42 protein-coding genes and 1 riboswitch (1 of these 43 running past the window's edge) are annotated in these 57671 nt (G+C 71.0%); of the genes, 24 read left to right on the forward strand and 18 right to left on the reverse strand.

Translation table 11 applies throughout. The features are described 5' to 3' along the window. The first annotated feature begins 365 nt into the window (after nt 1-365). On the forward strand, nt 366-674 hold the full coding sequence (gene groES / locus ACIP79_RS41200) for a co-chaperone GroES (RefSeq protein WP_401232818.1): 309 nt from the start codon (nt 366-368) through the stop codon (nt 672-674). Between the two features lie 134 nt (nt 675-808). Further along, the gene (groL, locus tag ACIP79_RS41205) at nt 809-2434 is read left to right on the forward strand and encodes a chaperonin GroEL (RefSeq protein WP_401232821.1); all 1626 of its coding nucleotides are present in this window, start codon (nt 809-811) and stop codon (nt 2432-2434) included. Between the two features lie 99 nt (nt 2435-2533). On the opposite strand, the gene ACIP79_RS41210 is transcribed toward groL, so the two are convergent. Then, nucleotides 2534-3307: an SDR family NAD(P)-dependent oxidoreductase gene (locus tag ACIP79_RS41210; RefSeq protein WP_383678649.1), complete on the reverse strand. Its 774-nt coding sequence runs from the start codon at nt 3305-3307 to the stop codon at nt 2534-2536. A 122-nt stretch (nt 3308-3429) separates the two neighbouring features. Further along, nucleotides 3430-4104: an MOSC domain-containing protein gene (locus ACIP79_RS41215; protein ID WP_401232826.1), complete on the reverse strand. Its 675-nt coding sequence runs from the start codon at nt 4102-4104 to the stop codon at nt 3430-3432. Nucleotides 4105-4185: 81 nt separating this feature from the next. Between ACIP79_RS41215 and ACIP79_RS41220 the strand changes: the two genes are divergently transcribed. Continuing rightward, the gene (locus ACIP79_RS41220; protein WP_383678646.1) at nt 4186-5079 is read left to right on the forward strand and encodes a LysR family transcriptional regulator; all 894 of its coding nucleotides are present in this window, start codon (nt 4186-4188) and stop codon (nt 5077-5079) included. Nucleotides 5080-5184: 105 nt separating this feature from the next. Here ACIP79_RS41220 and ACIP79_RS41225 read toward each other — a convergent pair whose 3' ends face one another. Next, nucleotides 5185-5514 carry a WhiB family transcriptional regulator gene (locus ACIP79_RS41225; RefSeq protein WP_401232829.1) on the reverse strand — a complete coding sequence of 110 codons (330 nt, stop codon included), beginning with the start codon at nt 5512-5514 and terminating at the stop codon, nt 5185-5187. Between the two features lie 389 nt (nt 5515-5903). Between ACIP79_RS41225 and ACIP79_RS41230 the strand changes: the two genes are divergently transcribed. The 4 genes from ACIP79_RS41230 to ACIP79_RS41245 all read left to right on the forward strand — a co-directional run bounded on the left by ACIP79_RS41230 (nt 5904) and on the right by ACIP79_RS41245 (nt 10302). Next, entirely contained in the window at nt 5904-6515 is a 612-nt protein-coding gene (locus tag ACIP79_RS41230; RefSeq protein WP_003948568.1) for a response regulator transcription factor, read from the forward strand. Between the two features lie 268 nt (nt 6516-6783). Beyond that, nucleotides 6784-7359 (forward strand): sigma-70 family RNA polymerase sigma factor, encoded by a 576-nt coding sequence (locus ACIP79_RS41235; protein WP_005481141.1) that lies wholly within the window; start codon nt 6784-6786, stop codon nt 7357-7359. 213 nt (nt 7360-7572) lie between these two features. Further along, nucleotides 7573-9078, forward strand: a complete 1506-nt coding sequence (gene guaB / locus ACIP79_RS41240; protein WP_383678642.1) for an IMP dehydrogenase — start codon at nt 7573-7575, stop codon at nt 9076-9078. Nucleotides 9079-9177: 99 nt separating this feature from the next. Beyond that, complete coding sequence (locus ACIP79_RS41245; RefSeq protein ID WP_383678641.1) at nt 9178-10302, forward strand: GuaB3 family IMP dehydrogenase-related protein; 1125 nt, start codon at nt 9178-9180, stop codon at nt 10300-10302. Nucleotides 10303-10400: 98 nt separating this feature from the next. Here ACIP79_RS41245 and ACIP79_RS41250 read toward each other — a convergent pair whose 3' ends face one another. Both ACIP79_RS41250 and ACIP79_RS41255 read right to left on the reverse strand, forming a co-directional pair. Next, nucleotides 10401-11009: a hypothetical protein gene (locus ACIP79_RS41250; protein WP_401232834.1), complete on the reverse strand. Its 609-nt coding sequence runs from the start codon at nt 11007-11009 to the stop codon at nt 10401-10403. A 125-nt stretch (nt 11010-11134) separates the two neighbouring features. Beyond that, nucleotides 11135-12343, reverse strand: coding sequence for a nucleotide sugar dehydrogenase (locus ACIP79_RS41255; protein WP_401232836.1), 1209 nt, complete (start codon nt 12341-12343; stop codon nt 11135-11137). Between the two features lie 271 nt (nt 12344-12614). Between ACIP79_RS41255 and ACIP79_RS41260 the strand changes: the two genes are divergently transcribed. Next, entirely contained in the window at nt 12615-14321 is a 1707-nt protein-coding gene (locus ACIP79_RS41260; protein WP_401232839.1) for a glycerol-3-phosphate dehydrogenase/oxidase, read from the forward strand. Nucleotides 14322-14501: 180 nt separating this feature from the next. Here ACIP79_RS41260 and ACIP79_RS41265 read toward each other — a convergent pair whose 3' ends face one another. Beyond that, nucleotides 14502-15641 (reverse strand): serine hydrolase domain-containing protein, encoded by a 1140-nt coding sequence (locus ACIP79_RS41265; protein WP_401232932.1) that lies wholly within the window; start codon nt 15639-15641, stop codon nt 14502-14504. Nucleotides 15642-15790: 149 nt separating this feature from the next. Here ACIP79_RS41265 and ACIP79_RS41270 point away from each other — a divergent pair, with 149 nt between their 5' ends. The 5 genes from ACIP79_RS41270 to ACIP79_RS41290 all read left to right on the forward strand — a co-directional run bounded on the left by ACIP79_RS41270 (nt 15791) and on the right by ACIP79_RS41290 (nt 27652). Next, a complete protein-coding gene (locus tag ACIP79_RS41270) occupies nt 15791-18019 on the forward strand; it encodes a protein kinase (RefSeq protein WP_401232841.1) in 2229 nt (742 codons plus the stop codon). A 170-nt stretch (nt 18020-18189) separates the two neighbouring features. Beyond that, a complete protein-coding gene (locus tag ACIP79_RS41275) occupies nt 18190-21708 on the forward strand; it encodes a protein kinase (protein WP_401232934.1) in 3519 nt (1172 codons plus the stop codon). Nucleotides 21709-21837: 129 nt separating this feature from the next. Then, the gene (locus ACIP79_RS41280) at nt 21838-23871 is read left to right on the forward strand and encodes a protein kinase (RefSeq protein ID WP_401232937.1); all 2034 of its coding nucleotides are present in this window, start codon (nt 21838-21840) and stop codon (nt 23869-23871) included. Between the two features lie 176 nt (nt 23872-24047). Next, nucleotides 24048-25772 carry a serine/threonine-protein kinase gene (locus tag ACIP79_RS41285; RefSeq protein ID WP_401232844.1) on the forward strand — a complete coding sequence of 575 codons (1725 nt, stop codon included), beginning with the start codon at nt 24048-24050 and terminating at the stop codon, nt 25770-25772. Between the two features lie 92 nt (nt 25773-25864). After that, complete coding sequence (locus tag ACIP79_RS41290; RefSeq protein ID WP_401232847.1) at nt 25865-27652, forward strand: protein kinase; 1788 nt, start codon at nt 25865-25867, stop codon at nt 27650-27652. A gap of 61 nt (nt 27653-27713) precedes the next feature. Here ACIP79_RS41290 and ACIP79_RS41295 read toward each other — a convergent pair whose 3' ends face one another. Continuing rightward, complete coding sequence (locus tag ACIP79_RS41295; protein WP_401232849.1) at nt 27714-28556, reverse strand: hypothetical protein; 843 nt, start codon at nt 28554-28556, stop codon at nt 27714-27716. 321 nt (nt 28557-28877) lie between these two features. Between ACIP79_RS41295 and ACIP79_RS41300 the strand changes: the two genes are divergently transcribed. Both ACIP79_RS41300 and ACIP79_RS41305 read left to right on the forward strand, forming a co-directional pair. Continuing rightward, on the forward strand, nt 28878-30635 hold the full coding sequence (locus tag ACIP79_RS41300; RefSeq protein WP_401232852.1) for a succinic semialdehyde dehydrogenase: 1758 nt from the start codon (nt 28878-28880) through the stop codon (nt 30633-30635). A gap of 167 nt (nt 30636-30802) precedes the next feature. Continuing rightward, on the forward strand, nt 30803-32569 hold the full coding sequence (locus ACIP79_RS41305) for a GMC family oxidoreductase N-terminal domain-containing protein (RefSeq protein ID WP_401232940.1): 1767 nt from the start codon (nt 30803-30805) through the stop codon (nt 32567-32569). A 109-nt stretch (nt 32570-32678) separates the two neighbouring features. On the opposite strand, the gene ACIP79_RS41310 is transcribed toward ACIP79_RS41305, so the two are convergent. Both ACIP79_RS41310 and ACIP79_RS41315 read right to left on the reverse strand, forming a co-directional pair. Further along, a complete protein-coding gene (locus tag ACIP79_RS41310; RefSeq protein WP_401232855.1) occupies nt 32679-33716 on the reverse strand; it encodes a hypothetical protein in 1038 nt (345 codons plus the stop codon). A 702-nt stretch (nt 33717-34418) separates the two neighbouring features. Then, on the reverse strand, nt 34419-34712 hold the full coding sequence (locus tag ACIP79_RS41315; protein ID WP_383684663.1) for a chorismate mutase: 294 nt from the start codon (nt 34710-34712) through the stop codon (nt 34419-34421). Between the two features lie 343 nt (nt 34713-35055). On the opposite strand from ACIP79_RS41315, the gene guaA reads away from it, so the two are divergent. Next, a complete protein-coding gene (guaA, locus tag ACIP79_RS41320; RefSeq protein ID WP_401232858.1) occupies nt 35056-36636 on the forward strand; it encodes a glutamine-hydrolyzing GMP synthase in 1581 nt (526 codons plus the stop codon). Between the two features lie 24 nt (nt 36637-36660). Here the strand turns inward: guaA and ACIP79_RS41325 are convergent, their stop codons facing one another. Further along, nucleotides 36661-37233 carry a pyridoxamine 5'-phosphate oxidase family protein gene (locus tag ACIP79_RS41325; RefSeq protein WP_401232860.1) on the reverse strand — a complete coding sequence of 191 codons (573 nt, stop codon included), beginning with the start codon at nt 37231-37233 and terminating at the stop codon, nt 36661-36663. Nucleotides 37234-37440: 207 nt separating this feature from the next. Between ACIP79_RS41325 and ACIP79_RS41330 the strand changes: the two genes are divergently transcribed. Further along, nucleotides 37441-38235, forward strand: a complete 795-nt coding sequence (locus ACIP79_RS41330) for a class II aldolase/adducin family protein (protein ID WP_401232862.1) — start codon at nt 37441-37443, stop codon at nt 38233-38235. Nucleotides 38236-38272: 37 nt separating this feature from the next. Here the strand turns inward: ACIP79_RS41330 and ACIP79_RS41335 are convergent, their stop codons facing one another. Beyond that, on the reverse strand, nt 38273-39154 hold the full coding sequence (locus ACIP79_RS41335) for a DUF4429 domain-containing protein (RefSeq protein WP_401232865.1): 882 nt from the start codon (nt 39152-39154) through the stop codon (nt 38273-38275). 250 nt (nt 39155-39404) lie between these two features. On the opposite strand from ACIP79_RS41335, the gene ACIP79_RS41340 reads away from it, so the two are divergent. After that, nucleotides 39405-40691, forward strand: coding sequence for a hypothetical protein (locus tag ACIP79_RS41340; protein ID WP_383684670.1), 1287 nt, complete (start codon nt 39405-39407; stop codon nt 40689-40691). 724 nt (nt 40692-41415) lie between these two features. Continuing rightward, nucleotides 41416-41946 carry a DoxX family membrane protein gene (locus ACIP79_RS41345; protein ID WP_401232868.1) on the forward strand — a complete coding sequence of 177 codons (531 nt, stop codon included), beginning with the start codon at nt 41416-41418 and terminating at the stop codon, nt 41944-41946. A gap of 50 nt (nt 41947-41996) precedes the next feature. Here ACIP79_RS41345 and ACIP79_RS41350 read toward each other — a convergent pair whose 3' ends face one another. Both ACIP79_RS41350 and ACIP79_RS41355 read right to left on the reverse strand, forming a co-directional pair. After that, nucleotides 41997-42233, reverse strand: coding sequence for a hypothetical protein (locus ACIP79_RS41350; protein ID WP_401232871.1), 237 nt, complete (start codon nt 42231-42233; stop codon nt 41997-41999). Then, nucleotides 42220-43656: a PspC domain-containing protein gene (locus ACIP79_RS41355; protein WP_401232873.1), complete on the reverse strand. Its 1437-nt coding sequence runs from the start codon at nt 43654-43656 to the stop codon at nt 42220-42222. The genes ACIP79_RS41350 and ACIP79_RS41355 overlap by 14 nt, the downstream gene beginning before the upstream one ends. A 186-nt stretch (nt 43657-43842) precedes the next feature. Here ACIP79_RS41355 and ACIP79_RS41360 point away from each other — a divergent pair, with 186 nt between their 5' ends. Continuing rightward, nucleotides 43843-45186, forward strand: a complete 1344-nt coding sequence (locus tag ACIP79_RS41360) for a PspC domain-containing protein (RefSeq protein ID WP_401232876.1) — start codon at nt 43843-43845, stop codon at nt 45184-45186. Beyond that, nucleotides 45183-46043 carry a LuxR C-terminal-related transcriptional regulator gene (locus ACIP79_RS41365; RefSeq protein ID WP_401232879.1) on the forward strand — a complete coding sequence of 287 codons (861 nt, stop codon included), beginning with the start codon at nt 45183-45185 and terminating at the stop codon, nt 46041-46043. Before ACIP79_RS41360 ends, ACIP79_RS41365 begins: the two co-directional genes overlap by 4 nt. A 68-nt stretch (nt 46044-46111) precedes the next feature. Here ACIP79_RS41365 and ACIP79_RS41370 read toward each other — a convergent pair whose 3' ends face one another. Further along, nucleotides 46112-47227, reverse strand: a complete 1116-nt coding sequence (locus ACIP79_RS41370; RefSeq protein ID WP_401232882.1) for an NlpC/P60 family protein — start codon at nt 47225-47227, stop codon at nt 46112-46114. 403 nt (nt 47228-47630) lie between these two features. Between ACIP79_RS41370 and ACIP79_RS41375 the strand changes: the two genes are divergently transcribed. After that, entirely contained in the window at nt 47631-47984 is a 354-nt protein-coding gene (locus tag ACIP79_RS41375; RefSeq protein ID WP_383685449.1) for a hypothetical protein, read from the forward strand. 73 nt (nt 47985-48057) lie between these two features. Here ACIP79_RS41375 and ACIP79_RS41380 read toward each other — a convergent pair whose 3' ends face one another. Both ACIP79_RS41380 and ACIP79_RS41385 read right to left on the reverse strand, forming a co-directional pair. Then, nucleotides 48058-49008, reverse strand: coding sequence for a tellurite resistance/C4-dicarboxylate transporter family protein (locus ACIP79_RS41380; protein WP_401232885.1), 951 nt, complete (start codon nt 49006-49008; stop codon nt 48058-48060). Nucleotides 49009-49128: 120 nt separating this feature from the next. Continuing rightward, a complete protein-coding gene (locus tag ACIP79_RS41385) occupies nt 49129-50280 on the reverse strand; it encodes an NlpC/P60 family protein (protein ID WP_401232888.1) in 1152 nt (383 codons plus the stop codon). 7 nt (nt 50281-50287) lie between these two features. Continuing rightward, nucleotides 50288-50457: riboswitch (cyclic di-AMP (ydaO/yuaA leader) on the reverse strand. 419 nt (nt 50458-50876) lie between these two features. Here ACIP79_RS41385 and pcrA point away from each other — a divergent pair. Next, a complete protein-coding gene (pcrA, locus tag ACIP79_RS41390; RefSeq protein WP_401232891.1) occupies nt 50877-53372 on the forward strand; it encodes a DNA helicase PcrA in 2496 nt (831 codons plus the stop codon). Nucleotides 53373-53665: 293 nt separating this feature from the next. Here the strand turns inward: pcrA and ACIP79_RS41395 are convergent, their stop codons facing one another. After that, nucleotides 53666-55342 (reverse strand): peptidoglycan DD-metalloendopeptidase family protein, encoded by a 1677-nt coding sequence (locus ACIP79_RS41395; protein WP_401232893.1) that lies wholly within the window; start codon nt 55340-55342, stop codon nt 53666-53668. A 330-nt stretch (nt 55343-55672) separates the two neighbouring features. After that, nucleotides 55673-56599, reverse strand: coding sequence for an esterase/lipase family protein (locus tag ACIP79_RS41400; RefSeq protein WP_401232896.1), 927 nt, complete (start codon nt 56597-56599; stop codon nt 55673-55675). A gap of 700 nt (nt 56600-57299) precedes the next feature. Here ACIP79_RS41400 and ACIP79_RS41405 point away from each other — a divergent pair. Next, nucleotides 57300-57671, forward strand: the 5' portion of a protein-coding gene (locus tag ACIP79_RS41405; RefSeq protein WP_383685460.1) for a cobalamin B12-binding domain-containing protein. It continues 45 nt past the right edge of the window; only the first 372 of its 417 coding nucleotides appear in the window; its start codon is at nt 57300-57302; its stop codon lies off the right edge, out of view.

Here is a 57671-nt window from a genome sequence, read left to right on the forward strand (position 1 = left end):
CGTCTGCGGCGTTGTCGTCAGTCGCCGACGCTCCGCGTCGACTCCCTCCTCCGCCTTGCAGCCGCACGCACCAGGCCCCGCTCAGGGCGCAGACAGGGCACCGTCGATGCCCTGCGACCTGATCCAAACGACAGGCCCTAGCCCTGGAACCGGCGGATTCCGGTGTCGCGATTTCGAGGGCTTCCGGCGCCGCGTTGGCACTCCGCTTGACCGAGTGCTAATCGCGGTCATAGTCTCGGGTCTGGCACTCCCCCCTGGAGAGTGCCAATGACGACAGGTAGATCCGGCTCCCGCGACGACGGATTCACCTGGTCGCCACCTCAGACAGTTAACCCCGTGAGATCTCCGAAGGGGGAGGTCGGATCGTGACGACCACCAGCTCCAAGGTTGCCATCAAGCCGCTCGAGGACCGCATTGTGGTCCAGCCGCTCGAAGCCGAGCAGACCACGGCCTCTGGCCTGGTCATTCCGGACACCGCGAAGGAGAAGCCCCAGGAGGGCGTCGTCCTTGCCGTGGGTCCGGGCCGCTTCGAGGACGGTAACCGTCTTCCGCTCGACGTCGCCGTCGGCGACATCGTGCTGTACAGCAAGTACGGCGGCACCGAGGTGAAGTACAACGGCGAGGAGTACCTCGTCCTCTCGGCTCGCGACGTGCTCGCGATCATCGACAAGTAATTCACCCCGGTTTTTGTACCGGTTTTGCAGTGAACTGCGCCCCTGGCCCCCCGCGACCGCAAGTAGCCGGGCGTCGGGGGCGCCGTTCGTTCTCCCCAGATTTTCCAGAGTTCCGAGAGGGCTGAATCGCTCCCATGGCGAAGATCCTGAAGTTCGACGAGGACGCCCGTCGCGCCCTCGAGCGCGGCGTCAACAAGCTTGCCGACACGGTCAAGGTGACGATCGGCCCCAAGGGCCGCAACGTCGTCATCGACAAGAAGTTCGGCGCTCCCACCATCACCAACGACGGCGTCACCATCGCCCGCGAGGTCGAGCTCGACGACCCGTACGAGAACCTCGGTGCCCAGCTGGTGAAGGAGGTGGCGACCAAGACCAACGACATCGCGGGTGACGGTACGACCACCGCCACCGTGCTCGCCCAGGCGCTCGTCCGCGAGGGCCTGAAGAACGTCGCCGCGGGTGCCTCCCCGGCGCTGCTCAAGAAGGGCATCGACGCCGCGGTCAAGGCCGTGTCCGAGGAGCTCCTCGCGACCGCCCGCCCGATCGACGACAAGGCCGACATCGCGGCCGTCGCCGGTCTGTCCGCCCAGGACAGCCAGGTCGGCGAGCTCATCGCCGAGGCGATGGACAAGGTCGGCAAGGACGGTGTCATCACCGTCGAGGAGTCCAACACCTTCGGTCTTGAGCTGGACTTCACCGAGGGCATGGCCTTCGACAAGGGCTACCTGTCGCCGTACTTCGTGACGGACCAGGAGCGCATGGAAGCCGTCCTGGAGGACCCGTACATCCTCATCCACCAGGGCAAGATCTCCTCCATCCAGGACCTGCTGCCGCTGCTGGAGAAGGTCATCCAGGCCAACGCCTCGAAGCCGCTGCTGATCATCGCCGAGGACGTCGAGGGCGAGGCCCTGTCGACCCTGGTCGTCAACAAGATCCGCGGCACCTTCAACGCCGTCGCGGTGAAGGCCCCGGGCTTCGGTGACCGCCGCAAGGCGATGCTGGGCGACCTCGCCACCCTCACCGGCGGTCAGGTCATCGCCGAGGAGGTCGGCCTCAAGCTCGACCAAATCGGCCTGGACGTGCTCGGCACCGCCCGCCGCGTCACGGTCACCAAGGACGACACCACCGTCGTCGACGGTGGCGGCGACTCCTCCGAGGTCGTGGGCCGCGTCAACCAGATCAAGGCCGAGATCGAGAACACGGACTCCGACTGGGACCGCGAGAAGCTCCAGGAGCGCCTCGCGAAGCTGGCCGGCGGCGTGTGCGTGATCAAGGTCGGCGCCGCCACCGAGGTGGAGCTCAAGGAGAAGAAGCACCGTCTGGAGGACGCCATCTCTGCGACCCGCGCCGCGGTCGAGGAGGGCATCGTCTCCGGTGGTGGCTCCGCGCTCGTCCACGCCGTCAAGGTCCTCGAGGGCAACCTCGGCAAGACCGGCGACGAGGCCACGGGTGTCGCGGTCGTCCGCAAAGCCGCCGTCGAGCCGCTGCGCTGGATCGCCGAGAACGCCGGCCTGGAGGGTTACGTCATCACCTCCAAGGTCGCCGAGCTCGACAAGGGCCAGGGCTTCAACGCCGCGACCAACGAGTACGGCGACCTGGTCAAGGCCGGCGTCATCGACCCGGTCAAGGTCACCCGCTCCGCCCTGGAGAACGCGGCCTCCATCGCCTCCCTGCTCCTCACGACCGAGACCCTGGTCGTCGAGAAGCCGGCCGAGGAAGAGGCCGACGCCGGTCACGGCGGCCACGGCCACTCGCACTGAGGCACCTGCTTCCGCGGAAGCCCCCGTTCCCGCTGGGAACGGGGGCTTCTCCCGTCTCGGTGTCCTCGCGCGTCCGGGCCCGGCAGCGCTTCACCGGCCCTACTGGGGCCCGTACTTCCGCCCCGTCTTCGACGTGACCCCGCCCAGCAGTGCCTGCGGTGTCACCTTCACCAGGCCCATCAGCGCCTTGTAACGCGGGTCGGGAATCGACAGGGTCCTGCCGCGGGCCAGGTCACCCAGCGCGGCGGCGACCAGCTTGTCGGCGTCCAGCCACATCCAGTTGGGGATGTTGTCCGTGCCCATCCCGGCCCGCTGGTGGAACTCGGTGCGCACGAAACCGGGGCACAGCACCATCAGCCGTACGCCACTTCCGGCCAGATCCTTCGCCGCGCCCTGCGTGAACTGCACGACCCACGACTTGGACGCCCCGTACGTCCCGCGCGGCACGAACGCGGCCACCGAAGCGACGTTGACGACCCCGCCGCGCCCGCGCTCCCGCATGGCCTCCGTCGCCGCCGAGGTCAGCCGGAGCACCGCCTCGACATGCACCTTGATCATCTTCAGCTCGTCGGCCATCGACACGTCGAGATAGCGGCCCTTGTTGGCGAAGCCCGCGTTGTTGACCAGCAGGTCGACCGGGTGCTTGCGGTCGCTCAGCCGCGCGGCCACGGCCTCGATGCCGTCGTCCGTCGACAGGTCCGCCGTCAGCACCTCGGCCTCGATGCCGTGCCGGTCGTGCAGTTCGGTCGCCTGCTCGCCGAGCCGCTCGGTGTCGCGCGCCACCAGCACGAGGTTGTGCCCGTCAGCCGCCAGCCGCCGTGCGAAGGCGGCGCCGATACCAGCGGTCGATCCCGTAATCAGAGCCGTTGTCATGGCGCAACATTAGTGACCTGATCTGTACCCCAGGCCATGGGCCGCCCAACGTCCGTACCCGCTCCACGAGTTCCGCGCGTCGCGTGCCGCCGGCCGCTCGAATCCCCGGCCCGCCCCGGCCGCTACGCCCGGCCGCTGAGCGTGGCCACGTACTTCTCCGCGACCGCCCGCTCCTCCGGGTGCAGGGCCTCGCCCGCGTCCAGCAGCCGCGGCAGCAGCTCGCGCGCGGTGGTGACCGCCCGGAACTGGAGGGCGACGGTGATGTCGTGGTCCGGCCGGTGCGCGATCTCGATGGGGTCGCCGGCGCGGATGTCGCCGGGCTCGATCACCCGCAGGTAGGCGCCGGGCGCAGCCTTCGCGGTGAAGCGCCGGACCCAGCCCTTCTCGCCGAGGTGTCCCTGGAAGGTCCGGCAGGGTATGCGTCCGGAGGTGACCTCGAGGAGCACCTCGGGGCCGATCCGCCAGCGCTCGCCGATCAGCGCCCCGGACACGTCGAGGCCCAGCGTCGTGAGGTTCTCGCCGAAGGAGCCGTTGGCCAGCGTCCGGCCCAGCTCGCGTTCCCAGTCGTCGAGGTCCTCGCGGGCGACCGCGTACACGGCCTGGTGGTCGCCGCCGTGGTGCCGCAGATGGCAGATCGCGTCCCCGGCGAGTCCGCTCCCGGCGACGCCCTTGGGCCCGGGTGCCGCGACCCGGACCGGCCCGGGAACCGGCCGCTTGTCGATGCCGGTCAGGCCCTCGGGGTGGTCCGTGTAGTCGACGGTCCGCACACGGCCCAGGTTCAGCGACAGAAGCTCCATGCCGAGCACGCTAAAGGATGACAGGCCAAAGTGGCGACGCAGTATTCGCATCTTCCCCCAAGACGCCCTTATGCTCAGCGGGTGATCGAGGCCCGTCATCTCCGCGTCCTGCGTGCCGTCGCCGCCACCGGTTCCTTCTCCGCGGCGGGGCGCGAGCTGGGCTGCACCCAGCCCGCCGTCAGCCAGCAGATGAAGGCCCTTGAGGCGTCCGTCGGCACACCCCTGCTGGTCCGCACCGGACGCGAGACGCGGCTGACGCAGGCGGGCGAGGCGCTGGTCCGGCACGCGGCCGGCATCATCGCGGGGCTGACGGCCGCCGAGGAGGAGGTCGCCGCCATCGCGGGCCTGCGCGCGGGCCGCGTCCGGCTCGTCTCCTTCCCCAGCGGCAGTTCCACGCTCGTCCCCACGGCCCTCGCCGCCCTGCGCGCCGCGCACCCCGGCACCCGCGTCTCCCTGGAGGAGGCCGAGCCGCCGCGCTCCGTGGAGATGCTCCGCGAGGGCGACTGCGACATCGCACTGGCGTTCCGCTACGAGGGGGCGGGCGCCGACGAGTGGGACGACCTGGTCGTACGCCCCCTGCTGCTCGACCGGCTGGTCGGGCTCGTCCCCGAGAACCACCGTCTCGCCAGGTCCGGTTCGGTCTCGATCGGCGAACTCGCCGGGGACCCGTGGATCGCGGGCTGCCCGCGCTGCCGCCGACAACTGGTCGAGGTCTGCCGCGGCGCGGGCTTCGAACCCCGTATCGACTTCGCCACCGACGACTACCCCGCCGTGGTCGGCCTGGTGGCCGCCGGTCTGGGGGTCGCGGTCCTTCCGGAGCTCGCCATCGAGTCCGTACGGCCCAAGGGGGCGCGCACGGTGACGGTGGAGCCCCCGGTGCGGCGGGAGATCGTCGCGCTCACGCTGCCGGATCTCGCCCAGGTGCCCGCGGTGGCGGCGACCCTGGACCGGCTGGCGCGGGCGGCGCGGCGCTAGTTCGGATCCGCGCCCAGAGGGTCGGGCCCTACCGGGAGCCGGCCCTGCGGGAGGGGGAAAACGGGCATGCGTGTGCGCCCGCCCAGCTTCGGGAGAAACGTTCCTTCAGTTGTTCGAGGGTGGGTTGCTTCCAGGGGCCGACGCCGAGACCAGTCGGTTGCGTGCCCGGCCCATGAGCTCTTCGCGTTCGTCCTCGGTCAGTCCGCCCCAGACGCCGTACGGCTCGCGCACCGCCAGCGCGTGCGCCGCGCACTCCGCGCGTACCGGGCAGCGCATGCAGACCTCTTTGGCCGAGTTCTCGCGAGCGCTCCGTGCCGCACCGCGCTCGCCCTCCGGGTGGAAGAAGAGCGAGCTGTCGACCCCACGGCAAGCCGCGAGGAGCTGCCAGTCCCAGAGGTCCGCGTTCGGACCGGGAAGGCGGGAGAAATCTGCCATTGCGTGTCCCCTTGTTGCCGTTCTGGGCTGCTTTGTGCCCACGACCGTACATCTACGATCTAAGGAGATGAAAATATGACTCATTGCGAATCTAGCCACAGACACCAGCAAAAGGGAAGAAATCGAGCTAAATGGGGCATGGGTTGTGATGAAAGGTTGTGGGTCCGCCGCGCATGTCTGCACCGTGTCCGCGCCCTCACGTACAGTGCCGAAGACGACTGGCTGCCCCGTAACTCTTTCGAGTGACCATCGTTGAGAGTGCCGAGGCGGTTGAAGGAACAAGCGCTCGGGCAGACGGCAGTCTCCGTCTGCGAGTGTCGACCGCACAGGTGACGATTCGTAACAGCCTGGAGGCTCAAGGTGACGCGCATCAGCTGCGGAGGACGGCCATGACATCCGTCCTCGTCTGCGACGACTCCCCGCTTGCCCGAGAAGCGCTCCGCCGTGCGGTGGCGACAGTGCCCGGCGTCGAGCGCGTGACGACGGCGGCCAACGGCGAGGAAGTTCTCCGCCGCTGGGGTGCCGACCGTTCGGACCTTATTCTGATGGACGTACGCATGCCCGGTCTGGGCGGCGTCGAGACTGTGCGGCGGCTGTTGTCCGCCGACCCCGGTGCGCGCATCATCATGCTCACCGTCGCCGAGGACCTGGACGGCGTGGCGCTCGCCGTCGCCGCCGGAGCCCGCGGCTATCTGCACAAGGACGCCTCGCGCGCCGAACTGCGCGCGACCGTCACCCAGGCGCTCGCCGACCCCACCTGGCGGCTCGCCCCGCGCAGACTGCGGTCGGCCGAGATGGGCGCCGCGCCCACGCTCACCGCGCGGGAGATCCAGGTCCTGGAAGGCATGAGCCACGGCCGCTCCAACGCGGAGATCGGCCGTGAGCTGTTCCTCTCCGAGGACACTGTGAAAACGCACGCCAGGCGGCTCTTCAAGAAGCTCGGTGCCTCGGACCGCGCGCACGCCGTGGCGCTCGGTTTCCGCTGGGGCCTGGTTCGCTGAGTGAGCCGCCGCGGGGGTACGACGGCAGCAGTCCCTGCCCGCTGTGCGGCGGGCGGGGCCGGTCCCTCGGAGAGATCCTCTTCGATGCCTGATCCCCGTTTCCCGGCGGATGCCGCATGCTTGAGGGGTGGAGTTCCTCGGGGACGATTCGGTCGAGCGGAAGGGGAGGGCGCAGGAGATGAGTTCCGGCGCACCTGCTCATAACGCTTCGGTGCACAACTACGGGCGCGGTGCCACGGATCGAACGACGCCGAGGCACCATGGACCGATGCGCGACGACGAGACGACGGTGATCGGTGCGCTCGTCCATCGCGCTGTCGACGGCGACGAGCAGGCCACACACGACCTGCTCGCCCATGTCCACCCCCTCGCGCTGCGCTACTGCCGCACCCGTCTGTCCCGGCTTCCGGGAGACGCGCGGCACTTCGTGGAGGACCTCGCACAGGAGGTCTGCGTCGCGGTGCTTCTGGCACTGCCGCGCTACAAGGACACCGGGCGCCCCTTCGAGGCGTTCGTCTTCGCCATCGCCGGTCACAAGGTCGCCGACCTCCAGCGCGCCGCGATGCGCCATCCCGGTTCCACCGCCGTTCCCTCGGACGAGATGCCCGAGCGTCCCGACGACTCCCTCGGCCCCGAAGAGCGCGCCCTGCTGAGCAGCGACGCCGAATGGGCCAAGAAACTCCTGGCCAACCTCCCCGAGAACCAGCGAGAGCTGCTCCTGCTGCGGATCGCCGTCGGCCTCACGGCCGAGGAGACGGGCCAGATGTTGGGAATGTCACCGGGGGCGGTCCGGGTGGCCCAGCACAGGGCGTTGAGCCGGCTTCGGGCGTTGGCGGAGCAGTAGGACGGCTGCGGTACGGGTTCCGCGGGGCCGGTGTCCCACGGCCTCTCCGACGGGTCGGCGTGCTCCGTCGTGGTGCCCTCATCTGAACGGCGGCGCCCCCGGCACCGTACGAACCCACGAGGCTCCGGGCCCGTCCCGGCCGTGGAATGAGAGACCCCTGCTTCCCGTTAGCATGGACATCCGCACCGATCAAGGCCATTTGGGGAAGGTGTCATGACTGCGAACGTCGACGGAGTGCCCGCTAAATTCGCGACACTCGGGCTGACCTACGACGACGTGCTGTTGCTGCCGGGCGCATCGGAAGTGCTGCCCAACGCGGTCGACACCTCGTCCCGCATCTCCCGCAACGTACGTGTGAACATCCCGCTGCTCTCCGCGGCGATGGACAAGGTGACCGAGTCGCGCATGGCGATCGCCATGGCCCGGCAGGGCGGCGTGGGCGTGCTGCACCGCAACCTCTCCATCGAGGACCAGGTCAACCAGGTCGACCTCGTGAAGCGCTCCGAGTCCGGCATGGTCACCGACCCGATCACGGTCCACCCGGACGCGACGCTGGGCGAGGCCGACGCGCTGTGCGCCAAGTTCCGCATCAGCGGCGTCCCCGTCACCGACGGCAACGGCAAGCTGCTCGGCATCGTCACCAACCGCGACATGGCCTTCGAGACCGACCGCTCGCGCCAGGTGCGCGAGGTCATGACGCCGATGCCGCTGGTCACCGGCAAGGTCGGCATCTCGGGCACGGACGCCATGCAGCTGCTGCGCCGCCACAAGATCGAGAAGCTTCCGCTGGTCGACGACGCGGGTGTCCTCAAGGGCCTCATCACGGTCAAGGACTTCGTGAAGGCCGAGAAGTATCCGAACGCCGCCAAGGACGCCGAGGGCCGGCTGCTCGTCGGCGCCGCCGTCGGCGCCAGCCCCGAGGCGCTGGAGCGCGCCCAGGCGCTGGCCGAGGCCGGTGTCGACTTCCTGATCGTCGACACCTCGCACGGCCACAACAGCAACGCCCTCAACTGGATGGCGAAGATCAAGTCGAGCGTCGGCGTCGACGTGATCGGCGGCAACGTCGCCACCCGTGACGGCGCCCAGGCCCTGATCGACGCCGGTGTCGACGGCGTCAAGGTGGGCGTGGGCCCCGGCTCGATCTGTACCACCCGGGTGGTCGCCGGCATCGGCGTCCCCCAGGTCACCGCCATCTACGAAGCCGCCCTCGCGGCGCGTGCCGCGGGCGTCCCGGTGATCGGCGACGGCGGCCTCCAGTACTCCGGCGACATCGGCAAGGCCCTCGCGGCCGGCGCCGACACCGTGATGCTCGGCAGCCTGCTCGCCGGCTGCGAGGAGTCGCCCGGCGAGCTGCTCTTCATCAACGGCAAGCAGTTCAAGTCGTACCGCGGCATGGGCTCGCTGGGTGCCATGCAGTCCCGCGGCCAGGGCCGGTCGTACTCGAAGGACCGCTACTTCCAGGCCGAGGTGGCCTCCGACGACAAGCTCGTCCCCGAGGGCATCGAGGGCCAGGTGCCCTATCGCGGCCCGCTGGGCAACGTACTGCACCAGCTCGTCGGCGGCCTGCGCCAGACGATGGGCTACGTGGGCGCCGCCAGCATCGACGAGATGGAGTCCAAGGGCCGTTTCGTCCGCATCACCTCGGCGGGTCTCAAGGAGAGCCACCCGCACGACATCCAGATGACGGTCGAGGCCCCGAACTACAGCCGTAACCAGTAGTCGTAGCGCTCAGGGCGGTCCCGGAGGTTCCGGGGCCGCCCTCGCCGTGTGCGTCGGCGATACTGGGAGACGCAGAAGCGAAGAGGGAAAGGCCACAACGTGACTGAGATCGAGATCGGGCGCGGCAAGCGCGGCCGCCGGGCGTACGCCTTCGACGACATCGCCGTCGTCCCGAGCCGCCGTACGCGGGACCCGAAGGAGGTCTCGATCACCTGGCAGATCGACGCCTACCGCTTCGAGCTGCCCTTCCTGGCCGCCCCGATGGACTCGGTCGTCTCCCCGGCCACCGCGATCCGCATCGGAGAGCTCGGCGGCCTGGGCGTGCTGAACCTCGAAGGGCTCTGGACGCGGTACGAGGACCCTCAGCCGCTGCTCGACGAGATCGCGGAGCTGGACTCGGACACCGCGACCCGCCGCCTCCAGGAGATCTACGCGGCTCCCATCAGGGAGGAGCTGATCGGGCAGCGCATCAAGGAGGTGCGCGACTCGGGCGTCGTCACCGCCGCCGCCCTGTCCCCGCAGCGCACGGCCCAGTTCTCCAAGGCCGTCGTGGACGCGGGTGTGGACATCTTCGTCATCCGCGGTACGACGGTGTCGGCCGAGCACGTCTCCGGTGCCGCCGAGCCGCTGAACCTGAAGCAGTTCATCTACGAGCTCGACGTCCCGGTGATCGTCGGCGGCTGTGCCACGTACACCGCGGCCCTGCACCTGATGCGCACCGGCGCGGCCGGTGTCCTCGTCGGCTTCGGCGGCGGCGCCGCGCACACCACGCGCAACGTGCTGGGCATCCAGGTGCCGATGGCCACCGCGGTCGCCGATGTCGCCGCGGCCCGCCGCGACTACATGGACGAGTCCGGCGGTCGCTATGTGCACGTCATCGCCGACGGTGGGGTCGGCTGGTCCGGCGACCTTCCCAAGGCGATCGCCTGCGGCGCCGACTCCGTGATGATGGGCTCTCCGCTGGCCCGTGCCACCGACGCGCCCGGCAAGGGCCACCACTGGGGCATGGAGGCCGTCAACGAGGAGCTGCCGCGCGGCAAGAAGGTGGACCTCGGCACGGTCGGCACCATCGAGGAGATCCTCCTCGGTCCCTCGCACATCCCGGACGGCTCGATGAACATCTTCGGCGCCCTGCGCCGCGCCATGGCCACCACGGGCTACAGCGAGCTCAAGGAGTTCCAGCGCGTCGAGGTGACGGTGGCGGACTCGCAGCACAAGCGGTAGGCCGTACGACGTGAGGGGGCCGGTCACCTGGTGGTGACGCGGCCCCTTCGTCGTACCCGGGAGGGTTCGTACCCCGGGAAGGTTCGTACCCGGGAGGGTTACGCGCCGGCCTTCTTGGCGGCCGAGAACGCCGCGAAGGCGCCGACGCCGAAGAACACGAAGGACATGAAGTCGGCGGACTCCTTCCAGGAGGCGGTCACCAGGTCGAAGTGGTCGGTGAGCAGCGTGGTCGCGGATATGCCGGACTTGTCGGAGCCGATCATCACGATGCCGATGATCTGGCCGACGTAGACGGCACCGAGGGCGAGGACGGCGCTGACGACCGGCAGCACGGGGTTGCTGCCGCCGATCTTGCCCGCGGCCAGGCCTACGAGGAAGCCGACGCCGATCGCGGCGTAGCCGATCTCGTACTCCGAGGCGCCGATGATGGCGCCGTAGATGCCCGCGGTCACCAGGGCGGCGACGACGGCGGCCACGATGCCGAGCGCCACGTTGCCCTGGCGCGGCGGGGCGGGGGCCACGAAGCCGGGCTGGCCGCCCGCGAACGGGTTGCCGCCGCCCGCGCCTGCCTGGGGCTGGCCCGCGAAGGGGTTGCCGCCGCCCGTGCCGGGCTGCTGCTGACCGGCGTAGGGGCTGCCGGGCGCGGGCTGCTGGCCGGCGTACGGGTTGCCCTCGGTGGGCTGGGAAGGCGGCGTGGGCTGGCTCATGGAGATCCCCCGAAGTGTGTGACTGGTGGACGCACGGTGTGCGTGGGACGCCGGCGCACTCGTGTGCGACAACGGCCCCGGACACTAGCAGTCACCACTGACATACGGGAGGGGAAATTTCCGGGTCAGAGCCGGTGTGCCGCCCCCGTGGGGGTCGCTCCCCTTGTGTCCAGGAGGAGTTGGGCCTTCACGGACAGTCCCTGGAGGTCGTACGTACGGTGCTGCTGGAGCAGGATCGTGAGGTCGGCGTCGGCCGCCGCCTCGTAGAGGGAGTCGGCGCGCGGGACGGGCCGGCCGAGGACACGCCACGCCGGGACCAGCGGGTCGTGATAGCTGACGGACGCGCCGAGTTCCATCAGGCGCAGCGCGATCTCGTGGGCGGGGGTGCCCTGTTGGTCGGCGAGGTCGGCCTTGTAGGTGACGCCGAGGAGGAGCACGCGCGCGGCGCGGGCCGATTTGCCGTGCTCGTTGAGGAGCGTGGCGGCGCGCTGGATGACGTACTGGGGCATGTGGCTGTTGACCTGCTGGGCCAGTTCGACCATCCGCAGGGTGCGTCCGGAGGGGCCGGTCAGGTCCTGGGCGATTCCGTGGCCGCCGACCCCGGGGCCAGGACGGAACGCCTGGAAGCCGAACGGCTTGGTCTCGGCGCAGCGGATGACGTCCCACAGGTCGACGCCCAGGTCGTTGCAGAGCACGGCCATCTCATTGACCAGCGCGATGTTGACGTGCCGGAAGTTGGTCTCCAGGAGCTGCACGGTCTCCGCTTCGCGTGTTCCACGCGCGCGTACCACCTTGTCGGTGAGGCGTCCGTAGAACGCGGCGGCCGACTCGGTGCAGGCGGGAGTCAGGCCGCCGATGACCTTGGGGGTGTTGGCGGGGCCGAAGGCGCGGTTGCCGGGGTCGACCCGGCTCGGCGAATAGGCGAGGTGGAAATCGCGCCCCGCGCGGAGCCCGGAGCCCTCTTCCAGGAGCGGGCGGAGGAACTCCTCGGTGGTGCCGGGGCGCACGGGCGATTCGAGGATCACCGTGGTGTGCGGGCGCAGCTGTGCCGCCAGGGTGCGGGCGGCCGACTCCAGCTGGCTCAGGTCCAGCGCGCCGTCCGCGCCGCGCGAGGTCGGGGCGCAGATGACCGCGGTGCGGACGCGTCCGAGTTCCGCGGGGTCGGTGGCAGGCCGGAAGCCCCCCGAGAGCATCCGGCGCAGCTCGGCGGGGCTCAGGGAGCCGCCCTCCGGGCCGGTCTTGTAGCCGAGTGTGGGGATGCCGGCCGCGACGGCGGCCTGGGCCAGGGGCAGGCCGAGATGACCGAGTCCGATGACGGCGAGATCTGCGGGCATGGCGTTGGCCGTCCTTCCCAGTAGCCGAAGCGTGACAGGTGCGCAAGCCCTGTGGACAAGACGGGCGAGCGCAATGTCAGACTAGGAGTAAATATGACCGATTTGCGGGATTGCGTGGCTGTGTTTTCTCCGGAGTTCCCGATCGCTGTCCACAGGCTGTCGGCGACTGGTGGCCGATGGAGGGGAAGAAGGTCAGACTTTGGGCATGGGGGATGTGAGCACGGGCCCGCCCGACGGGTGAGGCCGGCGCGACCACGAGCGGGAGGCAGCGGTGAGAACAGCGACACTGGGGCCGGCGGAGCGCGCCGAGTCACTGGCGGACATGGCCGAGCGCGAACTGGATGTGCTGGTCGTGGGCGCGGGTGTGGTCGGCGCGGGCACCGCCCTGGACGCCGTGACACGTGGCCTGTCCACCGGGCTGGTCGAAGCGCGTGACTGGGCGTCGGGCACGTCGAGCAGGTCCAGCAAGCTGGTCCACGGCGGTCTGCGCTATCTGGAGATGCTCGACTTCACGCTGGTGCGCGAGGCCCTGAAGGAGCGCGGACTCCTCCTGGAACGGCTCGCGCCGCACCTCGTGAAGCCCGTTCCGTTCCTCTACCCGCTCCAGCACAAGGGGTGGGAGCGGCTGTACGCCGGCTCGGGCGTCGCGCTCTACGACACCATGGCGATGACCGGCGGCCACGGCCGCGGGCTGCCCACCCACCGCCATCTGACCCGCCGCGGCGCCCTGCGCATCGCCCCCGCCCTGAAGAAGGACGCGCTGGTCGGCGCCCTCCAGTACTACGACGCGCAGATGGACGACGCCCGCTATGTGACGACCCTGGTGCGCACGGCCGCGGCGTACGGCGCGAGGGTCGCCAACCGCGCGCGCGTGACCGGCTTCCTGCGCGAGGGCGAACGCGTTGTCGGCGCCAGGGTGCAGGACGTCGAGGGCGGCGGCGAGTACGAGGTCCGCGCCAGACAGGTGGTCAACGCGACGGGCGTGTGGACCGACGACACCCAGGCGATGGTGGGGGAGCGGGGGCAGTTCCACGTACGCGCGTCCAAGGGCATCCACCTGGTCGTGCCGAAGGACCGGATCAACTCGACGTCGGGGCTGATCCTGCGCACCGAGAAGTCCGTGCTCTTCGTCATCCCGTGGGGCCGCCACTGGATCATCGGCACCACCGACACCGACTGGGACCTCGACAAGGCCCATCCGGCGGCGTCCAGCGCGGACATCGACTATCTGCTGGAGCACGTGAACTCCGTACTGTCGGTGCCGCTCACCCGCGACGACGTACAGGGTGTGTACGCCGGGCTGCGGCCGTTGCTCGCCGGTGAGTCGGACGCCACCAGCAAGCTGTCGCGCGAGCACACCGTGGCGCATCCGGTGCCGGGGCTCGTGGTCGTGGCGGGCGGCAAGTACACGACCTACCGGGTGATGGCCAAGGACGCGGTGGACGAGGCGGTGCACGGTCTCGACCAGCGCGTCGCCGAGTGCGTCACGGAGGACGTTCCGCTGCTCGGCGCGGAGGGATACCGCGCCATGTGGAACGCGCGAGCGCGGATCGCGGCGCGCACCGGACTCCATGTGGTGCGCGTGGAGCACCTGTTGAACCGGTACGGAGTGCTCGCCGACGAACTGCTCGAACTCATCGCCGCCACGCCCTCCCTCGGCGAGCCGCTGCCGGCCGCCGAGGACTATCTGCGGGCCGAGATCGTCTACGCAGCCTCGCACGAGGGTGCCCGGCACCTGGACGACGTGCTCACCCGGCGCACCCGCATCTCGATCGAGACCTTCGACCGCGGCACACGCAGCGCGCGGGAGGCCGCGGAGCTCATGGCGCCGGTGCTCGGCTGGGACAAGGACCAGATCGAACGGGAAGTGGAGCACTACGAGAAGCGCGTCGAGGCCGAGCGGGAGTCGCAACGGCAGCCGGACGACCTGACGGCGGACGCGGCGCGGCTGGGAGCGCCGGACATCGTGCCGTTGTAGGTGGAGAGGGGCGCGAGTCGGGCGGGTCGTATGGCCCTTCCGGCTCGTATCGCTCGTACGGGTCGTATTGCTCGTTCGGCTCGGCTCGGCTCGTCCGGCTCGGCTCGTCCGGCCGTCCCGGAGGCGGGATCACTCGAACGGGTGTCGTGGGCTGGGATCTTTGTGCGGAACCCGGCCGTTCTACTCGGTGCGGGGGCAGAACTCGGCGGCGAGCAGGGCCGGTTCGAGGTCAGGGTCTGCGATCCCGTCCGTGTTCACCCGGAAGGTGAGGACACGACGACCGTCGACGGTGGCCGCGGTGCGCACGTAGCTGCTCGAGATGCGTCCGTTGTGCCCCCACACCGTGGTGCCGCACGGCAGCTTCACGGGGTAGAGCCCCATGCCGTACGAGCCGTGTGCGGCGCGGGTGTCGAGCATCTCCCGCAGTTGGCCGGGCGGGAGCAGCTCACCCGCGAGGAGGGCCGCGTAGAAGCGGTCCAGGTCGGTGAGCGTGGTCACCAGCTCGCCCGCCGCGCCGGCCACGCGGGGGTCGAGTTCGGTGACGTCGGAGCCGTCGGCGGCATAGCCACGGCCGTGCGGTGAGGGGAGAGTGGTGCGGGCACCGGGGAATGAGGTGCCGGTCAGGCGGAGAGGGACGAGGATGCGGCGCTCGGCCTCGGTGGCGTACGAGTTGCCGGTGACCCGCTCGACGATCATGCCGAGCAGGACGTAGTTGGTGTTGGAGTAGGCGTACTGGCCGGGAGCGGCGGACGGGGGGTGGGCCAACGCGATGCGTACGGCCTGGAGCGGGGTGACGGGGACGGCGCCCAAGGTGTCGGCGGTGTAGTCGTACAGGCCGCTGGTGTGGGTGAGCAGGGCACGCAGGGTGAGGCTGTCGCCGTAGCCCGCGCCGCTCAGCAGGCCCGGGAGGTGCGCGTCCACGGTGTCCGACAGGGACAGCCGGTGTTCGGCGGACAGTTGGAGGATCACGGTCGCGATGAAGGTCTTGGTGATGCTGCCCGCGCGGAAGTGGTCGGAGCGGCTGATTCCCTGACCGGCGTCGGCGAAGCGTGAGCCGGAGTCGTCCTTGGTCAGCAGGGCCGCCGCGGGAGCCTTTCCCTGGGCGACCAGGAGGGCGAGGGCGGCATCAGTGGCCGCGTCGACGGGGTTTGACCCCGTCGGTGCGGGGGACGCGAAGGCTCGGGACTCCGTCGAGTACCCGGATGCGAGCGTGTGCGAGCCGGTTGGGGCCAAGGCGAGCAAGCCGGTCGGGGCCAGGCCGAGGAGCGCCAGAGAGGCGGGTATGGCCAGGAGTGTCCGAGGTGTCCGGCAGGGCGGCATCGGCGGTCCTTCCTTGTCGAGGGTCATCATGCGGGACAGCGCGGCGCTGGACGTCGGGCGGTCCCCTCTTGAGGGGCCCCACGGCGTCGGCCACTTGTCGGGTGAGGGACAATGAAGGCTCTGTCAGGGCGGGTTGTTTGAGGGGACGCATGTCGGAGGCGGAGCGGGCGGGAGCATCCCGTCAGGACAAGAGCGAACGTCTCCTCGCCGGGCGATACCGGTTGGGGGATGTTCTCGGCCGCGGTGGCATGGGCACGGTGTGGCGGGCCGAGGACGAGACCCTGGGCCGCACGGTCGCCGTCAAGGAGCTGCGGTTCCCGACGAGCATCGACGAGGACGAGAAACGGCGGCTGATCACGCGCACGCTGCGTGAGGCGAAGGCGATCGCGCGGATCCGGAACAACAGCGCGGTGACGGTCTTCGACGTGGTCGACGAGGACAACCGGCCCTGGATCGTGATGGAACTCGTCGAGGGCAAGTCGCTCGCCGAGGTCATCCGCGAGGACGGTGTGCTCACGCCGAAGCGGGCGGCCGAGGTCGGTCTGGCGATACTCGACGTGCTGCGTTCGGCGCACCGTGAGGGCATCCTGCACCGGGACGTGAAGCCGTCGAACGTACTGATCTCCGACGACGGCCGGGTCGTGCTGACCGACTTCGGGATCGCGCAGGTCGAGGGCGACCCGTCGGTCACGTCGACGGGCATGCTGGTCGGCGCGCCCTCGTACATCTCGCCGGAGCGGGCACGCGGTCACAAGCCGGGGCCTGCCGCCGACCTGTGGTCGCTGGGCGGTCTGTTGTACGCGGCGGTGGAGGGTGTGCCGCCGTACGACAAGGGTTCCGCGATCGCGACGCTCACCGCGGTGATGACCGAGCCGGTGGAGCAGCCGAAGAACGCGGGCCCGCTGGAGAACGTGATCTACGGTCTGCTCGCCAAGGACCCCGACCAGCGGCTCGACGTCGCGGGCGCGCGGGCGATGCTCACCAAGGTGCTGCACGCCCCCGAGGCCAAGGCGGTGGTGCCGGAGCAGACGGACGCCACGAAGGTGGTGGAGATGCCGCCGCTGCCGGACGAGGGTCCGGCCAGGGGGAGTTCGGGTTCGAGCGGCTCGGGCGGAGCCGGGGCCAAGCGGGCCGAGGAGCCCGGGGAGCGGTTGCGCGGGGCGATGCGTTCCATGCGTAAGGCCGCCTCCGTGGCCGGGGCGGCCGGTGCGGCGGCTACGGCGCGGGCCAAGTCCGGGACGGGGACCGGAACTGGAGCCGGGGCTGGGAGCGGTGCCGGGGGTGAAGGGACGGCCGGGGGCACTGGTTCGGGGACGGACGCGGGGCCCGGGACGGGTGCGGGTGCGGGTGCGAGGACAGGTTCGGGTGCGCGTGTGGCGCCTGCGGCTGCCACTTCTGCTTCCTCTTCTGCTTCCCCTTCTGTTTCCTCGTCCGCTTCGCCGGCCGGGGCGGGGAAGGGCGCTGCGGCTGCGGTCACTTCTGTCTCTCCGTCCGTGTCGGGGGACACTTCCGGCGGGTCTGCCTCCGGGGCGGCCGGTAAGGCCTCCGGGTGGCCCGTGGCTCCGGAGCGGCCCGAGCGCCCGACGCGGCAGGTGCCTCGGGCGCCGTTGACGGATGTGGTGCCGCGGCGGACCCTGGTGATCATCGCGGTGGTTCTGGCGCTGGCAGTGATCGCGACCGTGCTGGCCCTGACCCTCGGTGGCGACGACAGCTCGGACGGCGCCAAGAGCGGTGACGACAAGTCCTCGTCCGGCGGGGCGACCGCCGGAAGCGGCGACGAGAAGAGCAGCGACACCAGCACGGACAGCGGTAAGGGGAAGGACGACTCGGCCACGGGTTCGTCCGGGGAGGCGAGTTCGGAGAGCACGCCGACCTCCAGCGCCGAGGCGGGTGCGTCGAGCGGATCGGACAGCGACGACGAGGACTCCGACTCCGACTCGGGTTCCGCCGGCGGTACGACGTACAACGGCGCCCAGGGCTTCTCGATAGTGCTGCCGGACGGGTGGAAGTACGCGTCCACGGACGCCGCCGGTGTCCGGGCAACCGGCCCCAACGGGCAGAAACTCCTGATCGCCTGGACCACCACGCCCAAGGACGACCCGGTGGCGGACTGGGAGAACCAGGAGCGGAGTATGACGCGCTCGCAGTACCAGCGGGTGCGAATAGCCTCGGTGGACTACCGCGGCTGGAACACGGCCGACTGGGAGTTCACCTACGAGGACGGCGGCACGAAGTACCGCTCGATCGACCGCGGGTTCGTCGTCAACCCGCAACAGGGCTACGCCTTGATGTACACGGCGAAGGCGGCCGACTGGAACACCGATCTGCGCAAGGACACGTGGAAGAGACTGACCGAGACGTTCCAGCCGAAGTCGTGACGTACCGCTCGCCGAGGTGACGTTCCGCCATACGTGGGCACCCTGAGATATCGCATCCCTACTTTGCGAGTTGCCTCCGGCACGTATCGTGAGTGGTTGCGGACCGTACGAAGCCATAACGGGGCGCAAGGCGAACGGAATTGACCAACCGGGCGGCCGGGGGAGGCATTGTGGAGGAGTACGCGGGACGAGTTCTCGCCGACCGCTACCGCTTGCCGCTGCCGCCGTCCGACGAGTACGAACTCGCCGAGACCCGGGCGTTCGACACCTACAGCGGACAGGAAGTCCTGGTCCGGCAGGTGCCGTTGCCGGAGATCGTCGAGGCCGAGGTGCTCGACGCGGACGGCTTGCCCGAGGGGTACGTGGCACGGGACGGCGGGGTGCGCCGGGCGTCCGCGCGGACCACGCGGCGGCCCGCCGAACCGGCCGTGCGGCGCGCGATCGAGGCCGCGCAGGCCGCCGCCCAGATCCCCGACCATCCGCGGCTGGACCAGGTTTTCGACGTGTTCGCCGAGGGCGGGTCGCTGTGGGTGGTCAGTGAGGTGGTGGCGGCGAGGCCGTTGGCCGCGTTGCTCGCCGACAAGCCGCTGAGTCCCTATCGGGCGGCCGAGGTCGCCGCCGATGTCCTCACCGCGCTCCGGGTGCTGCACGCGCACGGCTGGGTGCACCGGAACATCACCGCGCGCACGGTGCTCGTCTGCGACGACGGCCGCGTGATGCTGACCGGCCTGGCGGCCGGGGCCGCGGAAGAAGCGCTGTGCGGGTACGACCCGGTGCCGGTGCCCGACTTCGAAGGTGACGCGGGGCACGGCACGGGAGCCGGTGGGCCCGGCAGGCCTGGTGGACCGGGTGCCGGGGGTGCGCGTTCCGGCGGCGCCGGTGGGCCGTCCGCGGCGCAGGGTGTCGGGGCCGGTGGCGTGGTCGGCGTCGCGACGGGCGGCGACGCCGACGCCGCGCGGCGGGCGGCGATCGAGGCTCGGGCGGAGCGTGGCGGGCCCCTCGGGGAGGGGCCGCCCGGTGGCCGGGGGAACACGGGTCCGCGTGCTCTTGAGGCGCGGGCGCCCGGGGGTTCCGGCGGGGCGCCGGGCACGCCGGGCGCGGGCGGAGACATTCGTGCGGCGCGTGCCGGGGCCATCGCCGCGTACCGTGCCGGGGCGCGTGCCGCTGCCCGGGTGCACGAGGAGCAGCGGGGCGGTCCGGCCGCGCTGCCCGCACCCCGGCCCGCATCGCCCGGCGCCGCATCGCCCGGCGCCGCATCGCCCGGCGCCGCATCGCCCGGCGACGCGTCGACGGCCCAGGGCCATGCCCAGCTCCAACCTCCGCCCACATCTCAGACTCAAGCGCAGATCCAGGCCCAGACCCAGGCTCCGATCCAGTCCTTCGGCCAGGCTCAGATCCAGGCCCAGACCCAAGCCCAGCCGCAGGCTCTGGGGCCCGGCGCGGCGCCGCTGACCGGACACGAGGTCACCGGCTACGGCGGTTTCCCGCAGACCCAGGGCCACGGCGGCCCGGCACAGACCCCGGGGCTCGGCGGTCCGGCACAGACCCAGGGCCACGGGGCCGTGCAGGTTCCGGCTCAGGGGCTCGGGCACGGGCAGGGGTCAGCTCAGCAGCTTGGCCCCGGTCATGGACCCGGGCAGGGGTTCGGGCCTGTGCAGGGTCCCGCGCAAGGTCCGGGGCCGGGTCAGGGTCCGGGGGTTGGCCACGGGCAAGGGCAGGGTCACGGGCATGGGCTTGGTCCCGCGCAGGGCTCCGCTCAAGGGCTTGGCCCGGCTCAAGGGCTTGGCCCGGGGCAAGGCGCGGCTCAGGGGCTGGGGCCCGCGCAGGGTTCGGGTTCGGCGCAGGGCGCCGGTCATCGCCAGGCTCAGGTTCCGGCGCCGTACCAGGTCCCCGGGCACGGGGTGGAGCACCGTTCCAACCCGGCGCCCCCCGGCCAGATCGCCGACCCGTACGGAGTGGGCCGCACCAACGCCTGGCACGGCGCTCAGCCGCGCACCGGTGCCCCGCCGACGACCGGAGGCGGACCCGGAGCCGGTGCCGGACCCGGAGCCGGTGCCGGGCCCGGAACCGGTGCCGGTAGTGGCAGCGAAGGGCGCGTCGCGCTCCCGGGCGCCACACCCCCGGGCGCCACACCCCTGGGCGCAGCACTCCCGGGAGTGGCCAACCGCGGGATCGCTCCGGGGAGTGGTACGTCGGCAGGCACGTACCCGGGGAGTGGCACCCCGGCGGGCACGCACTCGGGGAGCGGCGCCGCGGGTGCGCTTCCCATCGGCAGTGGCCCCGGCAGCGCACTCCCGGCGACGGGTGGCGCCGACCCCGGCCCCGGCGGGCACCCCGCGGTCGCCGTACCCGCGGGCAACACACAGGCGCAGGGCACCCGTTGGGATCAGGTCGCGGCCGGTGCGCCGCCGCGCCGGGGACCCGCCACCGCGCTCGCCGCGGAGCGGGCCCGGCAGGCGCGGATGGCCGTGGTCGGTCCGGTGACCGAGCGGTGGGCGCCCGAGCAGGCCGGACCGGTGCACGAGAACTGGCAGTTGGCGGCGCCGATCGGTCCCGCGACCGACCTGTGGGCGCTCGGAGCGCTGCTCTTCCGGGCCGTACAGGGCCACGCGCCCTACCCGGAGGAGAACACCGCCGAGCTGGTCCAGCTGGTGTGCGCCGAGCCGCCCGCGTTCGCGGAGGAGTGCGGACCGCTCAGGCCCGTCGTGGAGTCGCTGCTCCGCCAGGACCCCACCGAGCGGCTCGACTTCGAGGAACTGCGTGGCTGGCTGCGTTCCTTGGTGCGCTCGGCGCCGGAGGCAGAGGCGGGCGCCCACGTCGTCGCCGTGCCCCCGGTCAACCCCAGCCGGCTGCCGATCGTACGGCGGCGGGGCGAGCTCGTCCGCAGGCGCCGTGCCGGGCTCCCGGCGACCAACCCGCACGCCCGCCACAAGCGTGCCAAGCAGAACAAGCAGGCCAAGCCCCGCAGGCTCGGGCGGAACCTGGTCCTGCTGGTGCTGCTCCTGCTGGCCGCGGGGATCACGTACGCCATGGTGTTCATGCCGAAGGCGGAGCCGGAGAGCGGCACGGACGGGGAGCGGACCGGTTCCGCCGGAGATGTCAGCCCCGCTCCCGACACCGGCGCGGGCGGGAGCGCGAGCAGCGAGCCGCGCCCCGACCAGACCTCGCCGGGCGGGGACAAGAGCCCGTCGGCGTCGGCGAGTTCGACCAGTCCGGCGCCCAACGACCCCGATGTCGCCCAGGGTTTCACGGTGCGTGACGACGCCGAGGGCTTCCAGGTGGCCGTGGCCAACGGCTGGGACCGCTCGGGGAAGAACGGCAGCGGTCAAGTGGTCTACTCGCACGCGGACTTCGAGCTCATCCTCGTACCGGGCCGGGACAGCACGAGTACGTACGGCAGTGATCCGATGACGTACCAGCGGGAGCGAGAGGCCGAGTTGCAGCCGTTCCGCGACTCGACCTGGGCCACGTCCAGCGGTATGCGGCGGATCGACGTGGGCGGACGGGTCATGGCCGAGGGGCAGTTCACCTGGACCGACGGGGAGGGGCACGAGCTCTTCGTGCGCAACCTCGCGATCATCATCGACGGGCGCTACCACGTGGTGCAGGTGCGTGGCCCGGAGGCCGAACGGGACGAGGTGACGCGGCTGTACGAGCAGGCATCCGGGACGTACCAGGTCACGGGGTGACACTGTCGGCCCTGTGCGAAAGGGATAACCGTCACAGTGCGGTTTCCGTACGGCCGAGGCGGTTCCCTGTACGGGGGGCCGCTCTTTAGTCTGGCCCTGTCAAGACCATTGCGGGGAAACGTGAATCAGATGCAGGGCCTGCTCCTCGCGGGCCGCTACCGGCTTGTCGAATCCATCGGCAGCGGTGGGATGGGCCGGGTGTGGCGCGCACACGACGAGGTGTTGCACCGTGCGGTCGCGATCAAGGAGTTGACCGCCGCGCTGTATGTGGCCGAGAGCGAGCTGGCCACGCTGCTCGCGCGGACGCATGCCGAGGCGCGGGCGGCCGCGCGGATCAACCATTCGGCCGTCGTGACCGTTCATGACGTCCTGGAGTACGACTACCGGCCGTGGATCGTCATGGAGTTGGTCGACGGCAACTCGCTCGCCGACGAGATCAGGGACCGCGGCCGCGTGGAACCGGCCGAGGCGGCGCGGATCGGGCTGTGGGTGCTGCGTGGACTGCGCGCCGCGCATACCGCCGGGGTGCTGCACCGTGACGTGAAGCCCGGGAACGTCCTCATATCCAACGACCGGCGCGTGCTGCTCACCGACTTCGGGATCGCGCAGGTCGAGGGCGCGACGACCATCACGCGCACCGGCGAGATCGTCGGCTCGGTCGACTACCTGGCCCCCGAGCGGGTGCGCGGCCACGAACCCGGTCCGGCCTCCGACCTGTGGGCGCTGGGCGCCACGCTCTACACGGCGGTTGAGGGCAAGTCGCCGTTCCGCCGCACCACGCCGCTGACCACCATGCAGGCGGTCGTGCGGGAGGAGCCCGAACCGTCCCGGTACGCCGGGGCGCTCGGGCCCGTGATCACCGCCCTGCTGCACAAGGATCCCGCCGTACGGCCTTCCGCGACGGAGGCCGAGCAGATGCTCGCCGAGGCCGCGGAGGGACGACGGCCGAGTGCCGCGCAGGCGTACGTGCCGACGCAGCACGTCGACAGCGGGGCGGCGGATCTTTCCTCGCGCAACGACCTCGGCGATCCCGGGAGTTTCGGGGACCTCGACGGCGGCGGGGGTCCGGTTCGGGGCGGGGGCCCCGGGGTTCCTGGCGGGGACCGGTCCCAGGGCGCCGGTGTCGGTGCCGCTGCCGCTGCCGGGGGAGCCTACGACGGTGACGGGGCGTCCTCGGGGGCCACGCCCCATGGCCAGGCTCAGGCGGCACACGCCTCGGCGGGCCACGCTCCAACGGCGCACGCGCCGACGGCTCATGTGCAGGCGGATCACCCGTCATCCGGCTACCAGTCATCCGGTCACCCTTCGGCCGGTCATCCGTCGGCCGGGCACACGCCGGCCGGCCATACACCGGCGGGCCACGATTCGGGCCCGTACGCCTCGGTGTCCCACGGCACGACCGGGTCCCCGTACGCGGTCCATCCGCAGTCCACACCCACACCCACACCCACACCCACACCCACGCCCGTGCCCGGGTCGGCCGGTTCCGGGAAGCGGGGCCGGGGGCGCACCATCGCCCTCGTCGTCGTGCTGGCCGCGCTGGTCGGCGGGGGCGGTGCCGTGGCTCTGAAGTACGCGGACGGCTGGGGCGGGGGATCGGGCGCCGTCACCAGTTCCGAGGAGCCGCTCGATACGGGGCAGTCGGACGCATCCGACAGTCCGCAGGCGAGCGCCGATCCCAGTAGTGGGTCCTCGGCCGGTGCCGTGCCGGACAACTGGGTGCGGGTCGAGGACGTCGAGGGCTTCAGCCTTGCCGTTCCCAAGGGCTGGAAGCGGGAGGCCAACGGCAGTCAGGTCGACTACACGCCCGACGGCGGCGATCACTTCGTACGCATCGCCGTGGACGACTCACCGGACTTCGACAACCCCTACATGCACCAGCTCGACCTGGAGCAGCAGTTGACGAAGCTTGTCGACTACCGCCGGGTGAGTCTGGAGGCCAACACCTTCCGCGACTGCGACGGCGCGCTGTGGGACTTCACGTGGACCGCGCTGGCGCAGCAGACGGAGTTCCCGGGGCCGCGCCGCGCCATCGAGCAGACGTATCTCGCGCGGGACGGCATCGAGTACGTGATCTACATGTCCGCTCCCGCGGAGGACTGGGACACCGCGCGTCAGCAGTTCGACGCGATGCTGAGGAGTTGGCGTCCCGCGGCCGGTTAGCGGCGGCCCGCCGCGGTCGGCGGCTCGGCCCCCGGAGGGCCATGCGGGTTGCCGCTCGGGCTGTGCCGCCGGGCTGTCGCGCGGAGCCGGTGGGTTCCGGACGGGTACGGCCGGATAACAGCCCTGGCAGGCCGGTGTCCCGGAGGGTCGGGCTCCGTTGCGGCATGATGGGACGCATGGGGACCGAGGGGGACAACGCCCGGGTGATCGCCGGCCGGTACCGGCTGGAGGCCAGGATCGGTCGGGGCGGCATGGGCGTCGTGTGGCGTGCGAACGACCAACTGCTCGGCCGCCGGGTCGCGGTCAAGGAGATCGCCCTCGACACCACGCTCTCCGCCGACGAGGCACGGCAGCAGCGCGACCGCACCCTGCACGAGGCCCGCGCCGTCGCGCAGTTGAGGCACCCGCACATCATCGTCGTGCACGACGTGGTGGAGGACGACGAACGCCCGTACATCGTCATGGAGTTGATCGAGGGCGGCTCGCTCGCGGAGCGGATCTCCGAACAGGGGCCCGTCGACGCGCGGGAGGCCGCCCGAATCGGCATCGGCCTGCTCGGCGCGCTGCGCCGCGCGCACGGCGCCGGTGTCCTGCACCGGGACCTCAAACCCGCGAACGTGCTGCTCGCCGACGACGGCCGGGTCGTCCTCACCGACTTCGGTATCGCCCAGGTCGCGGGCGCGACGACGCTCACCGAGACCGGGGCGTTCGTCGGTTCGCCGGAGTACACCGCGCCCGAGCGGATGGCCGGGATGAGCACCGGTCCGGAGTCCGACCTGTGGTCGCTGGGCGTGCTGTTATGCACCGTGCTGAGTGGCGAATCGCCTTTCCACCGTGACTCGTTGGGCGGCATCCTGCACGCGGTCGTGGTCGGCGAGATCCGGCCGCCGGCCCAGGCCAGGCCGCTGCTTCCCGTCGTACGGGGGCTGCTGGAGCGCGATCCCGAACACCGGCTGGACGCGGCGGAGGCCGAGCGGATGCTGAGCGCGTTCCTCGACACGGGCCGTACGCCGCGGCTCCCGGCCGGGTACACGCCCACACAGCGCGACGTGCCGGTGCTGAAGTCCGGCCCCGCCCCGTCGGATTCGCCGTCGGACGCGCCGTGGGCGTCGCCTCCCGGCCCGCCGCGCTCCACCCGGAGCATCCTCGTCGCCGCGGCGCTTGTCGCGGCCATGGCCGGGGCGGGGGTGTCTGCGGCGGCGCTGCTGATGAACGACGGCCGGGGCGGAGGCGGCGGCACTCCGGTTCCTTCCAGTACGGCGAGTACTTCCAGTACGGCGAGTGCGTCGAACACGGCGAACACGGCGAACACGGCAAGCACCGCGGACACGGGCGGCCCGGCAGGGACGGGGAGTTCGGCCGGGACGGGAAGTTCGGCCGGCACGTCGGGGGCCGGTACGTCGGGGGCGTCGGCGAGCGCGTCGCCCTCCGGTTCGTCCGTGAACCCCGTCGTCCGCAAGGTGCCCGCGGGGTACCGCGTCGCCCCGGATCCGAACGGGTTCTCGCTCGCCGTGCCCGACGACTTCACCCGGGAGCCCCAGGGGGAGCGGGTCTTCTACATGTCGCCGGGGCAGACCTTCCGCCTCGGCATCAAGGTGGCCGGAACCGAACCGGGCGGCCCGCTCGCGGTGATGAGCCGCGCGGACGCCAAGGGGCCGGGCACGAACCCGGGTTACCGGGATGCCGTAGTCGCCCCCGCCACGCACGGCGGACGGCCCGCCGCCTTCTGGGAGTTCACCTGGAACGGCTTCACGGGGACGGAGGGCGCGCGGCACACGTACGACCTGTGCTGGGAGGAGGGCGGCCGGATGTACGACGTGTGGGTGTCGGCGCCGGTCGGCAGGGCGACGGAGGCGAAGGAGTACCTCGACGTGGCGGTGGACACGTTCGTAGTGTCATAAAGGGGAGATAAAGGATGCCTCGCGTCACGGGTCTGTGACTGGAAAGCGACGGGGCTGGATGCCGAAGCGCTTGTCGCGATATGGATGGACTCATGAGCGATAACGGGGGAGTCCCTTACGGGGCCGATGAGCCAACGAGTTTCGGTCTGCAACCGCCGCGCCCGGGTGTGCCGTACCCGGGCAACCCGTACGCCACGCCGACCCAGATCGTCCCGGAACAGCAGACTCGGCCACTGGACCAGACGCGCCAGGCGCACCCCGCGGAGCAGGCGCACCCCGGGTCGCACGCCGAGGGGCAGGCGCACGGCGCGGGGCAGGCACACCCCGCGGGACAGGCACACCCCGCAGGGCAGGCCCACCAGTCTGAGCCGCCGCCGAAGCCGGACCCGGGTGTGGGGCGGCTCATCGCGGGCCGTTATCGCCTCCTCGCCAAGCTCGGTCACGGCGGCATGGGGACGGTGTGGCGGGCCAAGGACGAGACGGTGGACCGCGAGGTCGCCGTCAAGGAGCCCCGGGTTCCCGACCATCTTCCCGAGCGCGAACGCGCCAACGTGTTCGAACGGATGCGCCGGGAGGCTCGCGCGGCGGCGCGGCTCGACCACCCCTCGGTGGTGAGCGTCCACGACGTTGCCGTGGTGGACGGACAGCCGTGGATCGTCATGGAGTTGGTGCGGGGGCGTTCGCTGGGCGACGCCCTCCAGGAGGGCACGCTCGGTGCCCGCGAGGCGGCGCGGGTCGGCCTCGAAGTGCTCGGCGCCCTGGAGGCCGCGCACGCGGCGGGCATCCTGCACCGGGACGTGAAGCCGGACAACGTCCTGCTCGGTCGCCACGGCCGCGTCGTCCTCACCGACTTCGGCATCGCCCAGATCGAGGGCGAGACCAGCCTCACGGACACCGGCGGCTTCGTCGGCTCGCCCGAATACATCGCTCCGGAGCGGGTGTTGGGGCAGCGCCCCGGCCCGGCGAGCGACCTCTGGTCCCTCGGCGTCGTCCTGTACGCGGCTACCGAAGGCGTCTCGCCCTTCCGCCGCAGCAACACCCCGGCGACCCTCCAGTCCGTCCTCAACTCCACACCCGCCGCGCCCGCTTCGGCGAGCGGCCCGCTGGCCGAGACGATCAACGGCCTGCTCGACAAGGAGCCCTCGCGCCGTCCCGACGCGGCGCGGGTCCGCCATCTCCTGGAGGAGGCCGTCCGTCCGCCGGCTCCGGCGCCGACCCAGGTCGTACACCTCGCCCCGCCTGCGGAGGCCAAGGGCATCCGGATCGGCCGCAAGACCCTGATCGGACTGGGCGCGGTGGTCGTCGCCGCCGCGTTGGCCGCGTACCTGGTGGTCGCGGACCCCTTCGCGAGCTCGTTCCCGGACGGTTGGAAGAAGCAGGAACAGAAGGCGCTGGGCGTGACGTTGGCGGTGCCGGCCGGCTACAAGAAGGGCGCGCCCGCCGCCGACGACACGGACAAGAACTGGGTGACGTACTCCGACCTGAGCGGCAGCATCTGGATCGGGCTGAACCTCGCGAAGAAGTCCGAGGACACCAGCGGTCAGATCAGCGGGTCCGCGGCGGCCGAGATGTACGACGACGACACCGACTTCAGGGAGAGCGGCTCGTACGAGCTCAGCATGCCCGAGAACCCGAAGGAGACGACCCCGAGGGAGACCACGTACCGGGGTAAGAAGTCCGCGGAGAACACGGTGGTCTATACCACCACCGACAGCCAGAACCCCCGCCCCCGTGAGGTGCAGATCTTCTACTACAAGGTCTCCAAGGGCGGGGACATGTACAAGCTCACGATCAGCTATCCCGGCAAGGGCGACTTCACGGCACGCGGCCGGGAGGTCGCCAGGACGGCGATCGCGAACCTGGACATCAACACGCTGTGAGGCGGGCGGGATCCCCTAGGGCGGGATCCCGAAGGGCGAAAGGCGGGCCAGGTCCGGCGGCTCAGCTGAGCTTGGCCGCCTGGGTCTTCACGATCTCGGCCGGGATCTCGTAGTCGGTGCTGCCTGCCCCCGGCTCGCCGGAGAAGGCGGCCAGGCTTATCGAGTAGTACGTGGCGACGGTGCTGCCGTGCCGTACGACCTCGCCCTTCACCACGGCCTCGGTGCCCTCGGCGTCGACGGTCACCGCGAACGCGACCGACTCGTCGCCGGTTCCGGAGCTCTTGCCGGGGGCGACCTTGGTGAACTTCTGCGTCTCGGCGCCCGCCGTGGCGGTGAACCCGCCCGCGCAGCCCTCGACCGCGTCGGAGACGGAGGCAAGGGTCTCCTGGGCGCCCTCACCCTCGTAGGACGAGAGCGAGACGATCGTCATCGTGCTGCCGAGGGCGTCGGTGAGCGCGTCGGACGCGTCCTGCAGATCCTCTTCGGTGAGGTCGTCCACGCTCTTGGAGGAGGACGCGCTGGGCTCGACCTCTGTGGGCGTGGGCAGCACCTGACGGTTGACGTACGCGGTCGAGTCGCCGGGCGCGAAGCCGGTGAGGACGTACGAGATCGGCGCGCACTTCTCGTCGACGACCTTGATCTCCTCCTTGGAGGAGGCGAACGCGTCGGACTCCGTCGCCGGCGTGACGTCGTACCCCTCGGCGTCACCCGAGGCGATGATCAGCTTGTCCAGCTCCGCTTCGCTCAGACTCTTCGCCGCGGCCGCCGTCTCCTTCGTGCCGCTGCCCTTGTCACCGTCCGCCGAGTCGGACCCGCCGTCGGAGCAACCGGTGGCGGCCAGCGCGAGCGAGAGCACGGACACGGCCGCCGCGACGCGGGTACGGGGCAGCGTGAATCTCTTCATTTCTGAGGTGTTCCTTAAAAGTGTTACGGATGTGTTTGAAGTGACGCTAGAGGTGAAAGCCGAACTGTGTGGCCTGAGTCAAGGAATCGTCAAGTGGCCCATGGTGGCCGGCCGTCGGCGGGGGTTGCGCGGGAAGGGCTCACGGCTTCCGTACGGCGATCGCCGGACGATGGCCGGTTTTGATCCGACTGTGATCGTCCCGCCCACAACCCGCTGATCAGCGCATTCGTTGCCATCGATCACTGGCGTCATGTGGGCGCTCGGTGAAAGCGCGTTACTCACGGGTACCCAAAGGGCTCGGGCAGGCATACCCTGCGGCTCATGACGGACTCGCAGGCCACGGAGCAGGCCACGGAAAAGACCGGCGCGGACGAGGCGATCGGCGCGGACGGGACGGTCGGCGCGGTCGAGACGGCCGGCGTGGACGAGGCGGCTGGGACGGTCGAGGCAGCCGGTGCGGTCGGGACGGTCGGGGCCGGTGGTGTCGCCAAGGTCGGGACCAACCCCCTCGCCCCCGCCCCCGCGGGCGCCCGCACCGCCGCCGACGTCGTCACGCCCGAGTTGGTCGCACAGCTCACCAAGGGTGTCGTCGGGTCCGGGCGGACCGCCAACCACACCCCGTTCACGGGGGAGAAGCTGGCCGACCTGCCGGAGTCCACCCCCGAGGACGTGGCGACCGCCTTCGAGCGGGCCCGCGCCGCCCAGGTCGCCTGGGGCGCCACCCCCGTACGGCAGCGCGCCGCCGTGCTGCTCCGCTTCCACGACCTCGTGCTCGCCCGCCAGGCCGAGGTCCTGGACCTCATCCAGCTGGAGACCGGCAAGGCCCGGCTGCACGCGCACGAGGAGGTCCAGGCCGTCGTCGTGGCCGCGCGGCACTACGGCCGCAAGGCCCCCTCCTACCTGCGGCCCAAGGGGCACACCGGCGCCGTCCCGACCCTCACCAAGGTCACCGAACTGCGCCACCCGCGCGGTGTCGTCGGCCAGATCGCACCCTGGAACTACCCCCTGGAGCTGTCGGTCGGTGACGCGATCCCCGCCTTCGTCGCGGGCAACGCCGTCGTCATGAAGCCCGACACCGAGACCTGCCTCACCGCCCTCTGGGCGCGCGACCTGCTCGTCGAGGCCGGGCTCCCCGCCGAGGTCTTCCAGGTCGTCATCGGCGAAGGACCCGTCGTCGGGCCCGAGATCGTCAGGCACGCCGACTACGTCTCCTTCACCGGCTCCACCAGGACCGGCCGCGAGGTCGCGCAGGGCGCCGCCGCCCGTCTCGTCGGAGTCTCGCTCGAACTCGGCGGCAAGAACGCCATGGTGGTCCTTGAGGACGCCGACATCGACAAGGCCGCCGCCGGCGCCGTGCGCGCCTGCTTCTCCTCCGCCGGTCAACTGTGCATCTCCATCGAGCGGTTGTACGTCCACGAGGACATCGCCGACGTGTTCGCCGAGCGGTTCACGGCACGCGTGAAGGCGATGCGGCTCGGTACGTCGCTCGCGTACGGCGCCGACATGGGCTCACTGGTCGGCGAACGCCAGCTCGAAACCGTGACCCGGCACGTGGACGAGGCCGTCGCCAAGGGAGCGAAGGTGCTGGCCGGCGGCGTCGCCCGTCCCGACATCGGGCCCTACTTCTACGAGCCCACCGTCCTCGACGGCGTCGAGGCACCCATGGCCGTCTGCGCCGAGGAGACCTTCGGACCCGTCGTCTCCCTCTACCGCTTCAGGACCGAGGACGAGGTCGTCGAGCTCGCCAACTCGACCTCGTACGGCCTCAACTCCTCCGTGTGGACCAAGGACGGCCGACGCGGTCGCGCGCTCGCGGCGCGGCTGCGCACCGGAACCGTCAACGTCAACGAGGGTTACGCGTCCGCCTACGGCAGCGTCCAGTCGCCCATGGGCGGCATGAAGGACTCCGGTCTCGGCCGCCGCCACGGCTCCGAGGGCATCCTCAAGTACACCGAGGCACAGACCGTCGCCCACCAGCGGTTGCTGCCGATGGCGCCCTCGATGGGAATGGACGACGAGAAGTACGCGGCGTTCATGAGCCGGAGCCTGCGGGTGATGAAGGCGCTGCGCCTGCGGTAGCCCCGCGCCCCGACCAACCAGTTCTCAAGGTTCCCAACGGCTCCCATAAATTCTCAAAGGTTCTCAAAGGTTCTCAACGAGGAGAGCGGCACGTGTCACAGGAGAGCTCTGCCCAAAAGCCCGCCCAGCAGCGGGAAGAGGCCGCGCCTGACGTCGGCGACGACTCCGTGTACGACTACGACGTCATCGTGGTCGGCTCCGGTTTCGGCGGCTCGGTCACGGCCCTGCGGCTCACCGAGAAGGGCTACCGGGTAGGCGTGCTGGAAGCGGGCCGCCGCTTCACCCGTGACTCGCTGCCCAAGAACTCCTGGGACCTGAAGAACTACCTGTGGGCGCCCCGGCTCGGCATGTACGGCATCCAGCGCATCCATCTCCTGGGCAACGTCATGGTGCTGGCCGGTGCCGGCGTCGGCGGCGGTTCCCTGAACTACGCCAACACCCTCTACGTACCGCCGAAGCCGTTCTTCGAGGACCCGCAGTGGAAGGACATCACGGACTGGGAGGAGGAGTTGAAGCCGTACTACGACCAGGCCCGGCGGATGCTGGGCGTGCGGCTCAACCCGACCATGACCCCGTCCGACGTCCATCTCAAGGCGGCCGCCCAGCGGATGGGCGTCGGTGACACCTTCCACATGGCGCCTGTCGGTGTCTTCTTCGGCGACGGGCTGGACGCGGAGGGGACGGCGAAGGCCAAGCCCGGCGGCGCGGTGGACGACCCTTACTTCGGTGGAGCCGGACCCGCCCGCAAGGCATGCCTGGAGTGCGGCGAGTGCATGACCGGCTGCCGACACGGCGCGAAGAACACCCTCAACGAGAACTACCTGCACCTCGCCGAGAAGGCGGGTGCCGTCGTCCACCCCATGACCACCGTCGTCTCCGTCACCGACGACTCGCAGGGCGGATACGCCGTCACCGCCCTGCCCACGGACGAGAGGCGCAAGGGCGAAGCGCGGACCTACAGGGCCCGCCGGGTCGTCCTCGCCGCCGGCACCTACGGCACGCAGACCCTGCTGCACCGGATGAAGTCGGGCGGCCAACTGCCGTACGTCTCCGCCAGGCTGGGTGAGCTGACCCGCACCAACTCCGAGGCGCTGGTGGGCGCGCAGACGCTCGACCGCCGGTACCGCAAGGCGCACGGCGCACCCAGGGCCGACTTCACCCAGGGCGTCGCGATCACCTCCTCGATCCACCCCGACGCGAACACCCACATCGAGCCCGTCCGTTACGGCAAGGGCTCCAACGCGATGGGCGGCATGTCCATCCTCCAGGTCCCGTACGCCGAGGGTTCCTCGCTGTTCCTGAAGTGGCTGGCCAACGCCGCGAAGCACCCCGTCCTCGTGCTCCGCTCGCTCTCCAACCGCCGCTGGTCCGAGCGGACCATCATCGGGCTGGTGATGCAGTCGGTGGACAACTCGCTGACCACGCACCTGAAGCCGAAGGGCGCGGGCAAGGGCCTGCTGACGGCACGTCAGGGCCACGGCGCCCCCAACCCCCGCCAGATCAAGGCGGCTTCGGAGGGCGCGACCGCGATCGCCGCCGAGATCAACGGCTTCGCCGGCAGCAACGTCGGCGAGCTGATGGGTACGCCGCTCACCGCGCACTTCCTCGGCGGCTGCCCGATCGGCGACTCCCCGGTCTCGGGGGTCATCGATCCCTACCACCGGCTGTACGGCCACCCCGGCATCTCCGTCGTCGACGGCGCCGCGGTCTCCGCGAACCTCGGCGTCAACCCGTCGCTCACCATCACCGCCCAGGCCGAGCGCGCGATGTCGTACTGGCCCAACAAGGGCGAGGCCGACCCGCGTCCGGCGCAGGGAGCGGCGTACGAGCGTCTCAAGCCGGTCGAGCCGCTGAGTCCCGCGGTCCCGGCGGACGCGTTCGGCGCGCTGCGGCTGCCGTTCCTGGGGATGCCGACGGTGCCGCCGAAGTCCTAGCGAAAAGCCGAAGTCCTAGCGAAAAGGGGAAGGACCTGCGCCCCCCTCCGAGCGCAGGTCCTTCGTTCAACTGTGGCTGTTGAGCCGGGCCGAGCCCGGCCGGGCCGCGTTACGCGGTCGCGTCACCCGAACTGCGGCGACGGGCCACGTACACCGCGCCCGCACCGGCGACCACGGCGGCACCGCCGGTGAGGCCGAGCAGCGGCAGCGCGGACGAGGAGCCGGTCTCGGCGAGCGAGCCGGAGGCGTCCACCGTCCTGGCGTCGCTGATCTCCTTCGCACCGCCGGTCTGCGGCCGGGCGTCCGGCGGGTCGCCGGCGTCGGAGCCCGCGGCGAGGATGTCGAAGGAGTAGATCCAGCCGTTCGGGTCGTCGGCGACCCAGCAGCCCTCGTCGTCCGAGTACTGGGCGAAACCGCCGGTCACACCTATGGAGTCGGGGACCTCGCCGCTGACGCTCAGGCGCAGTTCGTACGAGGTGGACCGGCCGGCGCCGAGCGAGAACGGGGTGAAGGTGCTGCCCTCGCCCGCCGCGCCCGCGACCTTCCGCCAGGTGCCGGAGTCCTTGTCGAGGACCTGCACGCTGATCCCGCCCGAGTAGTCCTGGCCTTCCCAGCCGATGGCCGCGACGCCGATCAGCGGGGCGATGTTGGTGATGGTGTCGTCGCCGTGGTTGGAGACGTCGAACGAGAACTCCGTCCAGCCGTCGCCCGCGACGATCGTGTCGGGCAGCCCCGACAGACCGCTGGTCAGTTCGTCGCTGATCTCGGTGAGGTCGTTGCCGTCCTCGTCGACGCAGAGGTCGGGTTCGTCGCCCTCTTCCGAGGTGCCCGGCGTGGGAGTCGGCGTGCCGGCCGGGGTGCTGTCGTCGGCCGCCGGGGTGGTGCTCTGGTCCGCGGCCGGGGTGGTCTCGCCGTCCGCCGGGGTGCTTAGGTCCGTGGCGGGAGTGGTGTCCTCGGCCGCCGGGGTGGTGTCGTCCGCGGCCGGTGTCGTGCCGTCGGCCGCCGGCGTGGTGTCCTCCGCCGCGGGGCTGCTCTCCGTCGTGGCCGACGGAGAGGCGTCCGCGAACGCGGCGGGCGCGGACAGCAGCGCCAGGGGGACCAGTGCCGCCGTTGCGGCCGCAACGGCCATGGCACGACGAAGCTTCATCGGGACCTCGGGAAATCCGACGCACCGCGCAAACGCGGTGCTCAAGCGGGGGCCCGCCGTGTGGGGGCGTGGACGCGGCCGTTGGTTCAGCAGGTGTGACACGGGAAACCTGCGAATGGTTGTGCCCGCCTTCACGGAATCTTTATATGGCGTGGGTCACAGGGGCGAGGTATGGAAGACGGCATGCGAAAGGCCCCGCGGGACGGAATCCGCAGGGCCTTTCGGGGTCAGCACCGACGTCAGGGCAGCGCCGGTGCCGGGGAGCGGCGCCGGGGGGTGCGCCGCTGGTCTGGTGACCGCCGAGTGACGCCCCGGCGCACTGTGGGGGCGCGCACGTGGTGTCGATCATCGGCGGTACTGAAGGAATTCAGTTGTCCGGCGGGGGACTTGGGCTGTTCTCGCATCGTGTTCCGCCGGTCGGCCCCGGGCGTCCCCGGAGCCGGCCGTTCATTCGGGTGACCGGGCTGCTGTCCCCTGCCGTCCGGTCACGCCCCTGGAGCGAGGTCCCACGACGTACGGCACGATCCGTACGTCTCATCGCCCCAGCCTGAGCCACGCGTGGTTCTTCGGGCCCGCCCCTGGCTGACACGGACACCGGGACCAACGAAGTCCGTGCGGAGGCGGTCACGCGCCGTACGGGTGAGAAGGCATGCGTACGTGCGTACGGCATCGGACGTAACTCGCAACGGCGTCGTACGGGACTCAGATACGCCCCCGGCACAGCTCCAGCAGCGTCATCGCCAGCGAGGTGCCCGGCTTGCCGAGCGCCTCCCGGTAGTGACCGAGGATCTCCATCTCGCGAGAGAGGTTCACCCGGCGGCCGCCGGATGAGAGACGGGCCTCCTGGATCACCGCTGAGACGGCCATCCGTTCCTGGACGAGACCGATGATCCGGTCGTCCAGGGCGTCGATGCGCTCCCGGGCGCCGGTGATCGTGCCGGCGGCCTCGTCGGTGCGGGCGCCGGTCCTGTCGAGTGTGTCGGCCGCGTCGGCCATGGTGGGGCTCCTCTGTGATGACGGGATGCCCCGGAGCGACAGGGTCCGGAAACGGCAGGCGCCCCGGGCCTTGTCGGCCCGGGGCGCCTGGTTAGTCGCTTGTCAGTTGCTCAAGCAGCACGACCATGGCAGCCGGTGGGCCGGTTGCCATAGGTAAAGACGAAGTTCGTCGGGTGCGTGAGCATGGCAGCAGTATGCAGGGGTGCGCCGTCCTGGCCAAGACGGCTCGGATGGTGAGACGGGCGGGGCGGCTGGGGCGGGCGAGCCGTCCCAGCCATTCCCCACCCGCACCCCCGGTAGACTCGTCCCCACACACCCTTTGCTCACCGCCGGAAGGCAAACCGTGCCAGAAGTGTCCCCCGCCGCCCCCGACACCGTCCTGGTCGTCGACTTCGGTGCGCAGTACGCCCAGCTCATCGCCCGCCGCGTCCGCGAGGCCAGGGTCTACAGCGAGATCGTGCCGAGCACCATGCCCGTGGAGGAGATGCTCGCCAAGAAGCCGGCGGCGATCATCCTCTCCGGCGGCCCGTCGTCGGTGTACGCGGAGGGCGCTCCCCGCCTCGACCGCGCGCTGTTCGAGGCCGGCATCCCCGTCTTCGGCATGTGCTACGGCTTCCAGCTGATGGCGACCGCACTCGGCGGCACGGTCGACAACACCGGCGCCCGCGAGTACGGCCGTACGCCGCTGCACGTCTCGCTCTCCGGCTCCACCCTCTTCGAGGGCACCCCGGACGAGCAGTCGGTGTGGATGTCGCACGGCGACGCCTGCTCCGCCGCCCCCGAGGGCTTCACGGTGACCGCCTCCACGGCGGTCGTCCCGGTCGCCGCCTTCGAGAACGACGAGAAGAAGCTGTACGGGGTCCAGTACCACCCCGAGGTCATGCACTCCACGCACGGCCAGCAGGTACTCGAACACTTCCTGTACCGCGGCGCGGGCCTCACCCCGTCCTGGACCACGGGCAACGTCATCGACGAGCAGGTCGCCCTCATCCGCGAGCAGGTCGGCACCAAGCGTGCCATCTGCGGGCTGTCGGGCGGCGTGGACTCCGCCGTGGCCGCCGCCCTCGTCGCCAAGGCCATCGGCTCCCAGCTGACCTGCGTGTACGTCGACCACGGGCTGATGCGCAAGGGCGAGAGCGAGCAGGTCGAGAAGGACTTCGTGGCCGCGACCGGCGTACAGCTGAAGGTCGTGGAGGCGGAGGAGCGCTTCCTCGCCGCGCTCGCCGGGGTGTCCGACCCTGAGGAGAAGCGGAAGATCATCGGGCGCGAGTTCATCCGCGTCTTCGAACAGGCGCAGGCCGAGATCGTTGCCGAGGCCGCGGCCGGCGAGGACGTCGCCTTCCTGGTGCAGGGCACGCTCTACCCCGACGTCGTCGAGTCCGGTGGTGGTTCGGGCACGGCCAACATCAAGTCCCACCACAACGTCGGCGGCCTCCCCGAGGACCTGGAGTTCGAGCTCGTCGAGCCGCTGCGCAAGCTGTTCAAGGACGAGGTCCGGATGGTCGGCCAGCAGCTCGGCCTGCCGGACGAGATCGTCCAGCGCCAGCCCTTCCCCGGCCCCGGCCTCGGCATCCGCATCGTGGGCGAGGTGACCAAGGAGCGGCTCGACCTGCTGCGCGAGGCCGACGCCATCGCCCGCGAGGAGCTCACGGCCGCCGGCCTCGACCGCGACATCTGGCAGTGCCCGGTCGTGCTGCTCGCCGACGTCCGGTCCGTCGGGGTCCAGGGCGACGGCCGCACGTACGGCCATCCGATCGTGCTGCGCCCCGTCTCCTCCGAGGACGCCATGACCGCCGACTGGTCACGGCTGCCGTACGACGTCCTCGCGAAGATCTCCACCCGCATCACGAACGAGGTCGCGGACGTCAACCGCGTGGTCCTCGACGTGACCTCGAAGCCGCCGGGCACCATCGAGTGGGAGTAGTCCCGAGGGACTGGGCCCTGAACTTCAGGTCCGCCTGAGAGCGCGTACCGGCTCTCCGGGTTTCCAGATCTCGACGACCAGATACGTGTCGTCCTCGACGTGGGTCCTCACGACCTCCATCAGCTCGGTGCGGAAGAGGTGGAACGGCTGCGGCGGTTCCACCTCTTTCACGTACGCGGCCTTCGCCGCCGGGTCGGCGTCCTCGTACGCCCGCCCGCTGATCCGGACATCGCCGCCCGCCATGGTGGTGCCCGGACCCGGGTTCGCCTGGAGCGCGAAGCGCGGGTCGCGGCGCAGGTCGAGGGCCTTGTACGAGTCCGGCATCATGCCCAGCCACAGCTCGCCGTGCAGGAAACGCACCTCCAGGCCCGAGGTGCGCGGAGAACCGTCCCTGCGCAGGGTCGCCAGGGTGTGGTGCGTGAAGGCCGTGAACCGTTCCTCGACGGTGGTCGCCAGGTCCGGTTCCGCGATGCTGAAGGCGGCCCAGTTCGCGGTCGGGGCGGTCCGTCCGGTCGGGCCGGTCGGTTCCGGAGGTTCCGTCGATCCGGTCGGGTCGGCCGCGGCGGGTGCGTCGGGTGCGCCAGGCGTAGGAGTCATACGTCGAGTCTGGCGTGGATACCCGACATCTTCTGTCCGGTATTCGCCCGCTCTCGGGGCTTCCCGGGGCTTCCCGGGGTGCTCCTGGCGACAGAGGGCGGCCGTCCGGTAACGGTTACGCACTCTCTTCACGGAACGGCACTGTCCTCCTGGGCTGACCGAGGGTAACTTCCGCTCCGTACCGGACCCGTCCCTGCTGGAGGACAAATGCACGGGCCCACCCCGCCCCTGCCCCTACCCACCGACCGGCTGCGGTTCGCCATGCCGCCGATGCACGAGTCGATGGACGACGAACGGCTGCACCGCAAGGAGCGGCTCGCCGGGGCGCTGCGGATCTTCGGACGGCTCGGATTCGAAGACGGGGTCTCCGGCCACATCACCGCGCGCGACCCGGAGTACAGCAACTGCTTCTGGGTCAACCCGTTCGGCATGCCGTTCAAGCACGTCACCGTGAGCGACCTCGTCATGGCCAACCAGGACGGGCAGGTGATCGACGGCAACTACCACGTGAACCAGGCGGCCTTCACCGTGCACGCCCAGGTGCACGCCGCCCGTCCCGACGTCGTCGCCGTCGCCCACTGCCACTCCGTGAACGGACGCGCCCTGTCCGCCCTCGGCGACCTGCTCGACCCGATCACCCAGGAGAGCTGCGCCTTCTACGAGGACCACGCGCTGTACGACACCTACACCGGCGTCGCCGTCGACGCGGAGGAGGGCCGCCGTATCGCCTCCGCGCTCGGCACCGGCAAGGCCCTCGTCCTGCGCAACCACGGGCTGCTCACCGTCGGGGACTCCGTGGACGCGGCGGCCTGGTGGTTCGTGTCCATGGAACGGTCGAGCCAGGTGCAGCTCACCGCCCGCGCCGCCGGCCGGCCCGTCCTCATCGACCACAGACAGGCCGTCGCCACCCGCGAACAGCTCGGCGGCGACCTGGTGGCGTGGATCAACTACCAGCCGCTGTGGCAGGACATCAGCCGGAGTGAACCCGATCTGTTGTCGTAGCGCGGCCGAGGAAGAGCCCAGGAGGAGCCGTCGCGGGTCAGAAGCCGCGGAGTACGGCCGCCTTCGTCGTCGCGAACTCCTCGTCCGTGAGCACGCCGTCACGGTGCAGCTCGCCCAACTCCCGCAGACGGCGCAGGAGTACGTCGTGATGCTCGCCCTGAGCCGGTACGCCCGATGCCGGTTGCGCGCGGTTCACGTACTCGCCCGTCCGGGTGGACGGGTGCGGCAGACGTGCCGTGACAGCGGTGGCGACGAGCGCCGTGAGGAGGTCGCGGCGAGTGCTGCCCCACAGGTCGAGGGCGTACGGATCCTTCTCGGGCGGCAGTTTGGAGAAGACCGCCTCGCCCGTCACGAAGCGCAGAAAGCCGTCCTCGTAGCCGGAGTTGGGCAGCCACTCGACCTGCGCGAGATCGCTCACGTCGATGATCCGCGGCCCCGTCGCCCGCTTGACCCGGTCCGAGGTCTCCGCCCAGTCGATCCGCACCCGCGCGCCGTCGAACGACACCGTGCCGTCACTGGAGCGGACCGAGACCGGGACCGGCGGGCCCGCCAGCAGATACGTCTTCGTCGGCTCCTGGGGAACCTGGTCGAGGAGCAGCGCGCGGCGGATCTCCTCGGCGACGTACTCCGCGATCCCCGACCGGTCGACGTCCACCGCGAGCCGGTAGGGATCGGCCGGGTCCGGCAGCCTGCCGCCCGTCGCCTGGAGCAGCGGGTCGGCCCCCTCGCGCAGACTCAGCCGCAGGCGGCCCCGCTTGCGCTCGGCTTCGTAGACGACGCCGGACACCGCCTCCAGGGGGACCGCGATCTCCCCGTACGTCTGCCGGAAAAGGGGCACGGAGCGGTGCAGTCCCGGCGTGATCCGGACCGTGCCGCCGTCGAAGGCCCAGGTCCCGTCGCGCTGGATGATCTCGGCCATACGCGAATTCTCGCAGCCCGGTCAACACGGATGCCGGAGGTTCACCCGCGCTGACCAGACCTGCCGAATGCGGGCCGTGTTCCGTACGGCACAATTCGCTGTCATCGCGACGTAGTAGTAAGGCAGTTGTACGGCAGTCAGGCGTACGGATGGTCTGGCCGCACGGGAGTTCTCGGCGTGGGGAAGGGCGGCAGCGGACGTGGCGGTGCAGGAGGCGAGACACGGCTCGGAGCGTGGTGCGGGGGGTGGCGTGGGGCGCGGTGACGGGCTCGGCGCCGGGCCGGGCTCCGGGCAGGGCGTCCACGGCGGCGGGTGCACCTGCGGGGGCTGCCCGCACGGGGCGCGCGAGGGGCATCGGCGCGCTGTCGCCGCGTTCCTCGCCAAGCGCGACGAGTTGGCGTCCGGGCACGGGCTGCCCGTCGCCGTCGCCCACTCGGTGTCCGCGTCCCGGCAGTGGGTCTCGGACGAGCTGACCCAGTCCGCGGATGTCGTCGCCGAGCGCGGGCGCGTCGACGGTGAGGCGTGGCTCGGGCGACTGTGGGGGCGTACGGCCTTCGCGGTGTGGGCGGTTGTCGTCGCGCTGCTCCTGGTGCAGGCGCTCACCGCGATCGGGGCGGGGTGGACGGCCGCGCGGACGGCCGGGCTGCTCGCGGCGGTCGTGGTGGCCGGGGCGTTGACCGGGGCGGGGTATTTCCACCGGGCCCGTGGCGGTGCCCTCGCCCCCGTCATCGGCGAGGACAATCGTCTCTCCACCTCGCGTGCGGTGGCCGCGGGCTGGGTCCTGTTCGTCGTGTACGCCGTCCTCGTGCTGGTCGGGCAGTTGGCGGCGGCGTCCGCGCACGGGACGCGCGACGAGTTGATCGCCGGGCTCGAACTCGCCCGGGGCGCGGGGGTGGTGACCGTCGTCGCCGTGGTGTGCGGGATCGGGGTGCTGGTGCGGCGGGTGGTGGGGCAGCGGGTGCTTGGGCAGCGGCTGCAGAAGGTGCGGGCGGATCGGCCGCGGGCGGCCGATCTCCTCACCGACGACTCCGGGCGGGGGTCGTTCGCGGACATCCAGTACGTGGTGATCGGGGCGGTGGCACTCGCGTTCGCGGCGGTGCGGTTGGCTCGGCGGCCGTCGCAGTTGCCGGATCTGCCGTGGGGGCTGGCGTTGCTGGTGCTGGTGTCCGCGGCGACCTATGTCGCCGGGAAGTACGCCGAGGGTGGGCGGCCGGTGATCCTCTCCGTGGTGCGCTCCCGTGAGGCGGGCGACCTCGACGCGCCGATCCGGACCGGGGACGACATCGAGATCCGGGGGGCCGGGTTCGTGCCGCCCGGTGCGCAGACCGCGGACCGGTTGTCGCGGATGGTGGTGCGGATCGGGCCTGTGCATGTCCATGTGCCGTTGGTTCCCGTGGCCGGGGGGTTCAGCAATCCGACGGATGCGGTGCTGACTGTGCCTGTGCCGGTGGATGTGGAGCCGGGGCGGGTGGAGGTGCAGGTGGTTACGGCTGCGGGGGTGGAGACGAATCGGTGCGTGATCGATGTGACGGACTGACGGTGGCTGGCGGGTGGGTGACGGCGGGGTCGGTGGGTGGGTCGGGGCCGGGGGCCGGTACATCCGCCCGTCGCCGCCGGATCAAACGCCGGTTGACTGGAGACGACCCCGGTGACGCGAACGTACGCGACGGGCATGTGATGTACCGGCCCCCGGCCCCTCCCGCCGGTGGGCATCAGCCGGTCGGTCTCCGGTTCAGTGGTCTCCACGCTCTTGCGCCGACAGCCGCCCATCGGCCCGAGGGCCGATGGGCGGCTTCCGCCCCATTCCGACGGTGGGAGTCAGGCGGGCGGCCAGGTGCCGAGGCGCACCCGCCGCCGGTCAGCCGTTGTTCGATGTGAGGGCCCCGTCCCGAACTGCCTACCAGCCCTCCACCCGACCCCCCGCCCACCCGCGGGGGTTGTACTCCCGGACCGCACCACCCGCCCCTGAGGGGCTGTGGCTTTTGGCTCCGGACGGGGGGGATCTTTTTCAGCCCGTCCGGCGTTTGAGGACGAGCGCGTCAGCGCGAAAGGGGGGTCTGGGGGCGCAGCCCCCGGGGACGGGATGGGTAGGGGCGGAGGGGGCGAAAGACGAGGTGGGGAGGCCGGGCCGGGGGTTGGGGAGGGCTTCGCCCCTTGGGGGTGGTGGAAACGGTTGCTTCGGGGCTTGAGCCGGAGAGCGCTCTCGTGCGTATGGTCTGTTGAGGGGTCAACGGAACGCGGGTGAGAGGCGGCTGAGAGCGATGACTCACGGTATGCGGACGGATACGCCCAGCCCTCATCTGGACGGGGAACGGGACTGGCGGGACACGGCCACCCGGTACGCCCTGCTCCCCCTGAGGGTGTTCCTCGGTGTCACCTTCATCTACGCCGGGCTCGACAAGCTCACCGACAGCGCGTTCATGTCGGACTCGGGGGCCGGCTCGGTCGGCGACATGATGCGCACGGTCCGGGACTCCTCCGCGATCCCCGCACTCGTGGACCTGTCGCTGAAGAATCCGGTCGGTTTCGGCTACGCCATCGCGTTCGGCGAACTCGCCGTCGGCATCGGCACCCTGCTCGGCCTGCTGGCCCGCCTCGCCGCGTTCGGCGGCGCCCTGATCTCGCTCAGCCTGTGGCTGACGGTGAGCTGGGCCGCCGACCCGTACTACTACGGCAACGACCTGATCTACCTGATGGCCTGGCTGCCCCTGGTGCTCGCGGGCGCCTCGGTCCTCTCGTTGGACGCGGCCATGAGAGGGAGGCGCAGGCAACGGGCCGGGGGCTATCGATAGGACCTCCTAACCGGGCGGGCGGGGCCTGGACGCCGCCCGCGTCGACCTGCCTATCCCGCCTCGCCGCGCGCCGCGACCGGGTCCCGGCGCGCCCTGCGGCGTCTGCGCACGGCGTGGGTCAGCAGGGCCACGATGCCCGCGAGGCAGAGGCCGACGACGAGCAGGGGGATCACCGCGAACCACGGTGTCTCCCACAGGCCGCCCGCGTCCCCGGCGTAGATGACGCCCGCGAGGGTGAGGAAGAGGCCCGCGACCAGCTTTCCGGGCTGGAACTCATGACGTTGCACGGGTTACCTCCGCCTGGCCCACGCCGACCTGGAGGTCCAGGTCGATGGTGCCGCCGGTCTTGTCGGTGGTCGGGGGTGAGAGCGTCACGCTCTGGTGTCTGCCCGGCTGCACGTCGAGATCCTTCTGGTCGTCGCCGGGCAACTTGATGTCGCCGACGCCCACATCGACGGTCAGCACCACCGTCGCGTCCTTCGGGACGATCACCTTGAGCTGTCCCGCGCCCACCTCGGCGTTGGTCGACACCGTCTGGCCCTTGGCGAGGTCCAGGCCGGTCAGGTCGAGGGTGCCGACGCCCGTGCCGAGGTCGTACGAGTCCTGTACGTCCTTCACCGCGGCCGGAGCCCACTCGGTGCGGACCCAGTGGGTGGTGATGTCCTTCGGCAGTGCGGCGCTGGCCGCGAGCAGGCCCGCGGTGATCACCGCGAGGAATATCGCCCCCGCGCCCGTACGCCCCAGGAACGCGCTGACCGTGATCCCCAGGCCGAACACGATCAGGGCGCAGGCCAGACCGGTCTGCAGACTGGTGCCGAGCGTGTGCTCCTCCCACGTCAGGCCGGTGCCGAGGCCACCCGCGAGGAGTGCGAGCAGGAAGACCCGGCCGCCGATCCAGCGCGGGCCCGGCGGCTTCGGCCGCTGGGACAGGCGTATGTCCGGGCGGCTGGTGCCCCGGGCGATGTTGAGCGAGGCGGCCACGTCCCGGTCCCGGGCCTCTCGCGGGCCCCAGAGATAGCCGGTGCCGCCCACATGGGAACCGTCCTTGACGATCGGGTCGCGCCACCAGGAGGGGTAGGAGGCGGGGACGGGCGGTGCCTGGGCCTCCGGCGGGGCGTCGGCGACGGCCTGGGCGGCGAGCGGGTCCGGGTCGGGCGCCCCGCGCTGCTGGGACCAGAACCCGGCACCCGCCAGGAGCAGGGCCAGGACCACGGCGAAGGCCAGCACCCCGCCGTTGTTGAGCATGGAGAGGAACACTCCGCAGCCCACCAGGGCGAAGAGTACGGCTGTCAGCGCCTGGCCGTCGACGCGGCCGGTCAGCAGCTTGCGTACCTCGTTCTCCCCGTCGTCGTCGTGGGGCACGAACAGCCAGGCGAATCCGTAGAAGATGAGGCCGATGCCGCCGGTCGCGGCGAGCACCGCGAGCACGATCCGGAAGATCACCGGGTCCATGTCGCACTGCCGCCCCAGCCCGGCGCACACCCCGCCCAGCATCTTGTGGCGCCGGTCGCGCCGGAACCTGCGGGGAGCGTCGAGCGCGGTCGCCCCGGCCGTGACCGGGCCGCCGTCGGCCGTGAAGCGGTTCCCGTGCGCGCGCGGCTCCTCACCTGAGACGGGTGGCACGGCGTCGCGCGGTCCGGGGCCCGGTGGCGGGGCGCCCGGCACGGGAGCCGGGTCCGGCTCCGCCGCCGCGTGCTGGTGGTCTGTCATGTGTCCATGGTGACGGGCGGGGAAGCGTGGCGGCAGTCGGGACGACCCTGGCCGAACCCTGATTTCGGCCCTGAGGCGGGGGCGGGGAGTGTTCGAACAGGGGATCAGGGAGGGGCGGGGGAGCGGGGTCGCGACGATCGGACACGGGCTTCTCGAAGATCAGGGGAGTATCGGGGGTCGACCCTGATGCCCGGGGCGGCCGGCCATGTGAACATCGATGGCATGCCGGAAGCCGCTGCCATCCCCCTGGACGCCCCGCGGCCCCCGCGCAAGCTCTACCGCAGCAGCGACGGACGCTGGCTCGGGGGCGTGGCGCGCGGGCTCGCCGGGCACCTCGGGCTGCCCGTGATCTGGGTGCGGCTCGTGTTCGTCGGGCTGTTCATGGCGGACGGGCTGGGGGCGCTGCTGTACGCCGCGTTCTGGTTCTTCGTACCGCTCGGTGTCGGAGGGGTGGGAGGAGCCGCCGCGGCCGGCTCCGGGCGTACGCCGGGCATCTCCACCGAGACCGCGCCCGACGGCCGCCGCCGGCTCGTGGCCCGCAAGCCGGACAAGGGGCAGATGGTCGCGCTGCTCCTCATGGTCGTCGTGGCCCTGGTCTTCGTCGGCAACGTGAACCTCGGCGGCGGAGCGAAGGCGTATCTCTGGCCGACCGTCCTCGTCGGCGCGGGTGTCGCCCTGGTCTGGCGCCAGGCGGACAACGCGCGCCGGGCGCGCTGGGTGGAGGTCGGCCGCCGTCGCCGCACGCTGACGCTGCTGCGTTCCGCGGCGGGCGTCCTGCTCGTCACCGCCGGCGTGTCCGGGATATTCGTTCTCCAGGGTTCGGCCGCCCACCTCGGCTCGGTTCTCCAGGCCGCGCTCGCCGTCCTGGTCGGCATAGCGCTGCTGGCCGGCCCCTATCTCGTACGCATGACACAGGACCTCTCCGAGGAGCGCCTGATGCGAATCCGCGCCCAGGAGCGGGCCGAGGTCGCCGCCCATGTCCACGACTCGGTGCTGCACACCCTGACCCTGATCCAGCGCAACGCGGACAACGGCAACGAGGTGCGGCGCCTGGCCCGCGCCCAGGAGCGCGACCTGCGCACCTGGCTCTACAAACCGGAGGGCACCGGCAAGGACGAGGCTGAGGAGCCCGACACCCTCGCCGAGGCGGTCCGGCGCAATGCCGCCGAGGTCGAGGACAAGCACGGCGTCCCCATCGAGGTCGTGGTCGTCGGCGACTGCCCGCTCGACGACGGCGTCTCCGCGCAGATGCAGGCCGCGCGGGAAGCGATGGTGAACGCGGCCAAGTACGGTGGCGAAGGCGGCGCGGTACAGGTCTTCGCCGAAGTCGAGGGCAGGACGGTGTTCGTGTCCGTCCGCGACCGCGGCCCCGGCTTCGACATCGACGCCATACCCGCCGACCGCATGGGCGTCAGAGAATCGATCATCGGCCGTATGGAGCGCAACGGCGGCACGGCGCGACTGCGCGCGGTGCCGGACGGCGGCACGGAGGTCGAGCTGGAGATGGAGAGGGCGGAGAGGACGTCATGAGCGACGTAAGCGATGTGAGCGGCGCGGGCGACGACGCCCCCGGGGCCACCGGCCGGACCGGGCAGGGCAGTTCGGCTGGTGCTGGTGCTGGTGCTGGTGCTGGTGCCGAGGCGCAGGGCGGTGCGCAGGCCGGTGCCGAGGCGCGGGCCGGTGCCGGTGAGGGCCGGGCCGCTGTTTTCGCGGATGCCGCGAGCGGGCGCCGGGCGCGGGTCGTGCTCGTCGACGACCACCGCATGTTCCGTACGGGGGTCCAGGCCGAGATCGGGCAGACCGAGCGGACCGGCGTCGAGGTGGTCGGCGAGGCCGCGGACGTCGACCAGGCGGTCACGGTCATCACGGCGACCCGGCCCGAGGTCGTGCTGCTCGACGTCCACCTGCCGGGCGGCGGCGGTGTCGAAGTGCTGCGCCGTTGCGCCCCGTTGATGGCCGACGCCGAGCAGCCGGTCCGCTTCCTCGCGCTGTCCGTGTCCGACGCGGCCGAGGACGTCATCGGCGTGATCCGCGGCGGCGCACGGGGCTATGTCACCAAGACGATCACCGGCACGGACCTCGTGGACTCCATCTTCCGTGTGCAGGACGGCGACGCGGTCTTCTCGCCGCGCCTGGCGGGCTTCGTCCTCGACGCGTTCGCCTCGACCGACGCCCCGCCCGTCGACGAGGACCTCGACCGTCTCACCCAGCGCGAGCGCGAGGTCCTCCGCCTCATCGCCCGCGGCTACGCGTACAAGGAGATCGCCAAGCAGCTGTTCATCTCCGTGAAGACGGTCGAGTCCCATGTGTCCGCCGTGCTGCGGAAGTTGCAGCTCTCCAACCGCCACGAGCTGACCCGGTGGGCCACCGCGCGACGCCTCGTGTGAGCCGACGGCGCTCAGTCGAGGGCCGGTGACGTCGCGCAGGGGCCGGTGACGGCCGTGCTCGGTGGCCGTCACGCCACCCGGGTGGCCCCCGCGAACGGCATCTCGTCGATGGGGGCCAGCCGCACCGGCGCGTTCGAGTTGGGGGCGTGGATCATCTGGCCGTTGCCCACGTAGATGCCCACGTGGCTGATGCCCGAGTAGAAGAACACCAGGTCGCCGGGCTGGAGTTCGGAGCGGGACACGCGGCTGCCCGCGTTGATCTGGGCGTAGGTCGTACGGGGGAGTGCGATGCCCGCGGCGCGGTAGGCGGCCTGGGAGAGGCCTGAGCAGTCGAAGGCGTCGGGCCCGGTGGCACCCCAGACGTACGGGGCGCCGAGCTTTCCGTAGGCGTAGGAGACGGCCGCCGCCGCACGGGAGTTGGGGGCGGCGACGGAGCCGGCCGGGGCCGCCGGATCGGCCAGGTCGCGTGCCGAGGAGCGTGAGGCGCGGTCGCCCGAGCCGACGCTGACCGAGTCGCTGCCGCCCGATCCGCCGCCGACCGTGCTGCCTCCGGTCGCCCCGAACCGTGCCCGCTCCTCGTCGCTGAGCCGGCCCAACAGCTGCCGTGCCGAGTCGAGTTTCCCGGTGATCGTCTTCTTGTGCCGCTTCAGCTCCGCCTGTCGCGACTTCAGTGAGGCCAGCTCGACATGCGCCGCCCCGCGCAACTGCTCGATCTCGCGCAGCTGGTGGCGCACGCGCTGCACGGCGGCGGCCTGCCTGCTGCCCGCCCGCTCGGCGAACGCGGCCCCTTCCAGGTACTGGTCGGGGTCGTCGGAGAGAGCGAGTTGCAGCGCCGGGTCGAGGCCGCCGCTGCGGTACTGCGAGGCGGCGATCGAACCCAGCGCGTCCCGCGCCGAGTTGAGCCGTTCCTCCTTGCGTGCCACCTCGTCCTGGAGTGTGCCCACCCGCTTCGCCGCCTTGCCGGCCCGCTCCTTGGCGCCGTTGTACTTCTCGGTGGCGGCCTCCGCCTCCTCGTACAACTTGTCGACCTTGGCCTTCACCTGCGCCGTGGACAGCTGCGGCTCGGCGTGGCCCGTCCCGTCGAAGACGGTGGCCGTCGCCGCGCCCGCGAGGGCGATGGTTGCGGCTGTGCGGACCTTGCCTGTGCCGAGTGAGCGCTGTCTGGGCTTCCGGTGCGCTGCCACGAGGGCCCACATCCTTCCGTACGGCCGCCTGGGTGGGAGCCCGGGCGGTCAGGCGGTTACGCGTCCGGCGGCGGCCCGCACAGGGGGAGCGGGCCGCCGCCGGACCTTCTCGGCGGTGGCGCCCGGTTGCCGCCCCTGGCTCGGGCGACGATGGGGAGTCGGGCACCTGGGGGAGGACGCTAAACCTGAGCGTGAGGGCTTGGTAACGCCTTGTGCGCAAGTGACTTCAATGGATCACCTGATGACCGCGAATGACCGTGATTCCGGGTCGGTGCGGCTGACTTCACAGGGTGTGATGACCGATCCGCCGAATCCGGGGCGACCAGGCTTACGCCGGTGCTATGGGTTGCACGGGGTGGGCCGGTGACAAGAGGGGCCGGAGTGCGGGAATAGGCTCCGGCTCATGGACGTACTCATCCATCTCTTCGTCGGCCTGCACATCATCGGCATCGCCTCGCTCCTCGGTGGCTTCCTCACCCAGCTGAAGGCGATGGGCCGGGGCACGGCCCGTTTCGTCCCGGCGATGCTGCACGGCGCGCTGACCATGCTGGTCACGGGCGTCGTCCTGGTCGGCCTCAACCAGGCGGACGACCAGCCGGTCGACAACGTCAAGATCGGCGTGAAGCTGGCGCTGCTGATCGTCATCCTGGGACTCGTCTACGTGAAGCGCGACGACGAGAAGGTGGAGAAGGGGCTCTTCGGGCTCGTCGGCCTGCTGACGACGGCGAACATCTTCATCGCGGTGCTCTGGACCTGATCCGACGGGGTGGGGCGGACCGGGATCAGCGGGGTGCGGGGGATCGGGTTCTTGGGCGTGCGGCGGAGCCGAATCAGCGGAGTGCGGCGGACCTGACGGCTCCGGTCGCCGCCAGCAGCCAGAGGGCCACCGCGATCCACAGCAGTACCTCTCCCAGGTTCCTGAGCCACGCGACGCCCAGGGCGGCCGAGACCGACAGGGTCGCCGCCGCCGTCATCCCCAGGGAGAACACCGTCACCCAGCGCCGGGCGTCGTAGCGGAGGCGCGGCCGGGCCTCCGCGGCCGCCAGGACGCAGCACAGGGCCAGGCCGAGGACGAGCAGGGCGGTGGTGACGGCGCGCAGGACGCCGTTGTCGTCGCCGTTCCACAGGAAGGCGTCGGCGTTGTGCGCCGCGACGAGCTGGGCCCCGGCCAGCGCCGAGATGCCGAGCGCGCCGCCCGCGACCCAGTGGTCCCCGGCGCCCGTGACCACCTCCCTGATGTCGAAGTGCGCGAACGCCACCCCGTAGAGCGCGATCCCGAGCCAGAAGAGCACCAGTGCGGCATGCGCGAGCCAGTCGGCCCCCACGGCCGCGGCGAGGGTGGCGCCCAGCACCGAGAGCCCCTGGGTGGCCACGCAGACGAGGAACACCCCGCCCGGCATACGGCGACTCCAGTGCCGTACGACGAGGAGGAGCAGCACCGGCCACAGCACCGCCGAGAGCGCCAGCAGGGCCCCGGCGACCTCCTGCCACCCCAGCAGGGACAGCCGCGTGCCGAGGACGGCGGTCGCCGCGACGGCGGTGAGCCCGGCGGGTGTCCCCGCCTCCGTCGCCCAGCGCGTCCGCTCCCGCAGCAGCCGTACGGCGAAGTCCGCGGCGAGCGCGAGCCAGGCGACGGACGCCAGGACCAGGGCGACCCGGGACAGCGTCTCGTGGCCGGTCAGCCGCAGTCCGACCGAGATGATTCCGGACGCCATGACGGCGGCAGCGGCGGCCGGCGGACGCTCGGCCCACCAGGCACGGAGCTGGGAGATGGCTGGCATGGCCCGATGCTAGGGAGCTTCGGACGCCTTGCCCGCGGGGCACGCGCGCGTGGAGGACGAAAACGTGCTCCACGCGCGCGTGCCCCGCGGATGGTGCCGTGAGGACGGTGCGCCGGTGCGCTACGCGGGCCGTACGACGCTGTAGATGGCCGACTCACCGTCGTAGAAGATCGACTCCTCGCGGACGTACGCACCCGGCTTCGGGGCGTGGATCATCATGCCGTTGCCGATGTAGAGGCCGACGTGGCTGATGTCGTCGTAGAAGAAGACCAGGTCACCGGGTTGTGCCTCGGAGACGGAGACGGTCGTGCCGGCGGTCACCTGGTCGTAGGTGACGCGCGGGAGGGTGACACCCGCGGCCTTCCAGGCGGCCTGGGTGAGGCCCGAGCAGTCGTACGAGCCGGGGCCGGTCGCACCCCAGACGTACGGCTTCCCGATCTGGGCGCGGGCGAAGGCGATGGCCTTGGCCGACTTCGTCGAGTACGAGGAGTCACCGGTGGTGACAGTGCCGGAGGTGCCCGTCGTCGCGCTCGGCGACGACTCCTGGGCCGCCTTCGCCGCGGCTGCCGCGTCCGCCTGCTGCTGCGCCAGCTCCGCCGCCTTGCGCTCGGCCTCCTTGCGCCGCTCCGCCTCGATCGCCGCCAGCCGCGCCTTCTCCTCGGCGGTCAGCTGCGAGAGCAGCTCGCGCGCCTTGGCGAGCTTCTGCTGGACGTCGGTCTTGGAGGCCTTGAGAGCGTCCTGCGTCGTGGACAGCGTCTCCAGACCCTGCGTCGCCTCCGTGCGCTTCTCGGTGGCGGCGGCCTGATCCGTGACGTAGTCGTCGACGGCCGCCTTCTGGCGGGTGGTCAGCCGGCTCATCAGCTGGGTCTGGTCGAAGTAGTCCTGCGGGTTGTCGGCCAGCAGCAGGGAGGCGGTGTCGGGAGCGGCGGCGCCGGTGCGGTACTGGGCCGCGGCGTATGAACCGAGCTCCTCACGCGCGGTGTTGAGCTTCTCCGTGCGCTGCGCGACGTCGTCGAGAAGGGTGTCGACCTTCTTGCGCTGCTTGGAGGTCTTCTCCTTGGCCGCGTTGTACTTGTCGGTGGCCGACTCGGCCTGCCGGTAGAGGTCGTCGATTTTCTTCTCGACCTCTTCGAGGCTCGGCTTCGGCTCGGCCGACGGCGTGGCGGCCGCCGTCTGCGAGAGCAGGGCGACCGAGGTGAGGGCCGCTGTGGCGAGAGCGGGGGCCGTGCCGGCCACGCGCGAGCCCGAGAACCATTTGCGTTGCGACGCCAACGGAGGCGACTCCTTCCATCATCCGCCTACCGGGTTAGCTGTCGGGTTCGGGCGGGTGGTTCGGAAGGGTTGCCCTACGGTCCTGCCCGACAAGGCAGTTGGACCGATTCACCCCAAGTTCGGTGGGTCCCCGATTCCGGCTGCCGCAAGGCGCACCGGACTCAGCGGAGGCCGCCACGGCCCGGCGACGTTCGCCGGTGGGGGTCGGGCGGCCTGATCAGCACGCTAACCAACTCGTAAGGCTTCTGTGAAGGTTGATGTTCGAAATGCCCGATACGTTTTCGTGACCTTAGTCATGGGCCTCGTTCCCGCCGGTCAATTCGGAGAGTTATCGGGCGAGTTGTCCGACGGGGGGCGGGGTGGGTGATGGGGCGCGTGATCCGGCGGAGCCGCCCTGCGTGTGGGTGGGAAGGGTGCGGACGGGCCCCCGCGTGGACGGTTGCTGAAAGTGACGGAGCTGTTCTGGAGGGTAGGGGGAGATGGAGGGCGCAAAGAGGCCGAGCGGCCGGTGGGGCTCTACCACCGCTGCGGATACCGCCGCGGACTTCTCGGGGTGGCGGCGGGGTGTCAGTGGGGCCGCCTAGACTCGGAGAGCGATGAGCAGCCTCTTTGACGACAGCTTCCTGGCGGACCTCAAGCCCTCCGGGGCCCACGAGGAAGAACCCCCGCCGCCTCCCGAGGACGGGACGGCCGAGCAGCTTCCGGACGACCTGTTCGGCGGCCGCTTCGACGTGCCGCCGAGCAGGGACGCGTACTACCGCGACGGTGCCCCGCGCCCCGCCGTGGACCCGGCCGCGCTCCTGGACGGGCTGAACGAGAACCAGCGGTCGGCCGTGACGCACTCCGGCGCCCCGCTGCTCATCGTGGCCGGAGCGGGCTCGGGCAAGACCCGCGTGCTCACCCACCGGATCGCGTATCTGCTGGGCGAGCGCCAGGTCCACCCCGGCCAGATCCTCGCGATCACCTTCACGAACAAGGCCGCGGGCGAGATGAAGGAGCGCGTCGAGCAGCTCGTCGGCCCGCGCGCCAACGCGATGTGGGTGATGACCTTCCACAGCGCGTGCGTACGGATCCTGCGCCGCGAGAGCAAACGGCTCGGCTTCACCTCCTCGTTCTCGATCTACGACGCCGCCGACAGCAAGCGGCTGATGGCCCTGGTCTGCCGTGACCTGGACCTAGACCCGAAGCGGTTCCCGCCGAAGTCCTTCAGCGCCAAGATCTCGAACCTGAAGAACGAGCTGATCGACGAGGAGGACTTCGCCGCCCAGGCCGTCGACGGTTTCGAGAAGACCGTCGCCCAGGCCTACGCGATGTACCAGTCGCGGCTGCGCGAGGCCAACGCCCTCGACTTCGACGACCTGATCATGACCACGGTCAATCTGCTGCGCGCCTTCCCGGACGTCGCCGAGCACTACCACCGCCGTTTCCGGCACGTGCTCGTCGACGAGTACCAGGACACCAACCACGCGCAGTACGCCCTCGTGCGCGAACTCGTCGGCACCTCTGAGCACCCCGTGGACGTGCCGCCGAGCGAGCAGGACGTGCCGCCCGCCGAGCTGTGCGTGGTGGGTGACGCCGACCAGTCGATCTACGCCTTCCGCGGCGCCACGATCCGCAACATCCTCCAGTTCGAGGAGGACTACCCGAACGCGACGACGATCCTCCTGGAGCAGAACTACCGCTCCACCCAGACGATCCTCAGCGCCGCCAACGCGGTCATCGAGCGCAACGAATCCCGCCGCCCCAAGAACCTGTGGACGAACGCGGGCGCGGGATCCACCATCACCGGCTACGTCGCCGACACCGAGCACGACGAGGCCCAGTTCGTCGCCGACGAGATAGACCGTCTCACCGACGCGGGCGACGCCAAGGCGGGCGACGTCGCGGTCTTCTACCGTACGAACGCGCAGTCCCGTGTCTTCGAAGAGGTCTTCATCCGCGTCGGCCTGCCCTACAAGGTCGTCGGCGGCGTCCGCTTCTACGAGCGCAAGGAGGTCCGGGACGTCCTCGCGTACCTGCGGGTGCTGTCCAACCCGGAGGACTCCGTCCCGCTGCGCCGGATTCTCAACGTCCCCAAGCGCGGCATCGGTGACCGCGCCGAGGCGATGATCGACGCGCTCTCGCAGCGCGAGAAGATCAGCTTCCCGCAGGCGCTGCGCCGGGTGGACGAGGCCTACGGCATGGCGGCCCGCTCCACCAACGCCGTCAAGCGGTTCAACACGCTGATGGAGGACCTGCGGACGATCGTGGAGTCGGGCGCGGGCCCGGCCACCGTCCTGGAGGCGGTCCTCGAACGCACCGGCTATCTGGCGGAGTTGCAGGCGTCCACCGACCCGCAGGACGAGACCCGGATCGAGAACCTCCAGGAACTCGCCGCCGTGGCGCTGGAGTTCGAGCAGGAGACCGGTGAGGGCGAGACTCCGGGCGGCCTCTCCGCGTTCCTGGAGCGGGTCGCGCTCGTCGCCGACTCCGACCAGATCCCCGACGAGGAGGACGGCAACGGCGTCATCACCCTCATGACCCTGCACACCGCCAAGGGCCTTGAGTTCCCTGTGGTGTTCCTGACCGGCATGGAGGACGGCGTCTTCCCGCACATGCGCGCGCTGGGACAGGTCAAGGAGCTGGAGGAGGAGCGGCGCCTGGCCTACGTCGGCATCACCCGCGCGCGTGAACGGCTGTACCTGACGCGGTCGTCCATGCGCAGCGCCTGGGGGCAGCCCTCGTACAACCCGCCCTCCCGCTTCCTGGAGGAGATCCCGGAGGCGCATCTGGAGTGGAAGCGCACGGGTTCGATGGGTCCGGCCTCCTCCACCCCCGTCTCGGGCGTCGCGGCCTCGCTGTCCTCGTCACTGTCCGCCTCCCGCTCGCGGTCCGCGGCCTCCGGCGCCTCCGGGTTCGCGACGCGGCGCGGTATCGCGGAGAAGCCGGTGGTATCGCTGGCGGTCGGGGACCGGGTCACGCACGACCAGTTCGGCCTGGGCACGGTCGTCGGCGTGAAGGGGACGGGCGCGAACGCCGAGGCGACGGTCGACTTCGGAGAGCCCAAGCCGAAGCGGTTGCTGCTGCGGTACGCACCGGTGGAGAAGCTGTAGGGGTGCTGCGCGCCGGGGCCGTCCAAGTGGTGGCGTCTCGCGCGCCGGGTCGGGCGGGGAGCCTTTGCGTGCCGGATGCGGTGGTGACGCGTTCTGCGGCTGAGGGCGGCTGAGGGCGGCTGAGGGCGGCTGAGGGCGCCTGAGGGCGCCTGAGGGCGGCTGAGGACGGGCAAGTCTGGTGCTGGCGGACGGGTGCGGGTTCGGGTGGGGTGCGGCGTGGGCGTTCCGCGAACCGGGTCAGGGTGAGGATGTGAGGATCGCTTCGGGGTGAGGGCCGGGCCGGGAGTCGGTGGTTACGACGGGTCCAGGCCGTGGCTGCGCAGCCACGCCAGCGGGTCGATCGCCGAGCCGCCTGCCGGGCGGACCTCGAAGTGCAGGTGCGGACCGGTGGAGTTCCCGGAGTTCCCGGAGTTCGCGATCGCGTCGCCGGCCTTCACGGTCGTGCCCGACGCGACCTGGTAGCTGGAGAGGTGGCAGTACCACGTCTCCGTACCGTCCATCGCGGTCACGATCATCATGTTCCCGTACGCGCTGTTCCACTGCGTCCGGACGGTCCCGTCGGTCGCGGCCATCACCGTCGTGCCGTACGACACTGGGAAGTCGATGCCCGTGTGGATGGACATCCAGTTGACGCCCGCCTGGCCGAAGTACGCGCTCAGCCCGTGCTGTGCCACCGGGATCGCGAACTTCGGGCGCAACCGCTCCTTGGTCGCGGCCGCCTCCGCCGCCTTCTTCCGCTGAGCCTCTTGCTGGGCCTTGAGGTCGATACGTTCCTGCGTGCGGCTGGCCCGGTCGGCGAAGTCGTCGGCGCCCGCGGAGAGGCTCGCCAGCTGGGTGTCCAGCTTGTTGTTCGCGGCGGACGGCTTCACCGCGGCCGCGTCCGGCGCGCTGGCCGCCGTGTCCTTGGTCTCGTCCCCGCCGACACTGACCACCGAGGCGGCGGCGATCCCCGTGACCCCCATCACGCAGGCCGAGGGAACGGCCACGGTCAGCAGCGCGGAACGCTTCGCCGGGCTGCGGCGCCTGGAGCGACCGGCGGACCTCGACGCGGAACGCGGGGCCGGGGTCACATCCTCCATGTCGTCGAGCAGCAGCGGTGCGTCGTGCTCGTCGTGCGCCTCGTGCCCGTCGTGCGCCTCGTGACCGTCGTGCGCCTCGCGCTCGTCGTGTTCGGCACCCGAGTCCTGTCCGTCGGCCGGCCTCTCGAACTCGTCCTCCGCGGATGCGGGTTGCTCGTACGAGACCTGCTCGAAGGTCGCCGTCGCCTGCTGTTCGAGAGGCTCGGACGCGGGCTGATGCTGATGCTCGTAGGACTCGGGCCGCGGCTGTTCGTGCTCGTACGCGTCCTGGCCGCCGCTGGTGTTCCACTGCGTGGCGTCGTACGCGCCCGTGTCCTGGGTGGGCGCGCTCCACTGCTGGGTGTGGTCGGCCGGCTGCTGCGGCTGGAGCCAGGCGTTCGCGTCCCACTGGCCCGTGGCGTCCGGGTTCGGATGCTGCGCGGGCAGGCCGCTGAGCTGCTGGTAACCGGCGGCCCACGCGGTCGTCTCGTAGCTGCCGGTGTCGTAGGCGGCCTGGTGCTGTGCCGCGTACGGGTCGTAGTTCAGCGTCTGGTGGCTTCCGGTGCCGAGCGTCTGATGGCCGTTGGCGTTCGGTGCCTGATGGCCCCCGGTGTTCCACTGCGCGGCGTCGTACGACCCCGAGGCGCTGCCTGACATGTCTCCGAAGAGAGGGTCGGTCGCGAAGCTCGTCGTCTCGAAAGCCGTGGCTGCCTGGAAGGCCGGTGCTTCGAAGTTTCCGGTCGCATATGGGGCGTTGGGGCCCGTTTCAAATCCGGTGGCGGGGTAACCGTCATACATGGTGAACTCGCCGTGCTGGGCTTCCTGCCCGCCGTAGGACGCGTAGTGCGTCGAGGCGGCATCAGAAGCCGGGGCCGGGGGAGTAGCGATCCCCGACGGAGGACGGTCGTTCACCAACTTCTCTTTCGCCTCGACAACAGGGGCTGGCAGAGCAGTGCGGCGACTGTACCCGGCAGTACGAGGGCGCGACAATCTTCGGCAGGTTTCCCCTTCGCAGGAAACGGGCATTCGGCCGTGTTTCGGGGAACTGCGGGCACGGCTTTGGCCTGGCGTTCGATCTGTGTTCGAGCGCGGGCGAGTTCGTGGTGGCTGTCAACGCGCCGCCGTGCGCCGGTCGGTACGCCGCTCGATGTTCCGTGCGCTGTGCGCTGTGCGCTGTGCGCTGTGCGCTGTGCGCCGTGTGTCGCGCGCCGTGCGCTTTGCGGCTTTTGCCTTGCGCCGTCGTCACGCCACTGTCATGCCGCTCGCAGTGGGGGTGGGAGTTGAGGCGGGGGTAGAAGTGGTGGTGCCGGTGGTCGTGGCGTGCGCCTCGGGGGTGTCGGGGTCGAGCGCCTGCCGTATGCCGGTCGCGACGGCGGGGTGCACGGGCAGGGCGAGATGTCCGATGCCGCTCACCCGTACGTTCTGCGTGATCAGGTCCGGGTGGTCCACGCAGGCCGTCTCCAGCGGGTCCATCAGCTGGTCCAGGTCGCTCCAGAAGCTCACGAAACGTGTCCGGCAACCCGGGGCGGGCCTGCTCAACTCCTCTATCAGCGTGGATTCCGGGCGCATCTGACGGACGATCGGGTGCACGTTCAGCAACGGGACCACTCGGGTGCCCGAGTGCGGGGTGCCTAGCGTGACGAGGGTGCGTACGCGCTGGTCACCGCCGAGGCACTGCGCGTAGTAGCGCGCGATCAGTCCGCCGAGGCTGTGCCCGACGATGTCCACGCGGTCCTGGCCCGTGCGCTCGCAGATCTCCTCTATGTGCCGGCTGAGCAGCTCCGCGGCGGTGCGGATGTCGCAGGTCAGCGGCGAGTAGTTGAGCGACTCGATGTGCTGTGTGCCGTGCTGGGCGAGGTTGCGGCGCAGCAGGACGAAGACCGAACGGTTGTCTATGAAACCGTGCAGGAGGACGACCGGGGGCCTGACCTCCGTGGGCAGCCGGGTGGTGTCCGGCGAGAGGGGCGTGGGAGCGGTGCGACGCTCCTGCGCCATGCCCGACGGGTAGAGGAGCAGGTGCCCGGCGAGGATCGCGATCTCCAGGGCCGTCGCCTTCAGGAGGACCGTCGAGAGTCCCGCCACTCTGCTCGGAAGCAGGCGCTGACAGAGGGGGAGGCGTAGGGGGAGGCATAGGGGGAGAAGGGGCAACGATGTCCTGGTGACCTTCATGGCCGACCTCCTGTCGGCACACGGACGGCGGCTCTGTCCCCCGTGTGCACTCGTGGAGCGTCGCGTATGCGGGTGGTGGCTCGGTCGACATCGACTCGACACCGGCTCGACCTTGACTCGATCTCGGCTCGACCTCTGCTCGAAGACGGCTTAACGCCTGGTCGCCGAGGCCGGGTCCGCGCCTCGCGCCTCCGCGCCGGGCCGGGGTCGGCTCGGCGGTCGTACGGCCGGTGTGCGGCCGGTGTCGGTGGTGGGCGCGACGGTGCGTTTGGGGCGCGTGGGGCGCCGGTTGCGCGGCGGGGGCCCCGGTCCTCGTCGTCCTCTTGCGGGTGCGGCTTTCCGTTGTCGTGCCATTGCCGATGTGCCCCGCCATGGCGCTGTCCCGCTGACGACGCCGTGGTGCGGCCACCTGATAGCGGCTCTCCTTGCGCAGGCCCCGGCTCTGACCCGGGGCGGTGCGCGGCGAACTTGTCCCACCATGTGATTTCCCCCTCGCTATCCACCGCGAAACTGCCGGTTGCGGGATGCTGGGGATAACGTTCGTTCACTTCCTCGGGTGGTGTGGGGGAGCGTGGTGCGGTGAGGTGGGCGGTGTGTGATGTGTGGTGTGTGGTGTGTGGTTGTGCGACGGTCGGGTGTCGGTCGTCGGCTGCGGGTCGTCGGGTCGTAGTGGGCTTGTAGTCCGTTCATGGAGGCAGTGATGGGTGTGGCAGCCGGACCGATCCGTGTGGTGGTGGCCAAGCCGGGGCTCGACGGCCACGATCGCGGGGCGAAGGTGATCGCGCGGGCGCTGCGGGATGCCGGTATGGAGGTCATCTACACCGGGCTCCATCAGACGCCGGAGCAGATCGTCGACACCGCGATCCAGGAGGACGCTGACGCGATCGGGCTCTCCATTCTTTCCGGCGCGCACAACACGTTGTTCGCGGCGGTTATCTCGCTGCTCAAGGAGCGCGAGGCGGAGGACATCAAGGTGTTCGGCGGCGGGATCATTCCTGAGGCGGATATCGCTCCGTTGAAGGAGAAGGGGGTCGCGGAGATCTTTACGCCGGGGGCGACCACCGGGGCGATC

Source organism: Streptomyces sp. NPDC088747 (assembly GCF_044751025.1).
In the GTDB taxonomy this organism is placed as follows: Bacteria; Actinomycetota; Actinomycetes; order Streptomycetales; family Streptomycetaceae; genus Streptomyces.

What these genes read in the sequence shown, in the direction of transcription:
- groL (WP_401232821.1), top strand. Translation starts at nt 809, where the DNA reads ATGGCGAAGATCCTGAAGTTCGACGAGGACGCCCGTCGCGCCCTCGAG.
- ACIP79_RS41210 (WP_383678649.1), bottom strand. Translation starts at nt 3,307, where the DNA reads ATGACAACGGCTCTGATTACGGGATCGACCGCTGGTATCGGCGCCGCC.
- ACIP79_RS41215 (WP_401232826.1), bottom strand. Translation starts at nt 4,104, where the DNA reads ATGGAGCTTCTGTCGCTGAACCTGGGCCGTGTGCGGACCGTCGACTAC.
- ACIP79_RS41225 (WP_401232829.1), bottom strand. Translation starts at nt 5,514, where the DNA reads ATGGCAGATTTCTCCCGCCTTCCCGGTCCGAACGCGGACCTCTGGGAC.
- ACIP79_RS41230 (WP_003948568.1), top strand. Translation starts at nt 5,904, where the DNA reads ATGACATCCGTCCTCGTCTGCGACGACTCCCCGCTTGCCCGAGAAGCG.
- ACIP79_RS41235 (WP_005481141.1), top strand. Translation starts at nt 6,784, where the DNA reads ATGCGCGACGACGAGACGACGGTGATCGGTGCGCTCGTCCATCGCGCT.
- guaB (WP_383678642.1), top strand. Translation starts at nt 7,573, where the DNA reads ATGACTGCGAACGTCGACGGAGTGCCCGCTAAATTCGCGACACTCGGG.
- ACIP79_RS41250 (WP_401232834.1), bottom strand. Translation starts at nt 11,009, where the DNA reads ATGAGCCAGCCCACGCCGCCTTCCCAGCCCACCGAGGGCAACCCGTAC.
- ACIP79_RS41255 (WP_401232836.1), bottom strand. Translation starts at nt 12,343, where the DNA reads ATGCCCGCAGATCTCGCCGTCATCGGACTCGGTCATCTCGGCCTGCCC.
- ACIP79_RS41265 (WP_401232932.1), bottom strand. Translation starts at nt 15,641, where the DNA reads ATGCCGCCCTGCCGGACACCTCGGACACTCCTGGCCATACCCGCCTCT.
- ACIP79_RS41270 (WP_401232841.1), top strand. Translation starts at nt 15,791, where the DNA reads ATGTCGGAGGCGGAGCGGGCGGGAGCATCCCGTCAGGACAAGAGCGAA.
- ACIP79_RS41280 (WP_401232937.1), top strand. Translation starts at nt 21,838, where the DNA reads ATGCAGGGCCTGCTCCTCGCGGGCCGCTACCGGCTTGTCGAATCCATC.
- ACIP79_RS41285 (WP_401232844.1), top strand. Translation starts at nt 24,048, where the DNA reads ATGGGGACCGAGGGGGACAACGCCCGGGTGATCGCCGGCCGGTACCGG.
- ACIP79_RS41290 (WP_401232847.1), top strand. Translation starts at nt 25,865, where the DNA reads ATGAGCGATAACGGGGGAGTCCCTTACGGGGCCGATGAGCCAACGAGT.
- ACIP79_RS41295 (WP_401232849.1), bottom strand. Translation starts at nt 28,556, where the DNA reads ATGAAGAGATTCACGCTGCCCCGTACCCGCGTCGCGGCGGCCGTGTCC.
- ACIP79_RS41300 (WP_401232852.1), top strand. Translation starts at nt 28,878, where the DNA reads ATGACGGACTCGCAGGCCACGGAGCAGGCCACGGAAAAGACCGGCGCG.
- ACIP79_RS41310 (WP_401232855.1), bottom strand. Translation starts at nt 33,716, where the DNA reads ATGAAGCTTCGTCGTGCCATGGCCGTTGCGGCCGCAACGGCGGCACTG.
- ACIP79_RS41315 (WP_383684663.1), bottom strand. Translation starts at nt 34,712, where the DNA reads ATGGCCGACGCGGCCGACACACTCGACAGGACCGGCGCCCGCACCGAC.
- ACIP79_RS41325 (WP_401232860.1), bottom strand. Translation starts at nt 37,233, where the DNA reads ATGACTCCTACGCCTGGCGCACCCGACGCACCCGCCGCGGCCGACCCG.
- ACIP79_RS41330 (WP_401232862.1), top strand. Translation starts at nt 37,441, where the DNA reads ATGCACGGGCCCACCCCGCCCCTGCCCCTACCCACCGACCGGCTGCGG.
- ACIP79_RS41335 (WP_401232865.1), bottom strand. Translation starts at nt 39,154, where the DNA reads ATGGCCGAGATCATCCAGCGCGACGGGACCTGGGCCTTCGACGGCGGC.
- ACIP79_RS41345 (WP_401232868.1), top strand. Translation starts at nt 41,416, where the DNA reads ATGACTCACGGTATGCGGACGGATACGCCCAGCCCTCATCTGGACGGG.
- ACIP79_RS41355 (WP_401232873.1), bottom strand. Translation starts at nt 43,656, where the DNA reads ATGACAGACCACCAGCACGCGGCGGCGGAGCCGGACCCGGCTCCCGTG.
- ACIP79_RS41360 (WP_401232876.1), top strand. Translation starts at nt 43,843, where the DNA reads ATGCCCGGGGCGGCCGGCCATGTGAACATCGATGGCATGCCGGAAGCC.
- ACIP79_RS41365 (WP_401232879.1), top strand. Translation starts at nt 45,183, where the DNA reads ATGAGCGACGTAAGCGATGTGAGCGGCGCGGGCGACGACGCCCCCGGG.
- ACIP79_RS41375 (WP_383685449.1), top strand. Translation starts at nt 47,631, where the DNA reads ATGGACGTACTCATCCATCTCTTCGTCGGCCTGCACATCATCGGCATC.
- ACIP79_RS41380 (WP_401232885.1), bottom strand. Translation starts at nt 49,008, where the DNA reads ATGCCAGCCATCTCCCAGCTCCGTGCCTGGTGGGCCGAGCGTCCGCCG.
- pcrA (WP_401232891.1), top strand. Translation starts at nt 50,877, where the DNA reads ATGAGCAGCCTCTTTGACGACAGCTTCCTGGCGGACCTCAAGCCCTCC.
- ACIP79_RS41400 (WP_401232896.1), bottom strand. Translation starts at nt 56,599, where the DNA reads ATGAAGGTCACCAGGACATCGTTGCCCCTTCTCCCCCTATGCCTCCCC.